This window comes from Pseudomonas sp. GV047 (assembly GCF_003058245.1).
GTDB classification, from domain to species: Bacteria; Pseudomonadota; Gammaproteobacteria; order Pseudomonadales; family Pseudomonadaceae; genus Aquipseudomonas; species Aquipseudomonas marginalis.
Genome location: NZ_QCWA01000001.1, coordinates 113,279 through 167,619 on the forward strand (window position 1 = coordinate 113,279; position 54,341 = coordinate 167,619).

A 54,341-nucleotide genomic window follows, 5' to 3' on the forward strand; every position below is an offset into this window, starting at 1 on the left:
CTCACAGCTTGGCCCGCCTTCAGCGTTTTGTACCCATCCATGTTAATCGCTGAGTAGTGCGCAAAAAGGTCCTCGGTTTTACCGTCTTCATTAACAAAGCCATATCCCTTGGCATTGTTGAACCACTTGACCTTGCCACTGATCTTGACGCCAGACATACCCATATCCCTCTGCACCAGACTCCATCACTGGAGTATCATCCAGTTTATCCGTCCTAACCCGAATAAATAAGGTTGACTGCGCGGACCTTTTTTACCCACTGTGGGTTCTATTGGTTGTAACACCGATTTGCCGATAGTCAAGGCGACCGGGTGGTCAGGAGTTGAAATTCTGACAGGTCGCCCCCACCACTGTATTTGAACCACTGACGAACCTTTCTTTCCATGCATGCAATCAGCCAGATTCGACTAACATTCAATCAGGATCGACCGGATCACGAACACGATGACGACGGTTCTGCAGGCATTGCTGTTCAGGAGGCCAAGCCTGCTTTACAGGCGCCGCCGATGTACAAGGTGGTTTTGTTCAACGATGACTACACACCGATGGATTTCGTGGTCGAAGTGCTCGAGGTGTTTTTTAACCTGAACCGCGAGTTGGCGACCAAGGTAATGCTGGCCGTTCACACAGAAGGACGGGCAGTATGTGGAGTGTTTACCCGTGACATCGCCGAGACAAAGGCCATGCAGGTCAACCAGTACGCCAGGGAAAGCCAGCATCCGCTACTCTGTGAAATCGAGAAGGACGGTTAACGCCGACCACTTGGGTATGAGGTGAAGCTATGTTAAACCGCGAGCTCGAAGTCACCCTCAATCTTGCCTTCAAGGAGGCTCGTTCGAAGCGTCATGAATTCATGACCGTCGAACACCTGCTGCTGGCACTTTTGGATAACGAAGCTGCCGCCACGGTTCTGCGTGCGTGCGGCGCCAATCTCGACAAGCTCAAGCATGACCTGCAGGAGTTTATCGACTCCACCACGCCACTGATCCCCGTGCATGACGAGGATCGTGAAACCCAGCCAACCCTGGGCTTCCAGCGGGTATTGCAACGTGCTGTTTTCCACGTACAGAGCTCCGGTAAGCGTGAAGTCACAGGCGCCAATGTGCTTGTGGCGATCTTCAGCGAACAGGAAAGCCAGGCAGTGTTCCTGCTCAAGCAGCAGAGCGTTGCCCGTATCGATGTCGTCAACTACATCGCCCACGGTATCTCCAAGGTGCCTGGGCACGGCGATCATTCCGAGGGTGAGCAGGATATGCAGGACGACGAGGGCGGTGAGTCTTCTTCTTCAAGCAACCCGCTGGATGCCTATGCCAGCAACCTCAACGAGCTGGCGCGCCAGGGGCGGATCGATCCGCTGGTGGGGCGTGAGCTTGAGGTTGAGCGCGTAGCGCAGATCCTGGCGCGCCGTCGCAAGAACAACCCGTTGCTGGTGGGTGAGGCGGGCGTGGGCAAGACCGCGATTGCCGAAGGCCTGGCCAAGCGCATCGTCGACAACCAGGTGCCGGACCTGCTGGCCAACAGTGTCGTCTACTCCCTTGACCTGGGCGCGTTGCTCGCCGGGACCAAGTACCGTGGCGATTTCGAGAAGCGCTTCAAGGCTCTGCTCGGCGAGCTGAAAAAACGCCCGCAGGCGATCCTGTTCATCGACGAGATCCACACCATCATTGGTGCGGGTGCGGCATCCGGTGGGGTGATGGACGCTTCCAACCTGCTCAAGCCGTTGTTGTCGTCGGGTGATATCCGCTGCATCGGTTCGACCACCTTCCAGGAATTCCGCGGCATCTTCGAGAAAGACCGTGCCCTGGCGCGTCGCTTCCAGAAAGTCGACGTGTCCGAGCCGTCGGTCGAAGACACCATCGGCATCCTGCGCGGGCTCAAGGGGCGGTTTGAAGCGCACCACGGCATCGAGTACACCGATGAGGCGTTGCGTGCGGCCGCTGAGCTGGCGTCGCGCTACATCAATGACCGGCATATGCCGGACAAGGCCATCGATGTGATCGACGAGGCCGGGGCCTACCAACGCCTGCAGCCGGTCGAGAAGCGTGTTAAGCGCATCGACGTGCCTCAGGTCGAGGACATTGTCGCGAAGATCGCGCGGATTCCACCAAAACACGTCAACAGTTCTGACAAGGAGCTGCTGCGTAACCTGGAGCGCGACCTCAAGCTCACCGTGTTCGGCCAGGACGCAGCGATCGACGCGCTGTCCACTGCGATCAAGCTGTCGCGTGCGGGCCTCAAGTCGCCGGACAAGCCTGTCGGTTCGTTCCTGTTCGCCGGTCCTACCGGTGTCGGCAAGACCGAGGCGGCGCGGCAATTGGCCAAGGCCATGGGGATCGAGCTGGTGCGCTTCGACATGTCCGAATACATGGAGCGTCACACCGTGTCGCGCCTGATCGGTGCGCCTCCGGGCTATGTCGGTTTCGACCAGGGCGGTCTGTTGACCGAAGCGATTACCAAGCAGCCCCATTGCGTACTGCTGCTCGATGAAATCGAGAAGGCTCACCCGGAAGTCTTCAACCTGCTGCTGCAGGTAATGGACCACGGGACCCTGACCGACAACAACGGGCGCAAGGCGGACTTCCGCAATGTCATCCTGATCATGACCACCAACGCCGGTGCCGAGACGGCCGCGCGGGCTTCGATCGGCTTTACCCACCAGGATCACTCGTCCGATGCGATGGAAGTGATCAAGAAGAGCTTCACGCCGGAGTTCCGCAACCGCCTGGACACCATTATCCAGTTTGGTCGCCTCAGCCATGAGGTCATCAAGAGTGTGGTGGACAAGTTCCTTACCGAGCTTCAGGCGCAGTTGGAAGACAAGCGCGTGCAACTGGATGTCACGGAAGCGGCGCGCAGCTGGATCGCCGAAGGTGGCTACGACGCGGCAATGGGCGCTCGCCCGATGGCGCGCCTGATCCAGGACAAGATCAAGCGGCCGCTGGCCGAAGAGATCCTGTTTGGCGAGCTTTCCGACCATGGTGGCGTGGTGCATATCGACCTGAAGGATGGCGAGCTGACCTTCGAGTTCGAAACCACGGCTGAAATGGCCTGATCGTTCTGTAACAACGCAAAAGGCGCCGAAAGGCGCCTTTTTGCTGTCTTGAAATGCAATTCTCAGAATGGGGCCTGCCCCCTCCCGCAGGATCCCTCGGTGTTTGAGAAATCCCATGCACACAAAAACGCCCGGCATAACCGGGCGTCTTGTATTGACTTGCTTAGCGAGCGCGGTAAGTGATACGCCCTTTGCTCAAGTCATAGGGCGTCAGCTCGACGCGCACTTTGTCACCGGTAAGAATACGAATGTAGTTCTTGCGCATCTTGCCGGAGATATGCGCGGTTACGACGTGCCCATTTTCCAACTCCACACGAAACATGGTGTTGGGCAGGGTGTCGACGACAGTGCCTTCCATTTCGAAGCTGTCTTCTTTCGACATGCAGTAAAGCCCTCGGTATCCAGTGAATGGCCCGGTGCAACTGCGCCAGGCAAAAGCGGCGTGCATTGTGCCCGAAAAAGGGTGTTTAAGCCAAGGGGTTCTAGTTAAGCGTGACCCATCTTTGATTAATCAGCAGTTCTATGGGGCGATATTGGGTCTTGTAATTCATCTTTTTGCAGTTCTTGATCCAGTATCCGAGGTACACCGCCTCGAGTTCCAGGCGCAGTGCTTCACCGATTTGCCAGAGAATCGCGAAACGCCCGAGGCTGCGTCGCTCTTCGGCCGGCTCGTAGAAGGTGTAGACCGCTGACAGGCCGTTAGGCAGCAAATCGGTCACGGCGACGGCCACCAGGCGGCCGTCCGCGCGAAATTCGTAAAAGCGCGAGAACGGCAGGTCGCGCACCAGGAAGGTGGAAAACTGGTCTCGGCTCGGTGGGAACATATCGCCGTCGGCGTGGCGCTGCTCGATATAGCGCTGGTACAGGTCGAAATACTCTTCGGTGAATCGCGGCTTGGCAGCTGCCACCGTCAGGTCGGCATTGCGCTTGAGGATGCGCTTCTGATTGCGGTCCGGCAGAAACTGCGCCACGGGGATGCGTGCCGGCACGCAGGCATTGCAGTTCTGGCAGTGGGGCCGGTACAGATGATCGCCGCTGCGTCGAAAACCCATTTCCGAGAGATCGGCATACACGTGCACATCCATTGGCTGGCTGGGGTCGAGGAACAGCGTGGTGGCCTGCTCGTCGGGCAGATAGCTGCAAGAGTGGGGTTGAGTGGCATAAAACTTCAAACGCGCCAACTCGGTCATGATCAACCCTCGGATAAGCTTTGAAATAAGTGTAAGCCAGGTGTGCGGATGTCGCCTAAGAAACCCATGGCCCTGCGTTGGGTTGGTCCAGATGGTTGCGCAGGAAACCTGCAAAGTCGCTGCGGGATATGGCGCGGGCACCCAGGCTGTGCAGGTGGTCGTTGGGCATCTGGCAGTCGATCAGTACAAAGCCCCAGGCCTGCAATTGCCGGGTCAATGTGGCAAAGCCGAATTTCGAGGCGTTGTCGGCACGGCTGAACATCGACTCGCCGAAGAACAGCTGGCCCATCGCCAGGCCATACAGGCCGCCTACCAGCTCGCCGTTGTCCCATACCTCCACCGAATGGGCGTAACCGCGCTGGTGCAGCGTCAGGTAGGCGCTCTGTATGCCTTCGGTGATCCAGGTGCCATCGGCATACGCACGCGGCGCGGCGCACGCCTGGATGACGGCGGCAAAGTCCTGGTCGAAGGTCACGGTATAGCGCTGCTGGCGCAATAGTTTGCCCAGGCTGCGGGAGACGTGCAGCTCGTCGGGGAATATCACGGTGCGCGGGTCCGGCGACCACCAGAGGATCGGCTGGCCCTCCGAGAACCAGGGAAAGCAACCGTGGCGGTAGGCTTGCACCAGTCGCTCGGCCGACAGGTCGCCGCCGGCGGCGAGCAGGCCATTGGGTTCGCGCATGGCCTTGGCCAGCGGGGGGAATGTCAGTGAGTCGCGTTGTAACCAGGTCAGCATGGCATCCAGGCTTGCGGAAGGGGAGGGGAGTGGCAGGCGGATCGCGTGCCCCAAGGGGTGTGATTATTGTCGACGCAGCGCTGTGGGGCCAGCCCGAATCGGCTGTTGGCGTGCATAAGCGTGAGCGGGTGTTTCTGCAACTCTCTGCGTGAGGCGTGGTCGTAATCGGGTCTGGCCCATGCAGGCCATTTGCCAAGCTTGCCTGGATTGGTAAAAACAGCTCATAAGCCTTTGTCAGCAAAGACAATGCATGCTCAAATTGAACATGTTGTGACACACAATTGGCTATGCTGCCTGAAGAAAGCCAAGTGGCGTGGCAACCGCAACACAAACCCGTACAATGCGGCCATTGTGGCGTTATCGCCATTTCATCCAGCAATCGCCCAGTGTTAAAAGTAGATTCCACGACGTTCGTTCATTTTTCAACTGCTCGGATTGGGCAGTATTTGCACTTATTCAACAGATGGACGCGCTAACAGGCGCAGGAAAAGACCCGTTTTGAAGAAATCCGCCGCAACACCTAAAGCAGCCGTCGTGCCGGCCTGGCGCCAGCACCTGCACTATCGACTCAAGGAAGGCGCGCTGATCGCTATCGGCGCGCTGTGCCTGTTCTTGATGATGGCCTTGCTCACCTATGGCAAGGACGATCCGGGCTGGAGCCACAACAGCAAGATCGAAGACGTGCAGAACTTCGGTGGGCCTGCCGGCTCCTACAGCGCCGACATCCTGTTCATGGTGCTGGGTTACTTCGCCTATATCTTCCCGTTGTTGCTGGCGATCAAGACCTGGCAGATCTTCCGCCAGCGTCATGAGCCGTGGCAGTGGAGCGGCTGGCTGTTTTCGTGGCGCCTGATCGGCCTGGTATTCCTGGTGCTGTCCGGTGCTGCGCTGGCGCATATTCATTTTCACGCACCCACCGGCCTGCCGGCGGGTGCGGGTGGGGCGCTGGGCGAGAGCCTCGGCGACCTGGCGCGCAAGACCCTGAATATCCAGGGCAGCACCCTGATGTTTATCGCGCTGTTCCTGTTTGGCCTCACCGTGTTCACCGACCTGTCGTGGTTCAAGGTGATGGACGTGACGGGCAAGATCACCCTCGACCTGCTGGAGCTGTTCCAGGGCGCTGCCAACCGCTGGTGGGCCGCCCGGGTCGAACGCAAGCGCATGGTGGCCCAGTTGCGCGAGGTGGATACCCGCGTCAACGAAGTGGTGGCCCCAAGCACACCGGACCGCCGTGAGCAGGCCAAGGTCAAGGAACGCCTGATCGAACGCGAGCAGGCCCTGAGCAAGCACATGTCGGACCGCGAGAAGCAGGTACCGCCGGTGATCGCCCCGGCGCCGCCCAAGCCGGCCGAGCCGAGCCACCGCGTGCAGAAAGAGAAACAGGCGCCGTTGTTTGTCGACAGCGCCGTGGAAGGCACCTTGCCGCCGATCTCGATCCTCGATCCGGCCGAAAAGAAACAGCTCAACTATTCCCCTGAGTCCCTGGCGGCCGTCGGCCATCTGCTGGAAATCAAGCTCAAGGAGTTCGGCGTCGAGGTGTCGGTGGACTCGATCCATCCCGGCCCGGTGATTACCCGTTACGAAATCCAGCCGGCTGCCGGCGTCAAGGTCAGCCGCATTTCCAACCTGGCCAAGGACCTGGCGCGCTCCCTGGCCGTGACCAGCGTGCGCGTGGTGGAAGTGATCCCGGGCAAGACCACCGTGGGTATCGAGATTCCCAACGAGGACCGCCAGATCGTGCGTTTCTCCGAAGTGCTGTCGACGCCCGAATACGACAACTTCAAATCGCCGGTCACCCTGGCCCTGGGCCACGACATCGGCGGCAAGCCGGTGATCACCGATCTCGCCAAAATGCCTCACCTGCTGGTGGCCGGTACCACCGGTTCGGGTAAATCGGTGGGCGTGAACGCGATGATCCTGTCGATCCTGTTCAAGTCCGGCCCGGAAGACGCCAAGCTGATCATGATCGACCCGAAGATGCTCGAACTGTCGATCTACGAAGGCATTCCGCACCTGCTCTGCCCGGTGGTCACCGACATGAAGGACGCCGCCAACGCCCTGCGCTGGAGCGTGGCCGAGATGGAGCGCCGCTACAAACTGATGGCGAAGATGGGCGTACGTAACCTGTCGGGCTTCAACGCCAAGGTCAAGGAAGCCCAGGACGCCGGCACGCCGCTGACCGACCCGCTGTACAAGCGCGAAAGTATCCACGACGAGGCTCCGCTGCTGGGCAAGCTGCCGACCATCGTGGTGGTGGTCGACGAGTTCGCCGACATGATGATGATCGTCGGCAAGAAGGTCGAAGAACTGATCGCCCGTATCGCCCAGAAGGCGCGGGCGGCGGGTATTCACTTGATCCTTGCCACCCAGCGTCCGTCGGTGGACGTGATCACCGGCCTGATCAAGGCCAACATCCCGACCCGCATGGCGTTCCAGGTGTCGAGCAAGATCGACTCACGGACCATCATCGACCAGGGCGGCGCCGAGCAACTGCTGGGCCACGGCGACATGCTCTATATGCCGCCCGGCACCAGCCTGCCGATCCGGGTCCACGGCGCCTTCGTCTCCGACGATGAAGTGCACCGCGTGGTGGAAGCCTGGAAGCTGCGTGGCGCACCCGAATACAACGACGACATCCTTGCCGGTGTCGAAGAGGCCGGCAGCGGCTTCGACGGCGGCAGCAGCGGTGGCGACGACGATGCCGAAACCGACGCGCTGTATGACGAAGCCGTGGCCTTCGTGCTGGAAAGCCGCCGCGCCTCGATTTCTGCGGTGCAGCGCAAGCTGAAGATCGGCTATAACCGCGCTGCGCGCATGATCGAAGCCATGGAAAACGCTGGCGTCGTCACTGCCATGAACACCAACGGCTCGCGCGAAGTCATCGCCCCCGGGCAGATGCGCGACTGATTCCGTGCCGCGTGGCAGCACGCGGCGCGCCCTTACGACTCAATGAGGACTCCCATGCGTCTTATCCGCATGCTGTTGTTGCCGGTACTGGCCCTGACCGCTGTTTCGGCCCACGCTGACCCGGCCTCCGTCGCCAGCCTGAAAAACCTGTTGGACAAATCCCAGACCCTGACTGCGCGCTTCTCCCAGCTCACCCTGGATGCCGGTGGCACCCAGTTGCAGGAAACCGCCGGCGAGATGGCCGTGCAGCGCCCAGGGCTGTTCTACTGGCACACCGAAGGCAAGGCCGAGCAGACCATTGTCTCGGACGGCCAGAAAGTCACCCTGTGGGACCCGGACCTGGAGCAGGCCACCATCAAGAAGCTCGACCCGCGCCTGAACCAGACGCCGGCGCTGCTGCTCTCGGGCGACGTGTCGAAAATCAACGACAGCTTCGACATCACCTCCAAGCAGACCAGCAACGTGATCGAGTTCACCCTCAAGCCGAAATCCAAGGACACGCTGTTTGACACGCTGTCCCTGTCGTTCGGCAACGGCGTGATCAACAACATGCGCCTGGTCGACAGCGTCGGCCAGCGCACCGATATTCTGTTCTCCGGGGTCAAGGCCAACCAGCCGGTACCGGCGTCCAAGTTCAAGTTCGACATCCCCAAGGGTGCCGACGTGATCCAGGAATAAACTGCCCAGAGGTTTCAAACGCTGCCCATGGATCTGTTTCGAAGTGACCCGATTGCCCAGCCTTTGGCCGCGCGCCTGCGCTCGACCAACCTGGATGAGTACGTCGGTCAGGAACACCTGCTCGCTCGCGGCAAGCCGTTGCGCGAAGCCCTGGAGCAGGGTGCGCTGCACTCGATGATTTTCTGGGGGCCGCCGGGCGTGGGTAAGACCACCCTGGCGCGGCTGCTGGCAAAAGTCTCGGATGCACACTTCGAAACGGTCTCGGCCGTGCTGGCCGGGGTCAAGGAGATCCGCCAGGCTGTCGAGGTGGCCAAGCAGCAGGCCGGGCAGTACGGCAAGCGCACCATCCTGTTTGTCGACGAAGTGCATCGCTTCAACAAGTCTCAGCAGGATGCGTTTTTGCCCTACGTCGAGGATGGCACGCTGATTTTTATCGGTGCCACCACCGAAAACCCTTCGTTTGAATTGAACAATGCGTTGCTCTCGCGGGCGCGGGTCTATGTGCTCAAGAGCCTCGACGAAGCCGCGATGCAGAAGCTGTTGCACCGTGCCTTGAGCGAAGACAAGGGCCTGGGCAAGCGTCAGCTGAGCCTCAGCGACGAAGGCTTCAAGATCCTGCTCAGCGCTGCCGACGGCGACGGTCGCCGCTTTCTCAACCTGCTGGAGAACGCCTCCGACCTCGCCGAAGACGGCAGCGAGATTGGCGTCGACCTGTTGCAAAGCCTGCTCGGCGATACGCGTCGACGTTTCGACAAGGGCGGCGAAGCTTTCTACGACCAGATTTCGGCGCTGCACAAATCCGTGCGCGGCTCCAACCCGGACGGCGCGCTGTATTGGTTTGCGCGCATGATCGACGGCGGCTGCGACCCACTGTACCTGGCGCGCCGCGTGGTGCGCATGGCCAGTGAAGACATCGGCAACGCCGACCCGCGTGCCTTGAGCCTATGCCTGGCGGCCTGGGAAGTGCAGGAGCGCCTCGGCAGCCCGGAAGGCGAGCTGGCGGTGGCCCAGGCCATCACGTACCTGGCCTGCGCACCGAAAAGCAACGCGGTGTACATGGGCTTCAAGTCCGCCCTGCGTGCGGCCGCCGAACACGGCTCCCTCGAAGTGCCGCTGCACCTGCGCAATGCGCCGACCAAGTTGATGAAACAACTGGGCTACGGTGATGAATACCGCTATGCCCATGATGAGCCGGACGCCTATGCCGCCGGCGAAGACTATTTCCCCGATGAGCTTGAGCCGCAGCCGTTCTACCAGCCGGTGCCCCGCGGCCTGGAGCTGAAGATCGGTGAAAAGCTCAATCACCTCGCCCAACTCGACCGCCTCAGCCCCAAACAGCGGAGAAAGTAGTGTTCAAGACGATTCTTGCCGTGTCCGCAGCCGGCATCGCTGGTACATTATTGCGTTTCGCCACCGGTACTTGGGTGAGCGCCAATTGGCCGAAGCATTTTTATGCGGCGACCCTGGCGGTCAACCTGGTGGGTTGCCTGATCATCGGGTTGTTGTACGGCTGGTTCCTGTTGCGCCCGGAAGTACCGATTGAAATTCGCGCCGGCTTGATTGTCGGCTTTGTAGGCGGTCTGACGACCTTTTCATCCTTTTCACTGGATACGCTGCGCCTGCTGGAAAGCGGGCAGGCCCTGGTCGCCTTCGGGTACCTGGGCATCAGCGTGTTCGGCGGGCTGCTCGCCACCTGGGCCGGCCTGTCCTTGACCAAACTTTTATAAACGAGAGACCGACATGCTCGATTCCAAACTGTTACGTAGCAACCTTCAGGACGTAGCGGACCGCCTGGCATCCCGTGGCTTTGCCTTGGATGTTGCGCGCATCGAAGCGCTGGAAGAACAGCGCAAGACCGTCCAGACCCGCACCGAAGCACTGCAGGCTGAGCGGAATGCGCGTTCCAAATCCATCGGTCAGGCCAAGCAACGTGGCGAAGACATCGCGCCGTTGATGGCGGACGTCGAGCGCATGGGCACCGAGCTGTCCGACGGCAAGGTCGAGCTGGAAGGTATTCAGTCCGAGCTGGATTCGATCCTGCTGGGCATCCCCAACCTGCCGCACGAGTCCGTGCCGATTGGCGACGACGAAGACGGCAACGTCGAAGTGCGCCGCTGGGGCACGCCAACGGCCTTTGATTTCGAGATCAAGGACCACGTCGCCCTGGGCGAATTGACCGGTGGCCTGGATTTCGAAACCGCCGCCAAAATGTCCGGTGCGCGCTTTGCCTTGCTGCGCGGCCCGATCGCACGCATGCACCGTGCCCTGGCGCAGTTCATGATCAACCTGCACACCGGCGAGCACGGTTACGAAGAGGCTTACACTCCGTACCTGGTGCAGGCGCCGGCGCTGATGGGCACCAGCCAGCTGCCGAAGTTCGAGGAAGACCTGTTCAAGATCAGCCGCGATGGCGAAGCCGATCTGTACCTGATCCCGACCGCCGAAGTGTCGCTGACCAATATCGTTGCCGGCGAGATCCTCGATGCCAAGCAACTGCCGCTCAAGTTCGTCGCCCACAGCCCGTGCTTCCGCAGTGAAGCCGGTGCGTCGGGGCGTGACACCCGCGGCATGATCCGCCAGCACCAGTTCGACAAGGTCGAGATGGTGCAAGTGGTCGAGCCGTCGACCTCCATGGACGCCCTGGAAGGCCTGACCGCCAACGCCGAACGTGTCCTGCAGCTGCTGGAGCTGCCGTACCGCGTCCTGGCGCTGTGCACCGGCGACATGGGCTTCAGCGCCGTGAAGACCTACGACCTCGAGGTGTGGGTACCCAGCCAGGACAAATACCGCGAGATTTCGTCGTGCTCCAACTGCGGTGATTTCCAGGCCCGGCGCATGCAGGCGCGTTTCCGTAACCCGGAAACCGGCAAGCCGGAGCTGGTGCACACCCTCAACGGTTCGGGCCTGGCTGTAGGTCGCACCCTGGTGGCGGTGCTGGAAAACTACCAGCAGGCTGACGGTTCGATCCGCGTACCTGAAGTGCTCAAGCCTTACATGGCGGGCGTCGAGGTCATCCGCTAAATGGAATTCCTGCCGCTGTTTCATAACCTGCGCGGCAGTCGTGTGCTGGTCGTCGGTGGGGGGGAGATTGCCTTGCGCAAATCCCGCCTGCTGGCTGACGCCGGCGCCGTGCTGCGGGTGGTTGCTCCCCAGATCGAAGACCAGTTGCGCGAGTTGGTGCAGGGCAGTGGCGGGGAAATGATTCTGCGCGGTTATCAGGAGGCCGACCTGGAAGGCTGCACCCTGATCATCGCGGCGACCGACGACGAGCCATTGAACGCGCAAGTGTCCAGTGACGCCAAGCGTCGTTGCGTACCGGTCAATGTGGTGGACGCGCCGGCCTTGTGCAGCGTGATCTTCCCGGCGATTGTCGACCGTTCGCCCTTGGTGATCGCGGTGTCCAGCGGCGGCGATGCGCCGGTGCTGGCGCGCTTGATCCGGGCCAAGCTGGAAACCTGGATTCCGTCCACCTACGGCCAGTTGGCCGGGCTGGCGGCGCGCTTTCGTGCCCAGGTCAAAGGCTTGTACCCGGATGTGCAGCAGCGTCGGGCGTTCTGGGAAGAAGTGTTCCAAGGGCCGATTGCCGACCGTCAGTTGGCCGGGCAGGGCGATGAGGCTGAGCGTCTGTTGATCGAAAAGGTCAACGGCGCACCGCCTTATGCGCCGGGCGAGGTGTACCTGGTCGGTGCCGGCCCGGGCGACCCGGATCTGCTGACCTTCCGTGCCCTGCGCCTGATGCAGCAAGCCGACGTGGTGCTGTACGACCGTTTGGTGGCGCCGGCGATTCTGGAGCTATGCCGTCGTGATGCCGAGCGCATCTACGTCGGCAAGCGCCGCGCCGACCACGCCGTGCCGCAAGACCAGATCAACCAGCAACTGGTGGACCTGGCCAAGCAAGGCAAGCGCGTGCTGCGCCTCAAGGGGGGCGATCCGTTCATCTTTGGTCGTGGCGGTGAAGAAATCGAGGAACTGGCGGCCCATGGCATCCCGTTCCAGGTGGTGCCGGGGATCACCGCAGCCAGTGGTTGCGCGGCGTACGCCGGGATTCCGCTGACCCATCGCGACTACGCACAGTCGGTACGCTTTATCACCGGGCACTTGAAGAACGGGACGTCGGACCTGCCTTGGAGTGATCTGGTAGGGCCGTCGCAGACCCTGGTGTTCTACATGGGCTTGATTGGCTTGCCGATCATCTGTGAGCAACTGATCAAGCATGGGCGTGCCGCGGATACCCCGGCGGCGTTGATCCAGCAGGGCACCACGTCCAACCAGCGCGTGTTTACCGGCACCCTGGCAGACTTGCCGCGCATGGTGGCGGAGCATGAAGTGCATGCGCCGACGCTGGTGATCGTCGGTGAGGTGGTGGTGCTGCGCGAGAAGCTGAAGTGGTTTGAAGGCGCCCAGTCTCAGGTTTGACAACACTCTTGCGACAAGCCCGCTCACCAAGACGGGCTTGCCAGCCGTACTCAGCTCAAGACACCCTGACCTGTCAGCCGCACTCGATCATGCCCGGCATCAAACGCCTGCAACGGCCCCTTCGGCACAATCGCCGTCGGGTTGATCGTGCGGTGGCTCCCATAGTAATGCCCCTTGATGTGTGCGAAATCCACCGTCTCGGCCACGCCCGGCCACTGATACATCTCCCTCAGCCAATTCGACAGGTTCGAATAATCGGCAATCCGCCGCAGATTGCATTTGAAGTGGCTGTAATACACCGCATCAAAACGAATCAGCGTGGTGAACAAGCGCACATCCGCCTCGGTCAGGTACTCGCCGGCCAAGTAGCGATGGTCGCCCAAGTGCTGCTCCAGATGGTCCAGTTCGGCAAACACATCATCAAACGCGCTTTCATAGGCTTTTTGTGAGGTGGCAAAGCCTGCGCGGTACACGCCATTGTTCACGGCCGGGTAGATCCGCTCGTTCAGCCCATCGATGGTCGGGCGCAGGGCCTCGGGGTAGAAGTCCAGGGTGTTGCCGGTCAGGCCGTTGAACGCGCTGTTGAACATGCGGATGATCTCTGCCGATTCATTGCTGACGATGCGGTTGAGCTGCTTGTCCCACAGCACCGGCACGGTGACGCGGCCGGTGTAGTCGGCGGTGTCGGCGGTATAGCGCTGGTGCATGAATTCGAAACCATCGAGCTTATCGCCGGTGGAGCCGTGGGCCTTGTCGAAGGTCCAGCCGTTTTCCAGCATCAGCCAGCTGACCACGGACACGTCGATCATGCTTTCCAGGCCCTTGAGCTTGCGCAGGATCAGGGTGCGATGGGCCCAGGGGCAGGCCAGGGACACATAGAGGTGATAACGACCGGCCTCGGCCTTGAAGCCGCCTTCGCCGCTGGGCCCCGGCTGGCCATCGGCGGTCACCCAGTGGCGGCGCTGGGCCTGTTCGCGCTGGAAAGCGCCATCTGCGCTACTTTCGTACCACTGGTCTTTCCAGTGTCCTTCGATCAGCAAACCCATGACTGGCTCCTTGGCTAATAAGCGTTGGAGCCCAGTCTAAAGGGATGAGTTCGAACTAAAAGCGCAAAGACCGGGCGGGAATGATCGATTAAATCGATTTGTCCCGTGCATCCCAGTATTGTCGGGCCAATGCGAACGCTTGTTCCCGTGGGTGGCCGAGGCCGCGCAAGGCCAGGGCCATGGTGGCGATCAGCGCCAGTTGCGGGTAGCTGTCTTCTACGTCGCCGCGCCACACGGCCTTCAGGTGATCAGGCTCCAGGGTTGCCGGCTTGACGTGGCGCTGGTCGGAGAGGGCGGGCCATTCTTCATCCCAGCTTTCGCCACCGGTGGTGCCATAGAGGTGACTGATCGTGTCGGGGTTGATCTCGACTTCGCCGCCGTCGCCCTTGACCACGATCACATGGTCGCCAAGCAGGCCGCTGGCATCGCGGTGCACGCCCTGGTAACCGGGGTGGAAAATGCTTTGCAGGCCGCAGCGCGCATTCAGCGGGTTGAGCAGGCGCGCCAGGGAGTGGATCGGCGAGCGCAGGCCCAGGGTGTTGCGCAGGTCGATCATGCGTTGCAGTTGCGGCGCCCAGTCGCCCAGCGGGATAAACGCCAGGTTGCCTTGTTCAAACGCCGTCCCGACCTGCTGCCAATTGCGGCACAGCGGGATATGCAGGGTTTCGAGCAATTGTTCGGTGTACAGCCGGCCCGCCGTGTGTGCGCCGCCGCCGTGCATGAGAATGCGCACGCCATGTTGCGCCAGGCACTTGGCGGCCAGCAGGAACCACGGCAGGTGGCGCTTCTTGCCGGCGTAGGTCGGCCAGTCGACGTCCACATTCAGTGCGGGGGCGTCCAGGCGTTCACGCACGGCTTGGGTAAAACCGGCGAGTTCTTCCGGGCTTTCTTCCTTGTGGCGCAGCAGCATCAGGAACGCGCCGAGCTGGGTGTCTTCGACTTGTTCGTCGAGCAGCATGCCCATGGCGTCGCGGGCCTCTTCGCGGGTGAGGTTGCGCGCGCCGCGCTTGCCTTTGCCCAGGATGCGCACGAACTGCGCAAACGGATGCTCGGCAGGGGTTTCAAGGGGCAGTGGGGCAAAGTCGGTCATAAGCAATTCGTCGGCCGGGGCAGGCCCGCCAGCTTGGCGGCGAGTTTGGCGGGAGTGCCGTTGAACAGTGTGTTGAGGTGCAGGCTGTTGCCCTTTTGCGGGCCGAGCTTCAAGGCGGTGTACTTGATCAGCGGGCGCGTGGCGGGGGACAGCTGGAACTCGGCATAGAACTGGCGCAGCAGCTCGAGGATCTGCCAATGGTCCGGGGTCAGCTCCAGGGCTTCGGCGGCGGCCAGGGCCTCGGCCACCTCAGGGGACCATTCGTTCAGGTCGACGAGGTAACCGTCCTTGTCCAGTTCGAGGGTACGCGGGCCTACGGTCAGGGTGTTCATAGCCAGGTGTTGACCTTGCTGTAGTCGAGCGACAGCTGCACGAAACCCGGGTAGTCCACGCTGTCGGCCCAGTCCGGCAGCGGCATGTTGCGCGCCTGCATGTCTTCCGCCAGCACGAACACCTTCACGCCCTTGGTGCGCAGGGCCGGGTCGTGCAGCCCGTAGGCGCCATCGCCGCAGAGCAGGATCGCATCCTCGGCGCCACAGATACGCAGGCAACTGGCGAGGCGGCTATCGGTAAAAGGAGAGTGAGATACCACATGTAAAGTCGACATCAGAGGGTTATCACCTGGTCGTAACGGTCAATCAGCCTGGAGATCGCTTCGCTGTCCAGCGACTGGGCATTGGCCGGCTGCGTCAGCCCGCGCTCACCCAGGCTGTGGCGGCAGGCGAACACCTCATCGATGCCGAACAGGCCCAAGGCCTGCAGATTGGCGCTGAGGTCTTTTTGCTGCACGGCCTTGGCGTCCTGGTGCGGCGCCAGTTGGAACACGCCGTCATCCATGAACAGCACGCCGATCGGCAGATCAAACGCGCCCCCGGCCAGCACGATATCCAGCGCTTCGCGCGCGCTCGGCCCGGACCAGGGCGCCTGGCGGCTGATCACTAACAAGGATTTGGACATGTCACGGCCCTCCAAAACAGATCAGGCGGTCGGCGGCCTGGGTGGCGTCGTGCAATTGCCCCAGGCCCGACAATGCCCAGGGCGCATCCAGGTTGGCCGCGCTGCGTTGATAGCGCGTGGCTTCCTCGGCATTCAGCACGCCACGACGCAAGGCGGCAGCGATGCACACCACGCCGTCGAGTTGATGCGCATTGACCAACTCGCGCCATTGGCGGGCAATGTCCTGCTCATCCTGGGGTGCAACGATGTTATTGGAGGCGCCGTAGACGCCGTCCTGATAGAAAAACAGCCGCACAATCTCATGCCCGCCGGCCAACGCTGCCTGTGCAAACAGCAGGGCGCGGCGCGAGGAGGGCGCGTGGGGGGCGGAAAACACTGCAATCGCAAACTTCATGGAACACTCTGCAAGCAAACGTGGGGCAATGATAAAGCCGCTGCCACGAAAAAGCCCGCCATGATCAAAACGGTCACCCTCGATGATCGTTCTGACGATTGCCGGTAGGCGCCAGGCTGCCTAGTCTGTGGGAATTCGAAACCCAAATGGAGTCTCCATGTCAGGTCCCTTGGCGTCCCTCAAAGTACTGGATTTTTCCACCTTGCTGCCCGGCCCGTTTGCTTCCTTGATGCTGGCGGACATGGGCGCCGAGGTACTGCGCATCGAATCTCCCACGCGCACGGACCTGCTGCGGGTGCTGCCGCCCCATGACCGGGGGACTTCGGCCAGCCATGCCTACCTCAATCGCAACAAACGCAGCCTGGCGCTGGATTTGAAACAGCCCGAAGGGCTGGAGATCGTGCGCGAACTGGTCAAGGACTACGACATTGTCCTCGAACAATTCCGCCCCGGCGTGATGGAGCGCCTGGGCCTGGGCTATGAGGCGCTGAAGGCGATCAACCCGCGGCTGATTTATGTGTCGATCACCGGTTACGGCCAGACCGGGCCCTATAAGGACCGCGCCGGGCATGACATCAACTACCTGGCGCTGGCCGGGGTCGCCAGCTACACCGGGCGCCGGGACAGCGGGCCACTGCCCTTGGGCGTGCAGTTGGCGGACGTGGGCGGCGGTTCGCTGCATGCGGTAGTGGGGCTGCTGGCGGCCGTTATCGCCCGGCAGCAGAGCGGGGTCGGCCAATACCTGGATGTGAGCATGACCGATTGCTCGTTCAGCCTGAATGCCATGGCCGGCGCGGGTTACCTGGCGTGTGGTGTAGAGCCTGAGCGGGAGAGCCATGTGCTCAATGGCGGAAGTTTCTACGATTACTACCGCTCGCGAGATGGGCGCTGGATGTCGGTCGGCAGCCTGGAACCGGCTTTCATGCAGCAGTTGTGTGAAGCGTTGGGCCGCCCGGAGTTGGCCGCGCAGGGCTTGAAGCCTGAGCAGCAGCCGGCGCTTAGGCAGGCCTTGCAGGTGGAGTTCGAGAAGCGCAGTTTCGAGCAGTTGTGCGAGCTGTTTGCCGGGGCGGATGCCTGCGTGGAGCCGGTGCTGACGCTCAGCGAAGCCGTGGCCCATCCGCAGTTGAAGGCGCGGGCGCTGGTCAGCCAGGTGCCCAGGGGCGATGGCTCGAGCCAGGCGCAGATAGCCTGCCCGTTGAAGTTTTCGGAAGGGTTGCCAGCGCCCCGGCACATTGGCGTCGCCGTGGGCGCGCACAGTGATGAAGTGTTGGCGGAGCTGGGCTTGAGCCCGCAGCGCATCAGCGAGCTGCGCAGCTCCAAGGTGATTATGTAGTGGCTGGGTGGAGGCTTGCTCTCGATGAGGCCTTTATTCCACCCTGGTTTCGCCGGTAAACACCAAGGTCTGCCGACACCGCCGGCACAGATACCGCCGCCCCTGAGCCACCATGCCATGGCGTTGCGATGAAAACGGGAAGTCGCTGTCGGCACACGGGCACCGGTAGATATAACGGGTCACCTGGCGACGCTTCACGGCATAGGTGTGGCAGCGGTCCGGCGGCAGTTCGTAGACCCCACGCATGATCAGTTGCCATTCCTCACCATGGGGCTGGATGCGCTCGCCAAACAATTGGTGGGCAATCAGGTGCGCCACCTCATGGGCCACGGTCTGTTTCAGGAAGTGTTGGCTGTTTTCTCGGTACAACTGTGGGTTGAAGCGCAGCAGGTTCTCGTGCAAATGCGCGACACCGGCCTTCTGACCCCGCAGCTTGAGGCTGACCTGGGGGCGTTTGAAGCTTCGTTTGAAAAAGGATTCGGCTTGCAGGAAACAATCTTCGACGCGGGTATTGAGTTGCTCGGGCATGCTGTACATATCTCCAGAGACGTCCAGTATGCCGCAAAACCGAGTGTTTCCGAATCTGTCAGGCGCCGAATGGTCATCCATCACGCACAAAGCCACCTTGCGGTGGCCTTGCCTTTGCCATTGAACGGGTCAGTTCGTGTAGATCGGCCCCACGCCCAGGCCCCAGACGATCACGGTAAACGCCATGATCGCCACCAGCACCACCAGCCCTACGGCCAGTATCGAACTGGAAAACAGGAAGCCTTCATCCGGGTCGATGCTCATGAAGGTCGGTACGCCGACATACAGCAGGTACACCGTGTAGCAGATCGCCGCAGTGCCCACCACCATGCCCAGCCACATATGCGGGTAGAGCGCCGCCAGCCCGCCGATGAACAGAGGTGTCGCGGTATAGGTGGCAAACGCCACGCACCGCGCCATGCTGGGGTTGGCGTCGTAGGTGCGGGCCATCCAGTGAATGAACGCGCCCATCACTGCCACGCCGCCGAGCATGGCCGCGTAGGACATGAGGGTCATCCACAGCGCACTTTCCTGGGTCAACATGACCGGGGAGCGGTTGCCGATGACCCAGCCGACCTGGGTGGTACCGATAAAAGCCGATACGGCGGGGATCGCCGCGAGAATCAGGGTGTGAGTGAGGTACATGTGGCCGATGCTTTCTTCTTTATCGCCACGAATTTCCCGCCATTCCTGGTCGGGATGGGTAAACAGCCCCACGACGTGATGGATCATGCCAGTCACTCCTGTCGTTATTACCATCGCCCCCCATCGGAGCGCCCACGGGCCAGATGGCCACAAAGGTCTGGATATATGTGTGCGACCTCAAGTCGCAGTATAGGAAGGGATGACCGGAATAACCGTAGGGCCTTTAGAGCAAATTGCGCTGTAAACAGGGGGCCTAATCGCGGCGGGGTCTTTTACTGTTAGCCCTTTAGCTGTTTTTTTTGCGTAAAATACCCGGCTTTTCGTCACACACCTCCAGCGGATCCAAGCGCCATGGGCACTCTTACGGTCAACCAGAACAAACTGCAAAAACGCCTGCGCCGCCTGGCCGGTGAGGCAGTCGCCGATTTCAACATGATCGAGGACGGCGACAAGGTCATGGTCTGCCTCTCCGGCGGCAAAGACAGCTACACCATGCTCGACGTGCTGCTGCACCTGCAAAAGGTCGCACCGATCAAGTTCGACATCGTTGCGGTCAATATGGACCAGAAACAACCGGGCTTCCCCGAGCACGTGCTGCCGGCCTACCTCAAGGCGCTGGGCGTCGAGTACCACATCGTCGAAAAAGACACCTATTCGGTGGTCAAGGAACTGATCCCTGAAGGCAAGACCACCTGCTCGCTGTGCTCGCGCCTGCGCCGTGGCACGCTCTACACCTTTGCCGATGAGATCGGTGCGACCAAGATGGCCCTGGGTCACCACCGCGACGATATTGTCGAGACCTTCTTCCTCAATATGTTCTTCAACGGTTCGCTCAAGGCCATGCCGCCCAAGCTGCGTGCCGATGACGGGCGCAACGTGGTGATCCGCCCGCTGGCGTATTGCAACGAGAAGGACATCCAGGCCTACTCCGACTTCAAGCAATTCCCGATCATCCCGTGCAACCTGTGCGGCTCCCAGGAAAACCTGCAGCGCCAGGTGGTCAAGGACATGCTGGTGGATTGGGAGCGCAAGACCCCCGGGCGTACCGAAAGTATCTTCCGCAGCCTGCAGAACGTGCAGCCTTCGCAATTGGCCGACCGCAACCTGTTCGACTTCACCAGCCTGAAAATCGATGAGAGCGCCGCGCCGCGTTTCGTCAATGTTGTGAACCTCTGAGCTCATTCAACGCTCTGACACACGGCGCTCGCGGGCGCCGTTTTCAATTCCATTGCCAGCATTCAACAGCAGGAGAGGGCATGCGCGATTACAAGTGGCTGCACGAATATTGTCTGAACCGCTTCGGTTCAGCGGCCGAGCTGGACGCCCACCTGCCGGTGCCCAAGACCCCGGCGCAGTTACGCAAGATCAGTGATGATCGCTACCTGTCGACCTTGGCGCTGCGCGTGTTTCGCGCCGGCTTGAAGCACAGCGTGGTGGATGCCAAGTGGCCGGCGTTCGAGCAGGTGTTCTTCGGCTTCGACCCGGAAAAAGTCGTGCTGATGGGTGCCGAGCACCTAGAGCGGCTGATGCAGGACACGCGCATCATCCGTCACCTGGGCAAGCTCAAGAGCGTGCCGCGCAATGCGCAGATGATCCTGGACATCGAGCAGGAAAAAGGCAGCTTCGGCGCATTTATCGCCGACTGGCCGGTGACCGATATCGTCGGGTTATGGAAATACCTGAGCAAGCACGGTCATCAACTGGGCGGGCTGTCGGCCCCGCGCTTTTTGCGGATGGTGGGCAAGGATACCTTTGTGCCGAGCGATGACGTGGTCGCGGCATTGAATGCGCAGAAGATTGTCGACAAGGCACCCACCAGCCTGCGCGACCTGGCCACGGTGCAGGCTGCGTTCAACCAGTGGCATGCCGAGAGCGGGCGGCCGATGTGCCAGCTGTCGATGATGCTGGCCTATACGGTGAATCACTGACCGGCTTCTAGGGTGTGGCCAACCGGCGGTTCAACTGGTGCCGCCAGCGCACATACAGCAGCGCCGTGCAAAACACCGCCAGGCTGGCCAGCATCTCCAGCACCCCGAACCACTGCCGGTTCGGGTCATACGCCGCCAGCGCGCCCTTGATGAAATACAGGTTCACCGCAAAGCACATCCACGAATGCCCGCGCGCGCTGCCGATGATCATCCCCGGCGCCAGCACCAGCAGCGGCACCAGTTCGATCAGCAGAATCACCCACGGGCGTGCGCCGTGCAGGTCGGCGACGAACAGGTAGTACCCGCACAACAAACCCACCAGGGCGAAAAACGCCAGCAGGCTTAACGCGCGTACCGCCTTGACCCGTGGCTCCAGCCACGCCTGCGGCGGCAGAACCTTAGGCTTCCTGGCCACGGCCGTTCTCCAGCAACGTGGCGGTCTTGGCCAGGCGCAGGCCCAGGGCCCGGCACAGGGTGATTTCATGCGGGTCGAGCAGGCGCTTGCCATCCGGCCCGGCATGGTGGCTGGCGCCATACGGCGTGCCGCCGCCCTGGGTGTCGAGCAGCGCCTGTTCGCTGTAGGGCAGGCCAGTGATCAGCATGCCGTGGTGCAGCAGCGGCAACAGCATCGACATCAGCGTGGTTTCCTGGCCGCCATGCAGGCTGGCGGTGGAGGTGAACACCCCGGCCGGCTTGCCGACCAGCGCACCGGTGAGCCACAGGTTGCTGGTGCCATCGAGGAAGTACTTGAGCGGCGCGGCCATGTTGCCGAAGCGCGTCGGGCTGCCCAGGGCCAGGCCCGAGCAGTTTTTCAAGTCATCGAGGCTGGCGTACAGCGCGCCTTCGTCCGGGATGCTCGGCGCCACGGCTTCGCATTCGGTGGAGATCGCCGGTACGGTGCGCAGTCGCGCTTCCATGCCGCCTTGCTCGATGCCCCGGGCAATCTGCCGAGCCATTTCGCTCACCGAGCCATTGCGGCTGTAATACAACACCAGCACATACGGCGACGTCACGGCAGGATCTCCAGCACGTTCTCTGGCGGACGGCCAATGATGGCTTTATCGGCGGTTTCCAGGATCGGGCGTTCCATCAGCTTGGGATGTTCGGCGATCGCGGCGATCAACTGCGCTTCGCTGAGGCTGGCGTCGGCCAGGTTGAGGGCCTTGTATTCGTCTTCGCCGGTGCGCAGCAGTTGGCGGGCGCTGATGCCCAGCTTGGCCAGCAGTGTCTTCAATTGTGCGCTATTCAGCGGGGTTTCCAGGTAACGCACCACGGTGGGGGCGAGGCCTCGGGCTTCCAGCAGTTCGAGCGCACCGCGGGATTTCGAGCAGCGCGGGTTGTGATAAAGCGTCAGATCGGTCATGTGCGGGTCGCATCTTGCGTAAGGTGGCGGGTATTCTACCTGCGCGGCGTCCTGTCCTTAAACCGTAAGAGGCGATGGGTCGCAGCCAACGTTCATTTTTGCGAAGGAATACCCCATGACAAGGCGACTGATCGGTGCATTGGCGATCATCACAACCCTGCTGCTCAGCGGCTGCGGCAATGACTACGGCGTTGACCAGTACGGCCAGAAGGTCGCGGCCGAGCGCCTGGACAAACAGTGGCTGGTGGTCAACTACTGGGCGGAATGGTGTGGCCCATGCCGTACGGAAATCCCCGAACTCAACGCCCTGGCGGAACAGTTGAAGGGGCAGGGCGTGGGGGTGTTCGGGGTCAACTTCGACAATGTGCAGGGTGCAGAGCTGAAGGAAGCCAGCGACAAACTGGGGATCAAGTTCACCGTGCTGGCGCAGAACCCGGATGGGATCTTCGAGATTCCGCGCAGCGAAGCGTTGCCGGTGACCTATATCATCGATGACAAGGGCAAGGTGCGCGAGCAGTTGATGGGTGAGCAGACGGCGGAAGGGGTGTTGGCCAAGCTCAAGGCTTTGCGCGGCTAGAGTATTGTCCTCGATCAAATGTGGGAGGGGGCTTGCCCCCGATAGCAGTGTGTCAGTCAATACATCAGTGACTGTTACACCGTCATCGGGGGCAAGCCCCCTCCCACATTTAAATCTCACCAACCTGTAGATCGGTGGAGTCAGCCCTCTTCGAGCCACAGGCGAATCGGCTTGCCTTCGGCCGGCCAGAAGCGGGTCTGCTCGATCGGCGAGATGTCCCAGCGCTGTACGCCTTGCAGGGCCTGGAAGAAGCGCTGTTCCTGTTCCATCAGGGCCTCGGCGCAGAGCTTGCGGGTGCTGCCGAGCTTGCCGAAGCTGAGTCTGTCGCCCTCAAGGGTGTACGGCGCGAACCAGTGGTTGCAACCGCCGTTGCCGTAGGCACGCCCATCGGCGCCGAGGGTGACGGTCAGGTGTGCGTAATCCATCAACGGCCGCTCACCAATCCACTCCACCACGTAGCTGTGATCCTGCTTGAGCTTGGCCGCGTCACCGGCGCAGCCACTCAGGGCCGCACCGACGGCGGCGAGCAGAAGCAGGCCTTTCATTGCCCGGCCTTCTGGCATGTCGGGCAACGGTGCTTGTCGCCTTCGCTGGTCCAGCCCAACTCGGCAATGCGCGCGTTGGCGGCCGGTTGCAGCGGCTCCTTGGTCAGCTTGGTTTCCACCGCGAATTCAAACTCCAGCACGGTGTCGCAGCTGTCGCAGTTGACCTTCCAGGTGTGAATCTCCAGCTCGCCGAACTTCGGCCCGCGGGCCATGGCGACCCACTGGCCGGCAGGGCGGATGGAGTAGCGCGCGTCACCTTCGACGGTAAGGCGCATGGACAAGGTTTTACTGCCGCGCAGGGTGACGATCAGCACGTCATCATGCTTGATCGAGCCACCGTTGCCGGTGACCTGGTAACGGCCCGGCACCAGGGCGCGGCATTCGATCAGGGTGTGTTGCGGGCTCAGCAAGCTGAAGCGGAAATCGTGTTCGGCCATGGATCCTCCAAATAGGCGCGGCATCCTATCACGGGTGCCTGCTGATCATGAGCCTGGTATGTGACCGCTGATCATCCTTCGACGAGGTTCTGCGCCCGGCCATCGGCCCATGCCGCAATATTGGCCAATGTGGTGCCGGCAATCGCCGCCAGGGCTTCGCGGGTGAGGAACGCCTGGTGTGCGGTGACGATCACGTTGGGGAAGGTCAGCAGGCGCGCGAGCACGTCGTCCTGCAAGGGCAGGTCGGAGCGGTCCTCGAAAAACAGCTGGGCTTCCTCCTCGTACACATCCAGCCCCAGGTAGCCGAGCTGGCCGTCCTTGAGTGCTTCGATCAGCGCCGGCGTGTCGACCAGGCCACCGCGACCGGTGTTGATCAGCATGGCGCCGGGTTGCATCCGCGCCAGGGAGTGCGCATTGATCAGGTGCTTGCTGTCGGCGGTCAGCGGGCAGTGCAGGCTGATGATCTGGGCCTGGGCCAAGAGCTCCGGCAGGCTCACATAGTCAGCGCCGAGGGCCTGGACCTGGGGGTTGGGGAACGGGTCGTAGGCGAGCAGCCGGCAACCGAAGCCCGCCATGATCCTGGCGAACGTGGCGCCGATCTGGCCGGTGCCGACCACGCCGACGGTCTTGCCCACCAGGTCGAAGCCGGTGAGGCCATGCAGGCTGAAATCGCCGTCGCGGGTGCGGTTGTAGGCGCGATGCAGGCGGCGGTTGAGGGCGAGGATCAGGGCCACCGCGTGTTCGGCGATCGCATGGGGCGAATAGGCCGGGACGCGCACGATGGTCAGGCCCAGGCGTTTGGCGGCAGGCAGGTCCACATGGTTGTAGCCGGCCGAACGCAACGCGATCAACCGCGTGCCGCCCTTGGCCAGCTGTTCCAGCACCGGGGCACTGAGGTCGTCGTTGATAAAGGCGCAGACCACCTCGTGGTGTTCGGCCAGGGCGACGGTGTCGAGGTTGAGCCGGGCGGGTTGGAATTGCAGTTCCAGGCCGTGCGGCAAGGGCTCGCCGAGGAAACTGTCGCGGTCGTAGGTCTGGCTGCTGAAAAGAATCACGCGCATCAAAGGCTTCCTTTTTGATGAATTCAGGCGCTGACCCGCGCTTCACTGGCCAGCCGTGCAATGGCCATGTCCAGCTCGTCCAGCGCGGTCACGGCCTTGGCGTCGTCCTGCTTGAGCAGGGTTTCGGCGCGCTGGCAGGCGGCGCGCAGTTGCGGCACGCCACAGTAGCGGGTGGCGCCGTGCAGACGGTGGACGCGTTCGATCAGGGCCAGGTTGTCCTTGGCCTCACGGGCGACGTGAATGGCCTGGCGGTCGGCTTCCAGGGAGGCCAGCAGCATGGCCAGCATGTCGGCCGCCAGGTCCATCTTGCCGGCGGCCAGGCGCAGGCCTTCCTCGTGGTCCAGCACCGGCAATTGCACCCCGGGGCCCAGGCCTTCGACGGCGCGCTCCGGCACCTGGTTGCGCAGGGCCAGGCCGGTCCATTTCAGCACTACCTGGGCCAGTTGCCGTTCGCTGATGGGTTTGGTCAGGTAATCGTCCATACCGCTTTGCAGCAAGGCGCGCTTCTCGTTGGCCATGGCATGGGCGGTGAGGGCGACCACCGGCAAGGGCGTGCCATGGCGCTCGCTTTCCCACTGGCGGATCGCCTCGGTGCTCTGACGTCCGTCCATGCCCGGCATCTGCACGTCCATCAGCACCAGGTCGAAGGTGTCCTGTTTCACCGCGTCGACCGCCGCGTAGCCGCTTTCCACTGCACGGACCTGCGCGCCCATGTCTTCCAGCAGGGTCTGCACCAACAGCAGGTTTGCCGGGTTGTCGTCGACACACAGCACACGCGGCGCACGGCTGGACAACGGCTCGCCCGGTTCACTGCGGGACGGCCGCGGGCTGATCAGGTCGGACAGCGCACGGCGCAGCTTGCGGGTACACGCCGGCTTGGCCTGCAACTGGCTGTTGGGGTTGGGTACCGACTCGTTGAACAGCATCTGTTCGGTGGTGGGGCACAGCACCAGCACCTTGCAACCCAGGTGTTCGAGGTCCCACAGGTGCTGGTTGAGGCGCTCGGGCGGAATATCGTTGGCGGTCACGCCGAGTACCGCGAGGTCGATAGCCTGCTCGGTCTGGTGAGCGCTGGTGATGCCGTTGGTCAGGCTTTCCAGGGTATTGAACGGCGTTACTTCCAGGCCGCAGTCTTCCAATTGGTGCTGCAGGGCCTGGCGCGCCAGGTCGTGGTTTTCCAGTACCGCCACGCGATGGCCCAGCAACGGCGCGCAGGGCAGGTCTTCGACGTCGTCGCGGGTCTTGGGCAGGTTCAGGCTGATCCAGAATTCAGAACCTTCGCCCGGCGTGCTGTCGACGCCGATTTCACCGCCCATTTGTTCGATCAGGCGCTTGGAAATCACCAGGCCCAGCCCCGTGCCGCCGGGCTGGCGCGACAGTGAATTGTCGGCCTGGCTGAACGCCTGGAACAACGCCCGCACGTCCTGGCTGGACAGGCCGATGCCGGTGTCCTGCACGCTGATGCGCAGTTGCACGCTGTCTTCCTGCTCGTCCTCGATCATCGCCCGGGCCACGATGGTGCCTTCGCGGGTGAACTTGATCGCATTGCTGATCAGGTTGGTGAGGATCTGCTTGAGCCGCAGCGGGTCGCCCACCAGCGCCAGCGGCGTGTCGCGGTACACCAGGCTGACCAGTTCCAGTTGCTTGGCATGGGCGGCGGGAGCGAGGATGGTGAGGGTGTCTTGCAGCAGATCCCGCAGGTTGAACGGGATACTGTCGAGCACCAGCTTGCCGGCCTCGATCTTCGAGAAATCGAGGATTTCGTTGATGATGCCCAGCAGGTTGTCGGCGGATTTTTCGATGGTGCCCAGGTAGTCCAACTGGCGCGGGGTCAGCTCGCTTTTTTGCAGCAGGTGGGTAAAGCCGAGTATGCCGTTGAGCGGCGTGCGGATTTCATGGCTCATGTTCGCCAGGAACTCGGACTTGATGCGGCTGGCCTCCAGGGCCTCCTTGCGCGCCAGGTCCAGCTCGATGTTCTGGATCTCGATGGTTTCCAGGTTCTGGCGCACGTCTTCGGTGGCCTGGTCGATGCTGTGCTGCAATTCTTCCCGGGCATTTTGCAGGGTTTCGGCCATGCGGTTGATGCCCGATGCGAGTTGATCCAGCTCCTGGCTGCCCAAGGGTGGCAGGCGGGTTTCCAGGTTGCCGTCCTTGAGTTGGGCCACCGCTTGCTTGATCAGGCCAATCGGCGCGTTGATCGTACGGCTGATGCGCAAGGCCAGGGCCGCAGTGCAGATCAGGCCGATGGCAATCAGCAGCAGGCTGGCGAACAGGCTGCGATAGCCGCGCAGCAACATGCCGTTGTGGGACAACTCCACCTCGACCCAGCCGAGCAGGCGATCGGCTTCATCGGGGATCAAATCGCCCGCCAGGTTGCGATGGCGACCAAACACCGGCAGCAGGTAGCGCGTGGCGTCGTTGCCGGTGCGTTGCAGCAGGTGGGAGCTGTTGCCGACCGGCGGCTGGTTGAGCATGGTCGGGCCGGCGTGGGCCAGGGGCGTGCGGTCCGGCGCCAGGAATGCCACGGTGCGCACGTCCGTCTGTTCCAGGGATTGGGTGGCGATACGCTCCAGCAGGTCGGTATTCCTGCTGCCCATGGCGGGGGCCACCAGGGGCGCCAGCTGCTCGGCGATCATTTCGCCGCGTTGCAGCAGTTGGGCCTGCAACTCCGAGAGCTGCATCCAGGTGAAGTACCCTCCCAACAACAGGGCCATCAGGCTGGTCGGTAATAAGGTCAGCAACAGTACGCGGCCTTTTATCCCCATTCGTTTAAGCACGCCACTCTCCTGCTACCACACTGATATCAATCTTCCGCGCCGGCATCCGGCCCGCGCCACCTGCGCAGTGTAGCCATTTGCGCGGCCTGGAATCTTGCAAATTAATGACAGAGGGCAATCTTCGGGCCGTTGGACGCCGTGTGGCGATTGCCTGCGGCGGGGTTATCTTGAATAATCAGTGATTGAGAATGACTTGCAGACGCTAATGAATCCCGCGGCAGTTGGCCTACCCCGTATCCTCACAATTGAAGATGACCCCGTGCTGGGTGCCTATGTGCACGAGCATTTGGGGCGCTGTGGCTTCCAGGTCACCTGGTGCCAGAACGGTCAGCAGGGCCTGGAGATGGCGCGCGACCAGGCATTCGACGTGGTGTTGATGGATATTCTGCTGCCGGGCCTGGATGGCTTGTCGATCCTCACCCATTTGCGCCGGAGCCATTCGATTCCGGTGATCCTGATGTCGGCCCTGGGCGCTGAAACCGATCGCGTCAGCGGTTTTCGCCTGGGGGCCGATGATTACCTGCCCAAGCCCTTCAGCATGGTTGAGCTGCGCGTGCGTATCGAAGCCATCCTGCGGCGGGTGGCCCTGGATCGGCGCCCGTTGCCGACGCTTGCGCCCGTGCGCGAGGACACCCGCACGCTGCGTTTCGATGATGAGCTGTGCGATGTTTTTCATCAGGAGCGCTGGGCGGGCCTGACCCGTAGCGAATACCGCCTGCTGGAAACCCTGCATCGCAACGCTGAAGAAGTCCTCAGCAAAGCCTTCCTCTACCAGCACGTGTTGCAACGGGGTTATGCGCCCCATGATCGCAGCCTCGACATGCATATCAGCCAGATCCGCCGCAAGCTCAAGGCCATCGGCTACACCGAGCGTGAGGTGCGCACGGTGTGGGGCAAGGGCTATGTGCTGAGCGGTCACGACGATGGGCTTTGAGGCATCGCTGAAACGGCTGCCGGGCAGGCACTCGTTATTCTGGAAGCTCGCCTGCCTGCTGATCGCCTTCTGTTTGCTGATGATCTGGCTCAGTTGGTCCTGGGGTCGGTACATGGAGCAAAAGAACGCCTACCTGTCCGATGAGGCCAGGAGCACCTTGAGTGGTTATGCGGCAGGCGCCGAGCAGGCCTGGAACCAGGGCGGCAATGCCGGCGTCGATGCGTGGCTGCAGGCAATGGGCAAGCGCGAAAGCACGTGGGTCGGGGTGATCGGCAATGACTTGCAGTCGTTGAGCAGCTACCCGCTGACCGATACGGAAAGCCAGCGCCTGACCTTCCTGCGGGGCCTGGACTGGCCGGTCAGCCGCCACGTCAAGGGGTTGCCGTGGTTGAAGATCCCGTTTGCGGTGGATCCGGGCGCCGGTTCGCTGGTGATTGAACTGCCGCAGCGCTTTATGCCGGGGCGCTACCAACTGTTCTGGCGGGTGCTGACCAACGGCGTGATTCCCGGCCTCTTTACCTTGTTGCTGTGCATCGGCCTCTATCGGTTGCTGATCATGCCCCTCAATCAACTGCGCGAGCAGGCCAACGCATGGCGTGCCGATCAGTTGAATACGCGGATGTCCCACGACGCCACCAGCCGCCAGGACGAATTGGGCGAGCTGGGGCGCGCGTTTGATCATATGTCCGAGCGCTTGCAGGGTACGGTGATGCTGCAACAGCAGCTGTTAAGGGACATGTCTCATGAACTGCGCACGCCCTTGAGCCGTTTGCGGGTGGCCTGTGACAGTGAGCAGGATCTTGCGCGCCTGCGTGAGCGGCTGGGGCGGGAGATCGACGCCATGCAGCGCCTGGTGGAAGACAGTCTGCAACTGGCCTGGCTGGATACCGAGCGGGCGCCGCTGCCCAAAGAAGATATTCAGGTGCAGGCGCTGTGGGACATGCTGCGCGAGAACGCGTGCTTTGAAAGCGGTTGGCCGGCATCGCGGCTGCCCTGCCTTCTGGGCGCCGACAGTTGGGTGCGGGGCAACCTGAATGCCCTGGCCCAGGCCCTGGAGAATATCCTGCGCAACGCCATACGCCATTCCCCGGCGCAGGGGATCGTGTGCCTGGATGGATGCCGCGAGGGGGAGTATTGGCACCTTTGGTTGGAAGACCAGGGCGGGGGAATCGATGAGCAGGATCTGGAGCGAATCTTTGCGCCGTTTACGCGGCTGGACGGTTCGAGGCCCGGCGATGGTGGCTTCGGGCTGGGCCTGAGCATCGCGCGCAATGCCGTGCAACGCCAGGACGGCAGCCTGTGGGCGGAAAATACCGGCCAGGGCCTGCGTGTGCACCTGCGGTTGCCGGCGCGATAGGTCTCAGCCTCGGCGCTGCTTGCGCTTTTTCCATTGGTGCGCGACCCACCAGCGCCAGTACCCCATGGTCAGGCAGTAGGCCAGTGCGCCCAGCACCAGCCCCAACACCACCGAACCCAGCAGGAAGGGCTGCCACAGCGTGCTCAACTGGCCGCTGATCCATTCCCAGGTCAGGTCGTCGGGCAGGCTGCGCGGTGGCACATTCATCAGCCAGGCGCCGGTCATGTAGGTGCAGATGAACACCACCGGCATGGTGATCGGGTTGGTCAGCCATACCAGGCTGATGGCGATGGGCATATTGCCGCGCACGGTGATCGCCAGCACTGCCGCCAGCAGCATCTGCAACGGGATCGGGATAAACGCCGCGAACAAACCCACGGCCATGGCGCGTGCCACGGAGTGCCGGTTCAGGTGCCAGAGGTTCGGGTCGTGCAGCAACGTGCCAAGAAACTGTAATGACTTGTGTTCCCTGATACTGGTGGGGTCGGGCATGTACCGTTTGAATAAGCGCCGAGGCATAGGGGGTCCAGGTCAGTTCGAGGGGCAAGTATGCCCGCATTCTATAAACAGAAAATTCAGACTTTGTGACAAAACATCATAGGACACGCTGGGCCCTCGTCTAAGACTGAGTGGATCACTTGAAAAGGAGGGTTCATGAAGACAGGGATGTTCGCGCTCGCGCTGGGGTTGCTTGCCTTGCGTTTTTTACCGGCGTTGCCGTCGACGGGGTGGCTGATAGCCATGTTGGTGCTGGCATTGATGCTATTGCCCTTTCGTACGTCGCCACTGGCATTTTTCCTGCTGGGCTTGAGCTGGGCCTGCATCAGTGCGCAGTGGGCGCTGGATGATCGACTACGGCCGGTGCTGGATGGCCAGACGCGATGGCTGGAAGGCCGTGTAACCGGGTTACCGCAGCAGACAGGGACGGGCGTGCGTTTTGAGCTGGCCGACAGCCAGGCGCGCAACGCCCGGTTGCCCAAGCGCATCCGGGTGTTTTGGCACGGCGGGCCGCCGGTACGCAGTGGCGAGCGCTGGCGTCTGGCCGTGACGCTGAAACGGCCTGCCGGGCTGCTCAATTTTCACGGTTTCGATCAGGAGGCCTGGCTGCTGGCCCAGCGCATTGGCGCCACCGGCTCGGTGAAGGATGGTGAGCGCCTGGCGCCGGCGCGTCATGCCTGGCGTGACACGGTCCGCCAACGCCTGATGGCGGTGGACGCCCAAGGCCGCGAGGCGGGCCTGGCGGCTTTGGTGCTGGGGGATGGCTCCGGGCTGGCGGCCGAAGACTGGCAGGTGTTGCAGGACACTGGCACGGTGCACCTGCTGGTGATTTCCGGCCAGCACATTGGCTTGCTGGCGGGGTTGATCTACGGCTTTGTCGCGCTACTTGCACGCTACGGCTGCTGGCCCCGTACCTGGCCGTGGCTGCCTTGGGCGTGCGGCCTGGCGTTTGCCGCCGCGCTGGGGTACGGCCTGCTGGCAGGGTTTGGCGTGCCGGTGCAACGGGCCTGCGTCATGGTGGGGCTGGTGTTGTTGTGGCGCCTGCGCTTTCGTCATCTGGGCTTCTGGTGGCCGTTGTTGCTGGCACTCAATGGCGTGCTGATCCTGGAGCCACTGGCCAGCCTGCAACCCGGATTCTGGCTGTCCTTCATGGCTGTCGCGGTGCTGGTCCTGGGATTTGGTGGGCGGTTGGGGCCGTGGAGTGTCTGGCAGGCATGGACACGTCCCCAGTGCTTGATTGCCGTTGGTCTGTTTCCTGTGTTGCTGGTGCTCGGCTTGCCCGTCAGCGTCAGTGCGCCGCTGGCCAACCTGGTTGCCGTGCCGTGGATCAGCCTGGTGGTGTTGCCCCTGGCCTTGCTGGGGAGCGCATTGTTGCCGCTGCCGTATGCGGGTGAGGGCTTGTTGTGGCTGGCGGGTGGGGCGCTTGACGGGTTGTTCCGGGGCTTGGCATGGCTCGCTGGGCTAATGCCTGCCTGGATACCGGCCGAGGTGCCCCTGGGTTACTGGCTGATCAGCCTGGTCGGCGCGGTGCTGTTACTGCTGCCCAGCGGCGTGCCGTTTCGGCCCCTGGGCTTGCCGCTGCTGTTGTTGGCCGTGTTTCCACCCCGCGAGCTCGTGCCCCATGGGCGGGTGGAGGTGGTGCAACTGGATGTCGGGCAAGGTCAGGCCTTGATCCTGCGTACCCGCCATCACACGTTGCTCTACGATGCCGGCCCGCGTTCGGGGACGGTTGACCTTGGTGCCCGTGTGGTAGTGCCTGCGTTGAAAAAACTCGGCGTCGGGACGCTGGATATGATGCTGCTGAGCCACGCCGACGCCGATCATGCCGGTGGGGCGTCGGCTGTGGCCCGAGGGTTGCCGATCCGGCGTGTCGTGGGCGGTGAAACCGAGGGGTTGCCCGGGTTTCTCGCCACCCAGCCCTGTGTCAGCGGCGAACGGTGGGAGTGGGACGGTGTGGCATTCGAGCTGTGGCAGTGGCCTGATGCGATTGATGGCAATCCCAAGTCCTGTGTTCTGCAGGTCCAGGCCAATGGTGAGCGGCTGCTGCTCACGGGGGATATTGATCGGGCTGCCGAGCGAGCATTTCTCGCGTCTTCGCTGGCCGTGCGCACCGATTGGCTGCAATCGCCTCACCATGGCAGCCGCAGTTCGTCGTCCTGGCCTTTTCTACAGCGGCTGGCGCCCACGTCGGTGCTGATTTCCCGTGGGCGTGGCAATGCGTTCGGCCATCCTCATCCGCAGGTAGTAGAGCGCTACCAGCGACTGGGCAGCCAGATATACGACAGTGCCGAGCAGGGCGCGGTGCGTGTGCAATTAGGGGCTTTCCAGCCACCGACTGTTGCGCGTAGTCAACGCCGTTTTTGGCGCGAAACGTTACCCTGAGCCGGCCATGCCAAAGGCCGGCGCCTGGGACAGACGGGTCCATGGCCGACGAACCCCGCCGCCGAACCTATATGGTAAAGTGGCGCACTTTTTCGAGGGGACATTCACTGTGTGGGAATTGGTCAAATCTGGCGGCTGGATGATGTTGCCCATCATCCTGAGCTCCATCGCCGCACTCGGCATCGTTGCCGAACGTTTGTGGACCCTGCGCGCCAGTCGCGTCACCCCCGAGCATCTGCTGGGGCAGGTCTGGAGCTGGATCAAGAACAAGCAACTGGACAAGGACAAACTCAAGGAACTGCGCGCCAACTCGCCCCTGGGTGAGATCCTCGCCGCCGGCCTGGCCAATTCCAAGCATGGTCGCGAGATCATGAAGGAGTGCATCGAAGAGGCCGCCGCCCGGGTTATCCATGAACTTGAGCGCTATATCAACGCCCTCGGCACCATCGCAGCCATGGCGCCGTTGCTCGGCTTGCTGGGGACGGTACTGGGCATGATCGATATTTTCAGCTCGTTCATGGGCTCGGGCATGACCACCAACGCGGCCGTGCTGGCCGGCGGTATCTCCAAGGCCCTGATTACCACGGCGGCGGGCCTGATGGTCGGTATTCCTTCGGTGTTCTTCCACCGTTTCCTGCAGCGGCGCATCGATGAACTGGTGGTCGGTATGGAGCAGGAAGCCATCAAGCTGGTGGAAGTGGTGCAGGGCGACCGTGATGTGGACCTGGTTGGGGGCAAAGCGTGAAATTTCGCCGCAAGCAACGGGAAAATGTCGACATCAACCTCGCGTCGTTGATCGACGTGGTGTTTATCCTGCTGCTGTTTTTTGTCGTCACCACCACCTTCACCCGGCAGACCGAACTGCGCGTCGACCTGCCGGAAGCCGTGAGTGGTTCGCCGGCCGAAGACCAGGAAGTCAAGCAACTGGACATCGCCATCAGCGCCGACGGGGCGTTTTCGGTGAATAACCAGGTGCTGGAGAAAAACGACCTCGCCAGCCTCATGGCGGCCCTGGAGAAAGAGTCCGGCGGCGATACCAAGATGCCGTTGTCCATCAGTGCCGATGGCAAGACCCAGCACCAGGCCGTGATCACGGCGATGGACGCCGCCGGCAAGCTCGGTTTCAGCCATCTGCGCATGAGCACTGTCGAGGCGGCGAGCCAACCCTGATGGCCATGTCCGATCGTTTGCTCAAGGCCTGGTACGAGGGCCATCCGGCGCTGGCGTTGTTGCGGCCACTGGAGTCTTTGTATCGCCGGGTGGTGCAGCGCAAGCGCGCGCGGTTCCTGGCGGGAGAGGGCGAGATCTATCAATCTCCGGTGCCGGTGGTGGTGGTCGGCAATATCACCGTGGGCGGCACCGGCAAGACGCCGTTGATCCTGTGGTTGATCGAACACTGCCGACGCAGTGGCCTGCGGGTGGGTGTGGTCAGTCGCGGGTATGGCGCCAAGCCGCCGCAGTTGCCATGGCGCGTCGAGGCGAGCCACAGCGCCACTGTGGCGGGCGACGAGCCTTTGCTGATCGTGCAGCGCTGCGGCGTGCCGCTGATGATCGATCCCGATCGCAGTCGTGCGGTGCAGGCCCTGCTTGCCAGCGAGACCCTCGACCTGATCCTCTCCGACGACGGGCTGCAACACTACCGCCTGGCCCGTGACCTGGAACTGGTGCTGATCGACGCCGCCCGGGGCCTGGGCAATCGCCGTTGCCTGCCGGCGGGGCCATTGCGCGAACCGGTTGAGCGTTTGCACAGTGTGGATGCATTGCTCTACAACGGTGCCGGCTCGGATCGCGACGATGGCTTTGGGTTTCGCCTGCAACCCACCGCACTGGTCAACCTGCACAGCGGCGAGCGCCAGTCGCTGGCTTACTTTCCTGAGGGGCAGCAGGTACATGCGGTTGCCGGTATCGGCAACCCGCAACGTTTCTTCAACACCCTCGAAACGCTACACTGGCAGCCGATTCCCCATGCTTTCGCCGACCATGCGCCCTACAGTGCCGAGGTCTTGAGTTTTACCCCGTCATTGCCACTGGTCATGACCGAGAAGGACGCGGTGAAGTGCCGCGCCTTTGCCCAGCCCGACTGGTGGTACCTTGCGGTGGATGCGGTGCCGTCGCCGGCGTTCGTCGCCTGGTTCGACACGCAGCTGATGCGTCTGCTGCCCGCCCGTCTTTTGCCTTAAACGCTGCTATCCAGGAAACACTCATGGACACCAAACTGCTCGACATCCTCGCTTGCCCGATCTGCAAAGGCCCGCTCAAGCTCAGCGCCGATAAAACCGAGCTGATCAGCAAGGGCGCCGGCCTGGCGTACCCGATCCGTGATGGCATCCCGGTGATGCTGGAAAGCGAAGCCCGCACCCTGACCACCGACGAGCGCCTGGATAAATGACCACAGCCTTTACCGTTGTCATTCCTTCCCGCTACGCCTCGACACGCCTGCCGGGCAAGCCACTGCAACTGATCGGCAGCAAGCCGATGATCCAGCTGGTGTGGGAGCAGGCCTGCAAAAGCAGCGCTGAGCGTGTCGTGGTGGCCACTGATGACCCGCGCATCATCGAAGCCTGCAAAGGGTTCGGCGCCGAAGCGGTGCTGACCCGTGAAGATCACAACTCCGGCACCGATCGCCTGGCCGAAGTGGCCACGCAGTTGGGCCTGGCGCCCGACGCCATCGTCGTCAATGTGCAAGGTGACGAGCCGTTGATCCCGCCGGGCGTGATCGACCAGGTGGCCGCCAACCTGGCCGCCCATGGTGAAGCGCGTATGGCGACCCTGGCCGAGCCGATTGAAGACATCGACACCCTGTTCAACCCGAACGTGGTCAAGGTGGTCAGTGATGTCAACGGCCTGGCGCTGACTTTCAGCCGTTCGACCTTGCCCTGGGCGCGTGATGCCTTCGCCAGGAACCCTGACCTGTTGCCGGAAGGGGTGCCGTACCGTCGCCATATCGGCATCTACGCCTACCGTGCCGGTTTCCTGCATGACTTCGTCAGCTGGGGGCCGTGCTGGTTGGAAAACACCGAATCCCTGGAGCAGCTCCGAGCCCTCTGGCACGGTGTACGTATCCACGTGGGGGACGCCTTGGAAGCACCGCCTGCGGGTGTCGATACCCCGGAAGACCTTGAGCGCGTCCGTCGCCTGCTGGGGGCCTGATGGAGGTTCTGTTTGTCTGCCTGGGCAATATCTGCCGCTCGCCCACCGCCGAGGGCGTACTGCGCCATAAATTGCGCGAAGCCGGGCTGGCGGGGCAGGTCGATGTTGCGTCCGCCGGCACCGGCGAATGGCATGTCGGCAACCCGCCGGACCCGCGCAGCCAACGTGCGGCGCTGGTGCGCGGCTACGATTTGTCGGCCCAGCGGGCCCGGCAGGTCTCCCGCGCCGACTTTGCGCGCTACGACCTGATCCTGGCCATGGACCACAGCAACCTGCGCAACCTCAAGGCCATGCAGCCCGGCCAGGGCAAGGCGGAGCTGGACCTGTTCCTGCGCCGCTATGAGGCTGAAGTGGACGAGGTGCCGGATCCCTACTACGAAGGTGAACAAGGCTTCGAACGGGTCCTGGACCTGATCGAGCGGGCGTGCGATTTACTGGTGATCGAATTGAAGGGACGGTTATGACCTTGCAAGTGCGGACGCAGGTGTCGCTCAAGCCATTCAATAGCTTTGGCATTGATGTGCGTGCCCAACTCTTCGCCGAGGCCCGCAGTGACGTCGATGTGCGCGAGGCACTGGCCTATGCGTCGACCCGGGCGTTGCCCTTGCTGGTGATTGGCGGTGGCAGCAACTTGCTGCTGACCCAGGACATTCCTGCCCTGGTGTTGCGTATGGCCACCCAGGGCATTCGGGTGCTTCAGGATGATGGCATGCAGGTGGTGGTCGAAGCCGAAGCCGGCGAAGCCTGGCACCCGTTTGTACTGTGGACCCTGGAGCAGGGCTTCTGCGGCCTGGAAAACCTCAGCCTGATCCCCGGCACCGTCGGTGCTGCCCCCATGCAGAACATCGGTGCCTACGGCGTGGAGATCAAGGACGTCTTTGCCGGCTTGACCGCCCTCGATCGCCAGACGGGCGAGTTGCGTGACTTCAGCCTGGAAGAATGCAACTTTGCCTACCGCGACAGCCTGTTCAAGCACGAAACCGGGCGCTGGCTGATCCTGCGGGTACGCTTCGCCCTGAGTCGCGCCAGCCGCCTCAAGCTCGACTACGGCCCAGTGCAGCAGCGCCTGGCAGGGCAGGGGATCACCGAGGCGACACCGAGCGATGTCAGTCGCGCGATTTGCAGTATCCGTAGCGAAAAATTGCCCGACCCGGCAGTGCTTGGCAATGCCGGCAGCTTCTTCAAGAACCCGCTGGTGTCCAAGGCCCTGGCTGAAGAGTTACAGGCGCAGTATCCGGACCTGGTAGCTTACCCGCAGGCGGATGGGCAGATGAAGCTGGCCGCTGGCTGGCTGATCGACAAGGCCGGCTGGAAGGGCTTTCGTGACGGCGATGCCGGCGTGCATGTCCTGCAGGCGCTGGTGCTGGTCAACTATGGCGGCGCCACAGGGCACGATATTGCCAACCTGGCCCAGCGTATCCAGCGCGACATCGCCCAGCGTTTCAAGGTCGAGCTGGAAATGGAACCCAACCAGTACTAATGCAGTGAAAACAAAAATGCCCCGCATCTTTCGATACGGGGCATTTTTTATGCAACAAGTAAATCAGTCGTCGCGGCTCATGATGCCGAAGATCTGCAACAGGCTGATAAACAGGTTGTAGATCGACACATACAGGCTGACGGTCGCCATGATGTAGTTGCGCTCACCGCCGTGGATGATGGCGCTGGTCTGGAACAGGATGCACACGGAGGAGAACAGCACAAAACCCGCGCTGATCGCCAGTTGCAGGCCGCTGATCTGGAAGAACATGCCCGCCACCACCGCCGCCAGCAACACGAAGAAGCCCGCGGTGATGAAACCACCCAGGAAGCTCATGTCCTTGCGGGTGACCAGCACGTAGGCCGACAGACCACCAAACACCAGGGCGGTCATGGCAAACGCCGAGCTGACCACTTCCGCACCGCCGGCCATGCCGAGGTAACGGTTGAGGATCGGGCCGAGGATAAAGCCCATGAAACCGGTCAAGGCAAACGCCGACACCAGGCCCCAGGCCGAGTCACGCAGCTTGTTGGTCAGGAAGAACAGGCCATAGAAACCGATCAGTACGACAAAGATATTCGGGTAGCCGACGTGCATCTGCTGGGCCACGAACGCCATTAAGCCGCTGAATGCGAGGGTAAGGGCGAGCAGTCCATAGGTGTTGCGCAACACGCGGCTGACTTCAAGCTGCTCAGCCTGCGCGTTACCATTCACTGCGTAATTCTGTTCGCGCATGGCGACACTCCTTCGGTTTTGAAACGTTCAGTCGCAAAGATCATAACAGACGCTCTGTAACAAGCGATGGCGAGAGTTTGACAGTGTGTTTCATTCGGGTATTATGGCGCCCGCTGAGACAGGATGGGCTATCCTAATCCTGTGATGCACAAGGGAAATTGGCAGAGTGGTTGAATGCACCGGTCTTGAAAACCGGCGAACGTTAATAGCGTTCCCAGGGTTCGAATCCCTGGTTTCCCGCCAAGATTCAAACGAAAGCCTCGCGAAAGCGGGGCTTTTGTGTTTCTGGGGTTTGGCGATCTTCTGCTTACTGTGCCCTGTAGCAGACTCGCGCAGCCAATACTGATGATTGCCGATGCAGCCCGGGACCTGAATCAAGCAATTGAAGCCACTTCCACTGGCTCATTTAATTCGTGGTTTTTCCAGCCAGCTTTTGCTCGTCATCTTTTTATTTTTTTACTACTATCGTTCATCTGCGCACTCAAGGAAGAGAGGCTGAGCGCCTTGAGGCTGGTAGAAAAATTACACTCGATCATTGAATGAGTTATTACTTTTACCCAGAACCTAACGACTCAGCCATCCGTAATTACCTCTTGGTGGAACCGATGGATAAAATGTGTGGCATCGTTGTAGTGGTAGGGCTTGCCCTCTCTGGATGCGCTACGAAAACTCCCGAAAAACCTGATGTGACTCCACCTCCTGCCGTCGTCCAGGAAGCACCGCCTGAGGTCGCACCTTCGACCCCAGAAAAGTGGACTGTGCGATACGAGGCTGCGCCTGCGAACGCCAGTGCTGACGCCCCGAAAGCAGCTTCTCCGGAGGCGGCTCAATCAGAATCAGAAACAAACTTGAACCAAAATCGCGCTGAGCAATGCCGTAAAGAACTGGATGTTTTAAAGGTCTACAACAAAGCGTCTTACGATAAATACGAGGCGCAATACCAGGCCATTGCTGCCAAGACTGCCAAATACATGGAAATTAAAGACTCATTGGGTCCCGATTTAAACTACATGGTTATGCCGGCTTATCAATTTCAAATTCGTGAGTTCTGCTTCCGAGTTAAGACCCGTCTGTCGGAGCTTGTGCTTCGCCAAGCCCGATAATGATTCCGCGTCCGGGGACGTCTTGTGCCAGCTAGGGAAACGCTGAAAAAGACTTCCATCTCGGGTGAAACAAGCGCTGCATTGTCCGAAAGATGACGAGGGTCCCAGGCGTGGTTTCCCGCCAGGACTTAAACGAAAGCCCCGCCTTAGCGGGGCTTTCGTGTTTCCGGCCCCAATGTCGCGAACGTTGTGAACCCGTTGGCATTAACCCATATGCGCAGGGAACGATGTTAATGGGCCATGTTCCAACCTGCCGTGCCAAGCCCGCCCAATGACGGCAGGGTTCAATCGTCCCCGCATAAACAGCGGTGCGCGCAACCCCATTACAAGGACGCAAGCGTTATGCAGTCATCCCCCTCCCAAGCGCCTTCCGCCACCGGCGAACTGATCGCCAGTTTCCGTCACGGCAAGGGTTTTCTGATTTTCAGTTTGATATTTGGCGTTGTGTTGTTAGGTCTCGCCGGGTTTGTGTTGTATCTGGGCACGATCCTGCCACCGGGCAATGAAGGGCCGGTCAGCCTCCAGACGTCCCGTGGCATGGCCTTCAGCTTCAGCAGCCCCCATACCTTGATTTACGCCACCAGCGCTTTGCTGGCGGTTCTCGGGCTGGGTGTATTTGCCGCTTACGCCTGGCACAGGAAACTGCGTGCGCCGCTTTACGACGTGTATGAGCATGGCATCGAGCGCATCATCAACGATCAGCGCGAATACACCGCCTTTGCCGAGATTGATGACCTGTATCTGTTCGGCTCCGGGCAAACCGTGCTGACCGGCATGATCACCAACGTGGCTTACCGTCGTAATGCCTCCGAGCCGTTTCATCGAGTGATCGAGAGCCTCAAGGGTTTTCACGATTTCCAGCAGTTGGTCCGTGAGCTGCACGTACGTGCACGTCTGCCGGGGGTGCTGGCGACGCTGGAGTCGGGTGGGGCAGTCAGGTTTAATTGCATCAGCTCCGGGCAGGTCTGGGGCAAGCGTGTCAGCGGCAACTTCCTCAAAATCACCACGACGCCGATTGTGGTGAGCCAGGATTTTCTCGAATACCAGGGGCGCAAGGTGCCGATGTCGTCGCTGCGTACCGTCGACCTTAACGCCTGGACCGAAAAGGTGGTGATCAAGGACGAGAGCGGCAAACCCGTGTTGTCGACCATCGCCACCGGCATTCTGAGCCACGACCTGTTCCTCAACACACTCGATGCCGTGTTTGCGGCTGAAGAGCAAGCACGCGAGCCGGCTTGAGCCAATCGTGTCATTCATGAGGATTAAACGATGATCTATCGCGGCGCAGGCTGGCTGACACTGTTCACGCCGGTGGCCATGGTGTTGTTGCTGATGGGGGTGTGGCCCGACCCCAGCGTCAAACCCGGCAATACCTCACTGATGCAACTGTTGATGGGGGTGGGGATTGGCTCGGCCATCAACACCGTGCTGGGCTTTGTCCTGAATCGGCAGGTGCATGAAGATGGCGTGCGCCATCACTTCTTTTTCATGCCCATGCAGTGGCCGGCGCTGGCGATCATGTTTGTCTGCGCGGTGATTGCCCTGCTCAAGTAAGGCCGCCCTTAGGCGGGCGTCCAACTAACGGTTTGAGGGGAACGCGAAGGTTCCTGGCTTTTCGCCCATTATTGAACGCTGCAACCCCTGGAGCCCGTTGGATGAACCGTCAAGACCCACCTCACCTTGTCGCCACGCTTCCCGGAGCGCCAAGCGCTGCAAGCCCTGTCGCGCACCCACCCACCTGGTATTACGGCCCGGATCTACCGAGCGTTGGCGGCAGTGGTCGGGGGATCCTGGGGTTCTACATTGCGCTACTGATGCTGTTGCCGGGCTACGGGGTGGTGATGTTGCTCCTGGCCGGGCTCGGAGCGCTGCAGGGCACGCCGGCCAGCGCTGAATCGAGTTTTACGACGTCGGCGCTCATCCTGTTCATGCTCGGTACCGCAGTGCTCATCGGTGCGATGTTTGCCTGGATGGCCTCTACGCCTCATGTGGAGGCCTTTACGTTCGATGAAAACCAGCAACTGCTCAGCCTCACGGTTATCCGTCGTGGCCGCGGGCCCTACGAAGTGCGGGTGCCATTCAGCAACATCATTTACGTCTGCCCCTACGTCCTCGCCCGGTTTGATCGCCATGGGCATTTCCACCTCGTGGGTCAGGGACCCAAGGACAAGGTTTTCGAATATCGGTTGGGTGAGGGGATCTCTCTGGACGAAATGGCGTTTCATGCTGAGTGGTTGCGGGGAATGATAGGGGCGCGGATGCACGAACTGGTGAATCTGGATAAATGAAACATTCGCGTTAATACCAGACGCGTAGTGTCGGGCCGTCCGCGCTTGAAACCCGCGCGAACGCTACTGCGGCAGCAATGGCATTTAAGTTGATGGGCCCAAATACAGGGCGAAACCTGCCCCAGCCACACGCGCAGCTGATCTTAAAGGCAGTGAACCATGGCTCAGCAGAAAAGCTGAGCCACCGATAGCAGGCAAATCACCTGGACAAAAATCTGAGCTCGAATGGGATGTTTCATCTGTGCGACCCTCCTGTACAGCTGCGGGGGGAAGTGCCGTGCGCGATGTAGATCCTCCCTGGATCGCCAACAACACTCGCAACTGTTCCATTGAGTATAGGCCCTGAAACGAATCTTTCACGATTGGGCCGATTCAATCCGCTGCGGGCTCTGCTTACAACTATCTGCCCAGCCCATTGCACTTTTTTTCATTTATCCAATCTATCCTTGTCCCAGCCCTGCCGATTTCCCGCGTGGGCAAAAGAACCAGATCGGGTGCCGATGGATCGCACGTTACTTTTATTCAAGACTCGACGAGTGCCTCGGCCCCTGTGGCTGGCCGTGGTGTTGATACTCTGCGCCAGTGGCTGCACCCAGCAGCAGGGGCGGGACATCGCCAAGCAGTTCAGCGATGGCAAACCCGATGAATTCTTCCAGACCAGTGTCGATCGCATGGCGACCCTGGGCATGCGCGACAACTTGCAAAGCCTGTATTTGCTCATGAACAAGCTCTATTTGCGCAACCCCAACCAGTGGCGCCAGTCGGGTTATCCCGATGCGGTAAGCGCTGCGCGGGAGATCCGCCTGGCCATTGAGCAGCGCCGCTCATTGCCCGCCCTCGGGGAGCGTCGCGACCTGGCAGCGCTGAGCTACTCCTTGAGCCCTGAGTTTCAGGGCGACCGGGTCGGGGCGTTTATCTATGCCATCGGCAGTATGATCGTGACCGCCCACGGTGGGCGTACCGAGTTCTACATTACCGACTCGATCAACCCGCAGTTCGTCAGCAATGCCGCGCGCAATATCGAGAAGGCCACCTGGCTGCTCAGCAAGCGCCAGGATGCAAACGGTGTCCTGCTCCTGTTTTCCAACGAGATCTCGGAGGAGGGCAGCAACCTGAGTTTCGCCGTCGAGTTCGGCAAGATTGTTGCGCGTCTGGACCTGTTGACCCAGATGCTCGACGAACGCTACCGCCGTATTGGGCTTAACTATGCACAAAGCCTGTTGTTGATGAATTTCCTGCCGGTGCAGTAATTGGGTTGTTCGGTATGCTGTTTCTCCTTTGGATGTAGGAAGCGGCCTATCTTGCATTCCGATGCTTGAAACACCTCCCTGTGCGCAATAGCCTCGGATTTTTCTGAAAAAACGAGGCCCTACCTTGGGTAAGCGAAAAACGGCTTGGCCGACGGACCGCGAAATACGCCTGCGCTTTATCCTTTTCGCTGTGATCGACGCCGCGAGCGTTCACGGCGTCCCCTCTGAGCTGTTGCTGCCCGCGCATAAATTGCTGCGAGACTCGCCGACAGAGGCGCAGTTGCTCGCCGCCCTGGATGAAATTCTGGCCGCTGATGAAATGCATGGGTTCAGGTTGCCACCGGGGTCGGAGGCCGATGAATTGATGCAGTCGCTGGAAAAGCCCGACGGCTAGGCTCATCCGTTAGACCGTTTATTTCCTTAAGATTGGACGAGATTCCTCAATCGAATATCCATGACGTCCATATCCGCCAGGTAACGGATATAAGTAACGCAATAGCGTCCTAATAACTGTTATTACGCCAAATACCGCTGTCTTGTTCGACTAAGCGTGCCTGGGAACACCCGTTCCTGCTGCTCTGCCGGCGTCTTGCGCAGCCTTCAGGTCTCTCTAGAATCGGCGCCAGAACCTAGCCATTTCCTGTCGATTACGGAGTTTCGAACATGATGAATGCAATGCAGATGCCGATGAACACCTCCATGCCAATGATGCCGATGATGGGCATGCCGATGATGATGGCCACCATGAAATGCGAAATGGCCGCTGACGCCATGATGTGCACCATGAAGCCGGCAGCCGGCATGGACATGGCCCAGTTCAAGACCAATGCCGAAATGATGGCGATGATGATGAACTGCGGCATGCCGATGATGATGCAGTGCGCCAACCTGTCGATGATGTGCATGTCGGCGGACGCCATGGCCATGATGACCGGCATGAACATGATGCCGATGATGGGCATGCCCATGCCCATGATGAAGTGCGTCATGGAATGCACCATGATGGCCGACGGCATGATGTGCAAAATGATGCCGATGCCGGGCATGAGCATGGACATGATGAACAACTGCTGCATGCTCATGAACAAAATGATGAACGACTGCGCCATGCCCATGATGATGAGCTGCAACGGCATGCCGATGATGTGCTGCACCTGCTGACAGGTCCCGCGCGATGAATAAACGCCCCGATAAGTCGGGGCGTTTTTTTTGCCGTGATTAATCCAGCCGCTCGGGGTAGGTGATCACCAGGAACGCCACGGCTTCGCTGTCCGCCGGGTTGCGGTAGCGGTGGGGCTGGTCGGCGTAGAACAGGATTGAATCGCCCGTGGACAGCAGGTAGCGCTCGTCATTGACGCTGACTTCCAGTACGCCTTGGGCCACCACCAGGTTTTCCTGGATGCCCGGCCCGTGGCCTTGGGAGACTTCCTCGCCGAGTGCCCGCAGGCGAATCTCGTAGAACTCGGACTGGCGTGCCGTATCGTAGGGAAACAATGCGCGGCTGATAAACGCGCCATCGGCACTCACCAGGCGCTTGCTCTGCTGCGCCGGCAACACTTCCACTCCTTCGAACGCGCGATCTTCCAGGAACGCCGCCACCGACACCTTCAAGCCCTTGGCAATTTTGCACAACACCTTGATCGACGGCACGCTGCGCCCGGATTCGATCTGCGCCAGCATTGCCCGGCTCACGCCGCAGGCGCGTGCCAGGGCGTCCAGTGACAAGTACCGTTTGCTGCGCAGGCGTTGCAGGTTATGCGCCACGCACAGGCTGATCACATCGTCATCGGTGTTGGGCTTGGGCAGCGGTTCGGGCGGTTCGGGAATCACATGCAGGAAATTCATTGGCCTACGCCCGGCGTGTATCGCTGGGCGTTGCGGCGTGGGTGGTAAACACCGCCAACCCTGCGCGCGCTGCGTACATCGCCCACATCAACTCGGCCGCAGCACGTGCCTGGCGGCGTTTGCGGTGGAGGGTAAAGTCGATGACGGTGGCGGATGCAGGCATGGGAGGCGATCTCGTAGGTGACTCGATGGCTCCACAGTAATGGGTACTGGTTATTTCTTTAAATACTGAGTTTGCATGTATTAATTCGATTTTGGACTTAAAAAATAAATCCGATCCGACGCTGTTGTGGGAAGCGTCTGGTCCGTTATCAAGGCGTGACTTGGCGGGCATCGTTGTCTTCCCATCACTGTTCGCGTGACGGCCCAGCCTTTCACGCCCCCGAATTCCAAGGATCCGCCCATGCTGCTGCGCCCACCTCCGTTCCTGTTTGCCGCCCTGACCTTTAGCTCCCTGGTGCACGCCGAAGACCTGCAATTGGCACCGGTCGAAGTCACCACGCCCGAGGCCGGCGCCGGCGAAGTGGCCCAGGCGCAGCTCAAGAGCGTGCCCGGCGCCACCAATTACATCGACATGAGCAGCGTGCAGCAGGGGCGGGTGAGTACCAACGAAGACGTGTTCAAGTACCAGCCGGGTGTGTATGCCAAGGCGGCGAATAACGAAGGGGTGAAGCTGTCCATTCGCGGTTCGGGCTTGAACCGCAGCCCAGGAGCCCACGCCTCCGGGCTCTATGAGATGTTCGATGGCTTGCCGCTGACCGGCCCCGGCGGCACCCCTTATGAACTCAAGGACCCGCTGTGGCAAAGCCGCGTCGAGGTGCTGCGCGGCGCCAACGGTTTTGATCAAGGCGCGTTGGCCCTGGGCGGCGCGGTCAACTACGTGACCCATACCGGCTACGATGCGCCCAAGCTGCAAGTGCGCTACGAAGCCGGCAGCCGTGGCTATGCCCAGCGCGAGATCAGTTCTGGCCAGGTGCTGGGGGATGCCGACTACTACTTCAGCCTCACCGACTCGGAATCCGACGGCTACCAGCGCCAGAGCGCCGCCACCGGCAAGGGCATGGCCGCCAACTTCGGCTACCGCTTCAACCCGGACCTGGAAACCCGCTTTTATTTCCGCTACCGCGAAACCACCAACGACACCCCCGGCAAACTCACCCGCGCCCAGATCAGCCACGACCCGCGTGCCGCCAACAGTCTCAACGTTGCCCGCGATTCCAAGCGCCTGCAACCGGGTTCCACCTGGATCGCCAACAAGACCACCTTGCAGTTGGACGACAATTCGCGCCTGGAAGTCGGGCTGGCCTATCACGATTACCCGATGGACCTGCGCGAAGGCACCAACCGTCTCAAGGTGGCCTACACCGATATCAGCAGCACCCTGAATTACATCCGCCAGGACACGCTGTTCGGCCACGACAGCAAAACCACCCTCGGCCTGCGCACCACCCAGGCGATGCCCAACAACGGCACGTCGGAATACGTGCGCACGCCGGCCGGCAACACCGCAACCTATACCCCCGGCACCAAGACCCGCGACTACAGCTACCTGGGGTCCGACACCGTGCTGCATATCGGCAACGACCTGGAGCTGGTCCAGGACCTGTGGCTGACCACCGGCCTGGCCGCGATCTACACCCGCCGTGAGACCCAGGTCACCTATCCCGAAGGCCAGGCACCGCTCAGCCAGCATGACTGGGACTACGCGCCGCGCATCGGCCTACGCTATGACTTCACCCCGCAGCTGCAGGTGTACGGCAACCTGAGCCGCTCGGTCGAGCCGCCGCATGCGTGGTCGATGATCTGGGGTTCCAACAAGTACTTTCCAGCGGGCAGCGGCCCGGCCACTGGATTACAGCGCGAAGGCGTCAGCCTGAAAAACCAGACCGCCACCACCCTGGAAATCGGTGGCCGTGGCGAAGCATGGCTCGGCCAGTGGGACCTGGCGCTGTACCGCTCCGAAGTACGCCATGAACTGCTCACCGTGGAAACCCGGGCCCAGACCTCGACCAGCAATGCCATCCTCGCCGAGTCCAACGCCAGCCCCACGGTGCACCAGGGCGTGGAACTGGGCCTGCTCAGCCCGCTGTGGGACGGTGGCCGCAGCGGCAAGCTCGACCTGCGCCAAGCCTATACCTTCAGCGACTTCCACTACCGCGACGACGACCGTTTCGGAGGCAACCGCTTGCCGGGCATCCCCCAGCACTACTATCAGGCGCAACTGCGCTATAGCCACCCGACGGGTTTCTACACCGGCCTCAATACCGAGTATTCCTCACGGGTGGCGGTGGACTACGCCAATTCCTATTACGCCGCGTCCTACACCCTTCTGGGCGCGACCTTCGGCTACGACGCACCCAAGCAGGACTGGCAAGCCTGGGTCGACCTGCGCAACCTCACCAACCGTCGCTACGCCAACACCGTCACGCCGGGCTACGACGACAAGGGCCTGGATGTCGCACGCTCAACCCCGGCCGATGGCCGCGGGATCTACACCGGTGTCTCATGGAGCTGGCGCTAAGAGGACACACAGTTACCTGCTGCATGGAGATCAAACTGTGGGAGGGGGCTTGTGCGCCCCTTGCCCCACTATCGTTTTACTGGCATTGTTTGCGCAATTGGTAACTCTTCCCATTTGAGACTCTTTTGCGCATGCATGACATTCCGGCCGAGCTGGGCGATTCAGTGCGTCAGCAGACCCTTACGGCGATGTACCGCGAGCACCACGGCTGGTTGCAAGGCTGGCTGCGCAGAAAACTGGGGTGTTCCCAGCACGCCGCCGACCTGGCCCACGATGCCTTCATCCGTGTGCTGATGCTGGCCGAGCCGCAAAATATCCAGGAACCCCGGGCCTTCCTGGCCACCACGGCGGGGCGCCTGCTGATCGATGGCGCCCGGCGTCGACGCATTGAAAAAGCCTACATGGAAGCCCTGGTGATCCAGGGCGAGGATGCCGGCATGCCCGACCCGGCCGCGATCCATGTGGCCCTGCAAGCCCTGGAACGCATCGCCGAAATGCTTGCCGGCTTGCCCGCCAAGGCTCGCGAAGCCTTCCTGTTGAGTCGCCTCGACGGGCTGACCTACAGCGAAATCGCCACGCGCCTGGAGGTGTCCGCCAGCACTGTCAAAAACTACATCTCCAGCGCCCTGGTGCACTGCTACCACAGCCTGCACGCGGCAGACCCGCTGGCATGAGTTCCGAACAGATCATCCAGCAAGCGGCGAATTGGCTGACCCGCCTGCACGACGAAGAGGTCAGCGACGCCGAGCGTCAGGCCTTCAACGCCTGGTGCCAGGCCGACCCTCGCCACGCGGTTGCCATCGACCGCATGCGCGCGCTGTGGGGCAGCCTCGATACCTTGCCTGCACAACCCGCACACGTGGCCCTGAACCGCGCATTTGCCCCGCGTCACGCGCGCGGTGCCCAGGCGATGGGCGTGCTCGGCGTATTACTCTGCGGCTGGCTGGGCCTTACGCACCTGCCGGTGTGGATGGCCGACCAGCGCACCGACGTGGGCGAGCGGCGCCAGATCGCTCTTGAAGACGGCAGCCAGTTGCAACTCAACAGCAACTCGGCGGTGGACGTGAAATTCGACGGCCACCAACGGGTGATCGAACTGCTGCAAGGCGAACTCTGGGTCGACGTGGCCAAGGATGCGCAACGGCCCTTCGTGGTGCGTACCGACCAAGGCACGGCGACGGCACTGGGCACGCGTTATTTGGTCAGGCGCGCGCCAGACGGCACGACGGTGGTGACGGTGATCGAGTCCACCGTGGGGGTCAAAGGGGACAGCAGCGAAGGGGTCAAGGTCACTGCCGGCCAGCGTTCGATCCTCGACCATGGTCGCGCCCAACCGCCCCAGGCCACCGACGACACCGACCCGGACGCCTGGACCCGTGGCCTGCTCAAGGTCAACGACCAACCCCTGAGCGAAGTGCTGCAAACCCTGGCCAGCTACCGCCACGGCCTGCTGCGCTTCGACCCCCAGGCCTTGCAGAACCTGCGGGTGACGGGGGTGTTCAAGCTGGATGACACGGCGGCGGCGCTGTCGACCCTGGCGGATAACCTGCCGATCCAGGTGGAGTACTTCACCGACCTGCTGGTGGTGGTCAAGCCGCGCTAGCGTTCGTTCTGGCGCAGGCGCTTGTACAGGGTGTTGCGGCTCACGCCCAGCTCCCGCGCCAGGTGGGAAATATTCCCGCCGGCGGCCTTCAAGCGCTGGGTCAGGTCGATGCTGGCATCCAGGTGTTCACTGGCGGGCAGTGGCGCCGTCAGGTTCAAATCGACAAAAAAATCGTCCGGCAGATGCTCCGGACGGATCGGCTGTTCCTCGGCCATCGCCAGCGCCACCTGCAGCACGCTGCTCACCTGGCGCAGGTTGCCGGGCCACGGGTGCTGTTCGAACAGCGCCAGCACCTCGGCGCTGAGCCCGGCCCATTGGCTTGGCTCCCGGTGTTGCTGCCACAGCTGCTGGAACAGCGCCCGCTTGTCGCTGCGCTCGCGTAACGGCGGCAATTCAAGGGTCAGGCCGCCGATGCGGTAGTACAAGTCCTCGCGAAAGCGCCCGGCCTGGACCTGCTCGCGCAAGGCTCGGTTAGTGGCCGAGATGATGCGCAAATCCACCGGGAACAACTCGCTGCTGCCCACCGGCTGCACACAACGCTCCTGCAATACCCGCAGCAGGCGCGCTTGCGTCGGCAGCGGCATATCGCCGATTTCATCGAGGAACAGCGTGCCCTTGTCGGCCTTGCGGATCAGGCCGATGCTGCCTTTCTGGTTGGCGCCGGTGAACGCGCCTTTTTCGTAGCCGAACAGTTCCGATTCCACCAGCTCGGCGGGAATCGCCGCACAGTTCACCGCGATAAACGCCTGCTGGCTGCGGGAACTGGCCTGATGCAGGGCCTTGACGAAGACTTCCTTGCCCACCCCGGTTTCCCCGTGGATCAGCAGCGGGATGTCCTTCTCCAGCAGGCGCTCGGCCTGGCGCACGGCTTTTTCCACGCGCACATCACCAAAGTGCAAGGTCTTCAGGCCAATCGCGGCGGGCTTTGGCGCAACGGGCTCGCTGAACACGCGGGCCTGCACCGGCATCTGCTTCGGCCGCTTCAGCAGGCACTGGAAGCGATTGCGTCCGGCCGCCTGCAGCGAAAAGGGCAGGCCCTCCGGCTGATTGAGCAACTCCAGCAGCGACACCTTGAACAGACTGTCGATCATCACCCGCGACAGACTGATGCCCAGCAGGTTGTCGGCCCGGCGGTTGGCCGAGAGCACCTGGCCGCTCTCGTCAAAGATCAGCAGGCCCGCCCATTGGCTGTCGAGGTTGCTCAGGCCGGTGTTGAAGGTCAGCTGGAAGTGTTCGCCGCGAAACAGGTTGAGGATCAGCCGGTTTTCCACGGTCTGGCTCATCATCTTGACCATGCCCAGGGTGTGGGAGGGCGGCAGGTAGCTGTCGCTGGACACATCCAGCACCGCGATGATTTCGCGCTGGGCATCGAAGATCGGCGCTGCCGAGCCGGTCATGAAGCGGTTGGCCTTGAGGAAGTGTTCGTCATGTTCGATATGCACCGCCTGGGCGCAGGCCAGCGCGGTGCCGATGGCATTGGTGCCGCTGGAACGCTCCATCCAGCTTGCGCCGGCGCTGAACCCCCGGGCCAGCTTGGGCTCGATAAAGCGCTGGGTGCCCCAGCTGGTCAGCACCTGGCCCTGGTTGTCGGCCAGCATGATCAGGCAGTTGGAATTGCTCAGGATGTTTTCGTAGTAGGGCAGGACTTCCTGGTGCGTGGTCTGCACCAGGGAATGCTGGCTTTCCAGCAATTGGCTGATGCCCTCGGCGGGCAGTTGATCGAAGCTGGGCGTGCTCTGGTGGTCCAGGCCGAAGGCGCGGCAACGGCGCCAGGATTCCTGGATAAGGGTGTCGTGAGCCAGGGGTTCGGCCATGGGGCGACCTTCTTTTTATTGTTTTGGGGTCTTGCACAATCAACGGATGCAACGAAGTCAATCGGGTTCAAAGAGTGTTGTTCATAACTGTTCATTGTCAACCCCCGGATTGTTCAGTTGTTCAGCCAGACCTGTTCATTTCTGTTCGCTCCTGAACATCACGTTCAACCCATTTCCTTGCGGATCAAGCACCTGCCGTTTTTGGCATGAAACTCGCTCTGACGACTGGCCAGATTCATTCCAATAATAAAAAGGTCGTGTCATGTCATTGACCCTGGAACATGTCTCCCGCGTCGTCGAAGGCCAAACCTGGATCGACGACGCCAACCTGCGCTTCGAAGCCGGCTCCTTCAACGTCCTGCTTGGCCGCACCCTGTCCGGCAAGACCAGCCTGATGCGCCTGATGGCGGGCCTGGACAAGCCCGACAGCGGGCGCATCCTGATGAACGGCGTGGATGTCACGCAAAAGCCGGTGCGCCTGCGCAACGTGTCGATGGTGTATCAGCAGTTCATCAACTACCCGACCATGACCGTGTTCGAAAACATCGCCTCGCCGTTGCGCCAGGCCGGTGTGTCCAACGAGCTGATCCAGAGCAAGGTGCTGGAAACCGCGCGGATGCTGCGCATCGAGAAATTCCTGCAACGTCACCCGCTGGAGTTGTCCGGGGGCCAGCAGCAACGCACGGCCATGGCCCGCGCGTTGGTGAAAGATGCCGAACTGATCCTGTTCGACGAGCCGCTGGTGAACCTGGACTACAAACTGCGCGAAGAGCTGCGTCAGGAAATGCGCGAGCTGTTCAAGGCGCGGCACACCATCGCCATCTACGCCACCACCGAACCGAACGAGGCCCTGGCCCTGGGCGGCACCACCACCATTCTTCACGAAGGCCGGGTGATCCAGAGCGGCAAGGCTGCCGAGGTGTATCACCAACCACAAACGGTGTTGGCCGCCGAGCTGTTTTCCGAGCCGCCGATCAACCTGATGCCGGGACGTATCAGCGGTAACGAGGTGAGCTTCGCCAATTTCGTGCACTTCCCGCTGAACGTCGACCTGCGCCCCATCGGCGAAGGCGAATTCCGCTTTGGTGTGCGCCCCAGCCATATCAGCCTGGTGCCGAGCAACGACGACGACCTCGAGCTGGCGGTGACCGTGGAAGTCGCCGAGATCAGCGGTTCGGAAACCTTCCTGCATGTGCGCAGCGAGCACTTCCTGCTGGTGCTGCACCTGCCGGGGGTGCATGAGTACGACGTCGACGCGCCGATCCGCGTGTACATCCCCACCCATAAACTGTTTGTGTTCGATGGCCAGGGCCGTTTGGTCCAGGCCCCCGGGCGCCGCGTCGCGAGGGTTGCCTGATGGCCGAGATCCATTTGCAGAACCTGGCGCACAGCTACAGTCCCACGCCGAGCGGCCCTGAGGACTACGCTATCCGGGCAATGAATCACGTGTGGGAGCAGGGCGGTGCCTACGCCTTGCTCGGGCCGTCGGGCTGCGGCAAGTCGACGTTGCTCAACATCATCTCCGGCCTGCTCAGCCCGTCCGAAGGGCAGGTGCTGTTCGATACCCGAGTGGTCAACGACCTCACCCCGGAAAAACGCAACATCGCCCAGGTGTTCCAGTTCCCGGTGGTGTACGACACCATGACCGTGTTCGATAACCTGGCCTTTCCCCTGCGAAACCAGGGCATGGCCGAGGCGAAAATTCACAGCAAGGTGCAGGAAATCGCCGAAGTCCTCGACCTGCAAAACCTGCTGAGCAAAAAAGCCCGCAACCTCACCGCCGACGAAAAACAGAAAGTCTCCATGGGCCGTGGCCTGGTGCGGGATGATGTGTCGGCCATCCTCTTTGACGAACCGCTGACGGTGATCGACCCGCACCTGAAGTGGAAGCTGCGGCGCAAGCTCAAGCAGATCCATGAGCAGTTCAATATCACCATGGTCTACGTCACCCATGACCAGCTTGAGGCCTCGACCTTCGCCGACAAGATCGCGGTGATGTACGGCGGGCAGATCGTGCAGTTCGGCACGCCCCGTGAGTTGTTCGAGCGGCCCAGCCACACCTTTGTCGGCTATTTCATCGGTAGCCCTGGGATGAATCTGATCGAGGTGCAGGCCGAGGCCGGTGGTGTGCGCTTTGCCAGCACGCTTCTGCCGTTGTCCGAGGCCTTGCAGCAACGCATTGCCGGCAGCGACTACAAGACGCTGCAGGTGGGGATCCGCCCGGAATTCATTCACGTATGGGACGAGTACAACCCTGACGCCCTGCAAGCCGATGTCACTCACCTCGAAGACCTCGGCACCTACAAGATCATGACCCTCAACCTCGACGGCGCCACCCTCAAAGTGCGCCTGGCCGAAGACAAACCGGTGCCCGAGGGCAGGGCGTCCATCAGCTTTCCCGCGCAGTGGCTGATGGTGTATGCCGACGATTACCTGCTGGAGGTGCAGCCATGAACAAGGTGCAGAACAACAAGGCCTGGTGGCTGGTGTTGCCGGTGTTCCTGCTGGTGGCGTTCAGTGCGGTGATCCCGATGATGACGGTGGTCAACTATTCGGTGCAGGACATCTTCGACCAGTCCAGCCGCTACTTTGTCGGCGCCGACTGGTACAAACAGGTGCTGCTCGACCCGCGCCTGCACGACTCGCTGCTGCGCCAGTTCATCTACTCGGCCTGCGTGCTGCTGATCGAAATCCCCCTGGGCATCGCCATCGCCCTGACCATGCCGACCAAGGGCCGCTGGTCGTCGCTGGTGCTGATCATCCTCGCCATTCCGCTGCTGATTCCGTGGAACGTGGTGGGCACCATCTGGCAGATCTTCGGCCGCGCCGATATCGGCCTGTTGGGCTACAGCCTCAACGCCCTGGGCATCAGCTACAACTACGCGGCCAACACCATGGACGCCTGGGTCACCGTGCTGGTGATGGATGTGTGGCACTGGACCTCACTGGTGGCGCTGCTGTGTTATTCCGGGCTGCGAGCGATCCCGGATGTGTACTACCAGGCCGCACGTATCGATCGGGCTTCGGCGTGGGCGGTGTTCCGGCATATCCAGTTGCCGAAGATGAAAAGCGTGCTGCTGATCGCGGTGATGCTGCGCTTCATGGACAGCTTCATGATCTACACCGAGCCCTTCGTCCTCACGGGGGGCGGGCCGGGTAATGCCACGACGTTCCTCAGTCAGACGCTGACCCAGATGGCCGTAGGCCAATTCGACCTGGGCCCGGCGGCGGCGTTTTCCCTGGTGTACTTCCTGATCATCCTGTTGGTGTCCTGGCTGTTCTACACCGCCATGACCCACTCCGACGCCAACCGCTGAGGCCGCCAACATGAGCAAGCGCAAGGTTATTCCGCTGCTGATCTACATCCTGTTCCTGCTGGTGCCGATCTACTGGCTGCTGAACATGTCCTTCAAGAGCAACACCGAAATCCTCGGCGGCCTGACCCTGTTTCCGCAGGATTTCACCCTGGCCAACTACAAGGTGATCTTCACCGACCCGAGCTGGTACACCGGTTACCTCAACTCGCTGTACTACGTGAGCCTGAACACGGTGATTTCCCTGAGCGTGGCGTTGCCGGCAGCCTATGCCTTCTCGCGCTACCGCTTCCTGGGTGACAAGCACCTGTTCTTCTGGCTGTTGACCAACCGCATGGCGCCACCGGCGGTGTTCCTGCTGCCGTTTTTCCAGCTGTATTCGTCCATCGGCCTGTTCGACACGCACA

Annotated in this window: 61 protein-coding genes and 1 tRNA gene (2 of these 62 running past the window's edge); 37 read left to right on the forward strand and 25 right to left on the reverse strand. The window is 61.6% G+C overall.

Translation table 11 applies throughout. The features are described 5' to 3' along the window. A protein-coding gene (cspD, locus tag C8K58_RS00515; protein WP_043293603.1) for a cold shock domain-containing protein CspD crosses the window boundary here: on the reverse strand, positions 1–158 show its 5' portion. It extends 121 nt beyond the left edge of the window; 158 of the gene's 279 nt are visible here — the first part of the coding sequence; it begins with the start codon at positions 156–158; its stop codon lies beyond the left edge, outside the window. Positions 159–383: 225 nt separating this feature from the next. Between cspD and clpS the strand changes: the two genes are divergently transcribed. Next, the gene (gene clpS, locus C8K58_RS00520; protein WP_010567912.1) at positions 384–752 is read left to right on the forward strand and encodes an ATP-dependent Clp protease adapter ClpS; all 369 of its coding nucleotides are present in this window, start codon (positions 384–386) and stop codon (positions 750–752) included. Positions 753–781: 29 nt separating this feature from the next. Next, a complete protein-coding gene (clpA, locus tag C8K58_RS00525) occupies positions 782–3,052 on the forward strand; it encodes an ATP-dependent Clp protease ATP-binding subunit ClpA (RefSeq protein ID WP_027606339.1) in 2,271 nt (756 codons plus the stop codon). 163 nt (positions 3,053–3,215) lie between these two features. On the opposite strand, the gene infA is transcribed toward clpA, so the two are convergent. From infA to aat, 3 genes are all read right to left on the reverse strand, one after another. Further along, complete coding sequence (infA, locus tag C8K58_RS00530; RefSeq protein ID WP_002553999.1) at positions 3,216–3,434, reverse strand: translation initiation factor IF-1; 219 nt, start codon at positions 3,432–3,434, stop codon at positions 3,216–3,218. Positions 3,435–3,534: 100 nt separating this feature from the next. Further along, positions 3,535–4,242, reverse strand: coding sequence for an arginyltransferase (locus C8K58_RS00535; RefSeq protein ID WP_027606340.1), 708 nt, complete (start codon positions 4,240–4,242; stop codon positions 3,535–3,537). Positions 4,243–4,297: 55 nt separating this feature from the next. Then, a complete protein-coding gene (gene aat, locus C8K58_RS00540) occupies positions 4,298–4,978 on the reverse strand; it encodes a leucyl/phenylalanyl-tRNA--protein transferase (protein ID WP_027606341.1) in 681 nt (226 codons plus the stop codon). A 498-nt stretch (positions 4,979–5,476) separates the two neighbouring features. Here aat and C8K58_RS00545 point away from each other — a divergent pair, with 498 nt between their 5' ends. Genes C8K58_RS00545 through cysG form a run of 6 tightly spaced genes read left to right on the forward strand, consistent with a single transcriptional unit; the run spans position 5,477 to position 12,979 of the window. After that, the gene (locus C8K58_RS00545; protein WP_027606342.1) at positions 5,477–7,885 is read left to right on the forward strand and encodes a DNA translocase FtsK; all 2,409 of its coding nucleotides are present in this window, start codon (positions 5,477–5,479) and stop codon (positions 7,883–7,885) included. Positions 7,886–7,939: 54 nt separating this feature from the next. Beyond that, positions 7,940–8,563: an outer membrane lipoprotein chaperone LolA gene (gene lolA, locus C8K58_RS00550; protein ID WP_027606343.1), complete on the forward strand. Its 624-nt coding sequence runs from the start codon at positions 7,940–7,942 to the stop codon at positions 8,561–8,563. A gap of 27 nt (positions 8,564–8,590) precedes the next feature. Further along, on the forward strand, positions 8,591–9,913 hold the full coding sequence (locus C8K58_RS00555) for a replication-associated recombination protein A (protein ID WP_027606344.1): 1,323 nt from the start codon (positions 8,591–8,593) through the stop codon (positions 9,911–9,913). Continuing rightward, positions 9,913–10,290: a fluoride efflux transporter CrcB gene (gene crcB / locus C8K58_RS00560; protein ID WP_108572684.1), complete on the forward strand. Its 378-nt coding sequence runs from the start codon at positions 9,913–9,915 to the stop codon at positions 10,288–10,290. Before C8K58_RS00555 ends, crcB begins: the two co-directional genes overlap by 1 nt. Positions 10,291–10,303: 13 nt before the next feature. Then, entirely contained in the window at positions 10,304–11,584 is a 1,281-nt protein-coding gene (gene serS, locus C8K58_RS00565; protein WP_027606346.1) for a serine--tRNA ligase, read from the forward strand. Continuing rightward, positions 11,585–12,979 (forward strand): siroheme synthase CysG, encoded by a 1,395-nt coding sequence (cysG, locus tag C8K58_RS00570; RefSeq protein WP_027606347.1) that lies wholly within the window; start codon positions 11,585–11,587, stop codon positions 12,977–12,979. A gap of 50 nt (positions 12,980–13,029) precedes the next feature. Here the strand turns inward: cysG and C8K58_RS00575 are convergent, their stop codons facing one another. The 6 genes from C8K58_RS00575 to tusD form a co-directional block, all read right to left on the reverse strand. Then, a complete protein-coding gene (locus C8K58_RS00575; RefSeq protein ID WP_027606348.1) occupies positions 13,030–14,025 on the reverse strand; it encodes a glutathione S-transferase family protein in 996 nt (331 codons plus the stop codon). A gap of 88 nt (positions 14,026–14,113) precedes the next feature. Beyond that, positions 14,114–15,115: a glycosyl transferase family protein gene (locus tag C8K58_RS00580; protein ID WP_108572686.1), complete on the reverse strand. Its 1,002-nt coding sequence runs from the start codon at positions 15,113–15,115 to the stop codon at positions 14,114–14,116. After that, positions 15,112–15,447, reverse strand: a complete 336-nt coding sequence (locus tag C8K58_RS00585) for a TusE/DsrC/DsvC family sulfur relay protein (protein WP_027606350.1) — start codon at positions 15,445–15,447, stop codon at positions 15,112–15,114. Before C8K58_RS00585 ends, C8K58_RS00580 begins: the two co-directional genes overlap by 4 nt. Continuing rightward, positions 15,444–15,722, reverse strand: coding sequence for a sulfurtransferase complex subunit TusB (tusB, locus tag C8K58_RS00590; RefSeq protein ID WP_108572688.1), 279 nt, complete (start codon positions 15,720–15,722; stop codon positions 15,444–15,446). Before tusB ends, C8K58_RS00585 begins: the two co-directional genes overlap by 4 nt. Further along, positions 15,722–16,072: a sulfurtransferase complex subunit TusC gene (tusC, locus tag C8K58_RS00595; RefSeq protein WP_027606352.1), complete on the reverse strand. Its 351-nt coding sequence runs from the start codon at positions 16,070–16,072 to the stop codon at positions 15,722–15,724. Before tusC ends, tusB begins: the two co-directional genes overlap by 1 nt. Position 16,073: 1 nt before the next feature. Beyond that, a complete protein-coding gene (tusD, locus tag C8K58_RS00600) occupies positions 16,074–16,466 on the reverse strand; it encodes a sulfurtransferase complex subunit TusD (RefSeq protein WP_108572690.1) in 393 nt (130 codons plus the stop codon). 157 nt (positions 16,467–16,623) lie between these two features. On the opposite strand from tusD, the gene C8K58_RS00605 reads away from it, so the two are divergent. Beyond that, a complete protein-coding gene (locus C8K58_RS00605; RefSeq protein ID WP_027606354.1) occupies positions 16,624–17,799 on the forward strand; it encodes a CaiB/BaiF CoA-transferase family protein in 1,176 nt (391 codons plus the stop codon). Positions 17,800–17,832: 33 nt separating this feature from the next. On the opposite strand, the gene C8K58_RS00610 is transcribed toward C8K58_RS00605, so the two are convergent. Continuing rightward, positions 17,833–18,327, reverse strand: coding sequence for a SprT family zinc-dependent metalloprotease (locus C8K58_RS00610; protein WP_027606355.1), 495 nt, complete (start codon positions 18,325–18,327; stop codon positions 17,833–17,835). A 129-nt stretch (positions 18,328–18,456) separates the two neighbouring features. Next, a complete protein-coding gene (locus C8K58_RS00615) occupies positions 18,457–19,059 on the reverse strand; it encodes a Yip1 family protein (protein WP_027606356.1) in 603 nt (200 codons plus the stop codon). A 264-nt stretch (positions 19,060–19,323) separates the two neighbouring features. Here C8K58_RS00615 and ttcA point away from each other — a divergent pair, with 264 nt between their 5' ends. Then, positions 19,324–20,148: a tRNA 2-thiocytidine(32) synthetase TtcA gene (gene ttcA / locus C8K58_RS00620; protein WP_065948342.1), complete on the forward strand. Its 825-nt coding sequence runs from the start codon at positions 19,324–19,326 to the stop codon at positions 20,146–20,148. 80 nt (positions 20,149–20,228) lie between these two features. Continuing rightward, complete coding sequence (locus tag C8K58_RS00625) at positions 20,229–20,900, forward strand: DNA-3-methyladenine glycosylase I (protein ID WP_027606358.1); 672 nt, start codon at positions 20,229–20,231, stop codon at positions 20,898–20,900. A 7-nt stretch (positions 20,901–20,907) separates the two neighbouring features. Here the strand turns inward: C8K58_RS00625 and C8K58_RS00630 are convergent, their stop codons facing one another. The 3 genes from C8K58_RS00630 to arsC are packed head-to-tail and all read right to left on the reverse strand — an operon-like array spanning position 20,908 to position 22,263. Further along, entirely contained in the window at positions 20,908–21,315 is a 408-nt protein-coding gene (locus tag C8K58_RS00630; protein WP_092357606.1) for a DUF2069 domain-containing protein, read from the reverse strand. Beyond that, a complete protein-coding gene (gene wrbA, locus C8K58_RS00635; RefSeq protein WP_092357604.1) occupies positions 21,299–21,913 on the reverse strand; it encodes an NAD(P)H:quinone oxidoreductase in 615 nt (204 codons plus the stop codon). Before wrbA ends, C8K58_RS00630 begins: the two co-directional genes overlap by 17 nt. Next, positions 21,910–22,263: an arsenate reductase (glutaredoxin) gene (arsC, locus tag C8K58_RS00640; RefSeq protein WP_092357602.1), complete on the reverse strand. Its 354-nt coding sequence runs from the start codon at positions 22,261–22,263 to the stop codon at positions 21,910–21,912. Before arsC ends, wrbA begins: the two co-directional genes overlap by 4 nt. Positions 22,264–22,378: 115 nt before the next feature. Between arsC and C8K58_RS00645 the strand changes: the two genes are divergently transcribed. Further along, positions 22,379–22,840, forward strand: a complete 462-nt coding sequence (locus C8K58_RS00645) for a TlpA disulfide reductase family protein (RefSeq protein WP_032889653.1) — start codon at positions 22,379–22,381, stop codon at positions 22,838–22,840. Positions 22,841–22,980: 140 nt separating this feature from the next. Here the strand turns inward: C8K58_RS00645 and C8K58_RS00650 are convergent, their stop codons facing one another. The 4 genes from C8K58_RS00650 to C8K58_RS00665 form a co-directional block, all read right to left on the reverse strand. Then, positions 22,981–23,385 (reverse strand): META domain-containing protein, encoded by a 405-nt coding sequence (locus C8K58_RS00650; RefSeq protein WP_108572692.1) that lies wholly within the window; start codon positions 23,383–23,385, stop codon positions 22,981–22,983. Continuing rightward, positions 23,382–23,822 (reverse strand): hypothetical protein, encoded by a 441-nt coding sequence (locus C8K58_RS00655; protein ID WP_098479180.1) that lies wholly within the window; start codon positions 23,820–23,822, stop codon positions 23,382–23,384. The genes C8K58_RS00650 and C8K58_RS00655 overlap by 4 nt, the downstream gene beginning before the upstream one ends. A 71-nt stretch (positions 23,823–23,893) precedes the next feature. Then, the gene (locus tag C8K58_RS00660; RefSeq protein WP_092357596.1) at positions 23,894–24,883 is read right to left on the reverse strand and encodes a 2-hydroxyacid dehydrogenase; all 990 of its coding nucleotides are present in this window, start codon (positions 24,881–24,883) and stop codon (positions 23,894–23,896) included. 23 nt (positions 24,884–24,906) lie between these two features. After that, positions 24,907–27,660 carry a response regulator gene (locus tag C8K58_RS00665; RefSeq protein WP_092357594.1) on the reverse strand — a complete coding sequence of 918 codons (2,754 nt, stop codon included), beginning with the start codon at positions 27,658–27,660 and terminating at the stop codon, positions 24,907–24,909. 205 nt (positions 27,661–27,865) lie between these two features. Here C8K58_RS00665 and C8K58_RS00670 point away from each other — a divergent pair, with 205 nt between their 5' ends. After that, positions 27,866–28,594: a response regulator transcription factor gene (locus tag C8K58_RS00670; RefSeq protein WP_027607324.1), complete on the forward strand. Its 729-nt coding sequence runs from the start codon at positions 27,866–27,868 to the stop codon at positions 28,592–28,594. After that, a complete protein-coding gene (locus C8K58_RS00675; RefSeq protein ID WP_043293730.1) occupies positions 28,584–29,951 on the forward strand; it encodes a sensor histidine kinase in 1,368 nt (455 codons plus the stop codon). The genes C8K58_RS00670 and C8K58_RS00675 overlap by 11 nt, the downstream gene beginning before the upstream one ends. Positions 29,952–29,954: 3 nt before the next feature. Here C8K58_RS00675 and C8K58_RS00680 read toward each other — a convergent pair whose 3' ends face one another. Further along, positions 29,955–30,470: a DUF2062 domain-containing protein gene (locus tag C8K58_RS00680; protein ID WP_027607322.1), complete on the reverse strand. Its 516-nt coding sequence runs from the start codon at positions 30,468–30,470 to the stop codon at positions 29,955–29,957. Positions 30,471–30,605: 135 nt separating this feature from the next. Here C8K58_RS00680 and C8K58_RS00685 point away from each other — a divergent pair, with 135 nt between their 5' ends. The 8 genes from C8K58_RS00685 (at position 30,606) to murB (ending at position 37,461) form a co-directional block, all read left to right on the forward strand. After that, positions 30,606–32,831, forward strand: coding sequence for a ComEC/Rec2 family competence protein (locus C8K58_RS00685; protein WP_256592508.1), 2,226 nt, complete (start codon positions 30,606–30,608; stop codon positions 32,829–32,831). Positions 32,832–32,940: 109 nt separating this feature from the next. After that, positions 32,941–33,576: a MotA/TolQ/ExbB proton channel family protein gene (locus C8K58_RS00690; protein ID WP_027607320.1), complete on the forward strand. Its 636-nt coding sequence runs from the start codon at positions 32,941–32,943 to the stop codon at positions 33,574–33,576. Next, on the forward strand, positions 33,573–34,001 hold the full coding sequence (locus tag C8K58_RS00695) for a biopolymer transporter ExbD (protein WP_027607319.1): 429 nt from the start codon (positions 33,573–33,575) through the stop codon (positions 33,999–34,001). The genes C8K58_RS00690 and C8K58_RS00695 overlap by 4 nt, the downstream gene beginning before the upstream one ends. Next, positions 34,001–35,011 (forward strand): tetraacyldisaccharide 4'-kinase, encoded by a 1,011-nt coding sequence (lpxK, locus tag C8K58_RS00700; RefSeq protein WP_074847165.1) that lies wholly within the window; start codon positions 34,001–34,003, stop codon positions 35,009–35,011. Before C8K58_RS00695 ends, lpxK begins: the two co-directional genes overlap by 1 nt. Positions 35,012–35,034: 23 nt before the next feature. After that, on the forward strand, positions 35,035–35,220 hold the full coding sequence (locus tag C8K58_RS00705) for a Trm112 family protein (protein ID WP_003174668.1): 186 nt from the start codon (positions 35,035–35,037) through the stop codon (positions 35,218–35,220). After that, positions 35,217–35,981 (forward strand): 3-deoxy-manno-octulosonate cytidylyltransferase, encoded by a 765-nt coding sequence (gene kdsB / locus C8K58_RS00710; protein WP_065927093.1) that lies wholly within the window; start codon positions 35,217–35,219, stop codon positions 35,979–35,981. The genes C8K58_RS00705 and kdsB overlap by 4 nt, the downstream gene beginning before the upstream one ends. Next, entirely contained in the window at positions 35,981–36,445 is a 465-nt protein-coding gene (locus C8K58_RS00715) for a low molecular weight protein-tyrosine-phosphatase (RefSeq protein WP_027607316.1), read from the forward strand. The genes kdsB and C8K58_RS00715 overlap by 1 nt, the downstream gene beginning before the upstream one ends. Then, positions 36,442–37,461, forward strand: a complete 1,020-nt coding sequence (murB, locus tag C8K58_RS00720) for a UDP-N-acetylmuramate dehydrogenase (protein WP_108572697.1) — start codon at positions 36,442–36,444, stop codon at positions 37,459–37,461. The genes C8K58_RS00715 and murB overlap by 4 nt, the downstream gene beginning before the upstream one ends. A 63-nt stretch (positions 37,462–37,524) precedes the next feature. On the opposite strand, the gene C8K58_RS00725 is transcribed toward murB, so the two are convergent. Continuing rightward, positions 37,525–38,196: a Bax inhibitor-1/YccA family protein gene (locus C8K58_RS00725; protein ID WP_027607314.1), complete on the reverse strand. Its 672-nt coding sequence runs from the start codon at positions 38,194–38,196 to the stop codon at positions 37,525–37,527. 152 nt (positions 38,197–38,348) lie between these two features. On the opposite strand from C8K58_RS00725, the gene C8K58_RS00730 reads away from it, so the two are divergent. From C8K58_RS00730 to C8K58_RS00765, 8 genes are all read left to right on the forward strand, one after another. Continuing rightward, a tRNA-Ser gene (locus C8K58_RS00730) sits at positions 38,349–38,439 on the forward strand. A gap of 102 nt (positions 38,440–38,541) precedes the next feature. Then, positions 38,542–38,739, forward strand: coding sequence for a hypothetical protein (locus C8K58_RS32575; protein ID WP_139202111.1), 198 nt, complete (start codon positions 38,542–38,544; stop codon positions 38,737–38,739). Further along, entirely contained in the window at positions 38,736–39,299 is a 564-nt protein-coding gene (locus C8K58_RS32595; protein WP_227451610.1) for a hypothetical protein, read from the forward strand. The genes C8K58_RS32575 and C8K58_RS32595 overlap by 4 nt, the downstream gene beginning before the upstream one ends. A 342-nt stretch (positions 39,300–39,641) precedes the next feature. Then, positions 39,642–40,538, forward strand: a complete 897-nt coding sequence (locus tag C8K58_RS00745; RefSeq protein WP_027607311.1) for a hypothetical protein — start codon at positions 39,642–39,644, stop codon at positions 40,536–40,538. Positions 40,539–40,568: 30 nt separating this feature from the next. Continuing rightward, positions 40,569–40,853 carry a hypothetical protein gene (locus tag C8K58_RS00750; protein WP_108572699.1) on the forward strand — a complete coding sequence of 95 codons (285 nt, stop codon included), beginning with the start codon at positions 40,569–40,571 and terminating at the stop codon, positions 40,851–40,853. Positions 40,854–40,954: 101 nt separating this feature from the next. Next, entirely contained in the window at positions 40,955–41,587 is a 633-nt protein-coding gene (locus C8K58_RS00755; RefSeq protein ID WP_108572701.1) for a hypothetical protein, read from the forward strand. Positions 41,588–42,087: 500 nt separating this feature from the next. Beyond that, on the forward strand, positions 42,088–42,837 hold the full coding sequence (locus C8K58_RS00760; protein WP_027607308.1) for a hypothetical protein: 750 nt from the start codon (positions 42,088–42,090) through the stop codon (positions 42,835–42,837). 124 nt (positions 42,838–42,961) lie between these two features. Next, entirely contained in the window at positions 42,962–43,231 is a 270-nt protein-coding gene (locus C8K58_RS00765; RefSeq protein ID WP_027607307.1) for a hypothetical protein, read from the forward strand. 253 nt (positions 43,232–43,484) lie between these two features. On the opposite strand, the gene C8K58_RS32480 is transcribed toward C8K58_RS00765, so the two are convergent. The 3 genes from C8K58_RS32480 to C8K58_RS32485 form a co-directional block, all read right to left on the reverse strand. Next, positions 43,485–43,991 carry a hypothetical protein gene (locus C8K58_RS32480; protein WP_027607306.1) on the reverse strand — a complete coding sequence of 169 codons (507 nt, stop codon included), beginning with the start codon at positions 43,989–43,991 and terminating at the stop codon, positions 43,485–43,487. Between the two features lie 64 nt (positions 43,992–44,055). Continuing rightward, complete coding sequence (locus C8K58_RS00775; RefSeq protein ID WP_027607305.1) at positions 44,056–44,682, reverse strand: helix-turn-helix domain-containing protein; 627 nt, start codon at positions 44,680–44,682, stop codon at positions 44,056–44,058. Between the two features lie 4 nt (positions 44,683–44,686). Further along, positions 44,687–44,845 carry a hypothetical protein gene (locus tag C8K58_RS32485; RefSeq protein WP_162844266.1) on the reverse strand — a complete coding sequence of 53 codons (159 nt, stop codon included), beginning with the start codon at positions 44,843–44,845 and terminating at the stop codon, positions 44,687–44,689. Between the two features lie 240 nt (positions 44,846–45,085). Between C8K58_RS32485 and C8K58_RS00780 the strand changes: the two genes are divergently transcribed. From C8K58_RS00780 to C8K58_RS00790, 3 genes are all read left to right on the forward strand, one after another. Then, complete coding sequence (locus C8K58_RS00780) at positions 45,086–47,203, forward strand: TonB-dependent receptor domain-containing protein (protein WP_108572703.1); 2,118 nt, start codon at positions 45,086–45,088, stop codon at positions 47,201–47,203. 131 nt (positions 47,204–47,334) lie between these two features. After that, positions 47,335–47,877: a sigma-70 family RNA polymerase sigma factor gene (locus tag C8K58_RS00785; protein ID WP_108572705.1), complete on the forward strand. Its 543-nt coding sequence runs from the start codon at positions 47,335–47,337 to the stop codon at positions 47,875–47,877. Continuing rightward, entirely contained in the window at positions 47,874–48,806 is a 933-nt protein-coding gene (locus C8K58_RS00790) for a FecR family protein (RefSeq protein WP_108572707.1), read from the forward strand. The genes C8K58_RS00785 and C8K58_RS00790 overlap by 4 nt, the downstream gene beginning before the upstream one ends. Here C8K58_RS00790 and C8K58_RS00795 read toward each other — a convergent pair. Next, positions 48,803–50,620 (reverse strand): sigma-54-dependent Fis family transcriptional regulator, encoded by a 1,818-nt coding sequence (locus C8K58_RS00795; RefSeq protein WP_108572709.1) that lies wholly within the window; start codon positions 50,618–50,620, stop codon positions 48,803–48,805. The genes C8K58_RS00790 and C8K58_RS00795 overlap by 4 nt on opposite strands. Before the next feature lie 262 nt (positions 50,621–50,882). Here C8K58_RS00795 and C8K58_RS00800 point away from each other — a divergent pair, with 262 nt between their 5' ends. The 4 genes in view from C8K58_RS00800 to C8K58_RS00815 are tightly spaced (at most 10 nt apart) and all read left to right on the forward strand, a layout consistent with a single transcriptional unit that may run on beyond the window. Beyond that, positions 50,883–51,977 (forward strand): ABC transporter ATP-binding protein, encoded by a 1,095-nt coding sequence (locus C8K58_RS00800; RefSeq protein ID WP_108572711.1) that lies wholly within the window; start codon positions 50,883–50,885, stop codon positions 51,975–51,977. Continuing rightward, positions 51,977–53,074 (forward strand): ABC transporter ATP-binding protein, encoded by a 1,098-nt coding sequence (locus C8K58_RS00805; protein ID WP_108572713.1) that lies wholly within the window; start codon positions 51,977–51,979, stop codon positions 53,072–53,074. Before C8K58_RS00800 ends, C8K58_RS00805 begins: the two co-directional genes overlap by 1 nt. Then, the gene (locus C8K58_RS00810) at positions 53,071–53,937 is read left to right on the forward strand and encodes a carbohydrate ABC transporter permease (protein ID WP_025858174.1); all 867 of its coding nucleotides are present in this window, start codon (positions 53,071–53,073) and stop codon (positions 53,935–53,937) included. The genes C8K58_RS00805 and C8K58_RS00810 overlap by 4 nt, the downstream gene beginning before the upstream one ends. Positions 53,938–53,947: 10 nt before the next feature. Then, positions 53,948–54,341 carry the beginning of a carbohydrate ABC transporter permease gene (locus C8K58_RS00815; RefSeq protein WP_003174634.1) on the forward strand. Its footprint extends 407 nt past the window's final position, so only the first 394 of its 801 coding nucleotides appear in the window; the start codon lies at positions 53,948–53,950; the stop codon falls past the right edge of the window.

Coding starts and splice junctions, on each gene's coding strand:
- clpS (WP_010567912.1), top strand. CDS start 384: ATGCATGCAATCAGCCAGATTCGACTAACATTCAATCAGGATCGACCG.
- clpA (WP_027606339.1), top strand. CDS start 782: ATGTTAAACCGCGAGCTCGAAGTCACCCTCAATCTTGCCTTCAAGGAG.
- infA (WP_002553999.1), bottom strand. CDS start 3,434: ATGTCGAAAGAAGACAGCTTCGAAATGGAAGGCACTGTCGTCGACACC.
- C8K58_RS00535 (WP_027606340.1), bottom strand. CDS start 4,242: ATGACCGAGTTGGCGCGTTTGAAGTTTTATGCCACTCAACCCCACTCT.
- aat (WP_027606341.1), bottom strand. CDS start 4,978: ATGCTGACCTGGTTACAACGCGACTCACTGACATTCCCCCCGCTGGCC.
- lolA (WP_027606343.1), top strand. CDS start 7,940: ATGCGTCTTATCCGCATGCTGTTGTTGCCGGTACTGGCCCTGACCGCT.
- C8K58_RS00555 (WP_027606344.1), top strand. CDS start 8,591: ATGGATCTGTTTCGAAGTGACCCGATTGCCCAGCCTTTGGCCGCGCGC.
- serS (WP_027606346.1), top strand. CDS start 10,304: ATGCTCGATTCCAAACTGTTACGTAGCAACCTTCAGGACGTAGCGGAC.
- cysG (WP_027606347.1), top strand. CDS start 11,585: ATGGAATTCCTGCCGCTGTTTCATAACCTGCGCGGCAGTCGTGTGCTG.
- C8K58_RS00575 (WP_027606348.1), bottom strand. CDS start 14,025: ATGGGTTTGCTGATCGAAGGACACTGGAAAGACCAGTGGTACGAAAGT.
- C8K58_RS00580 (WP_108572686.1), bottom strand. CDS start 15,115: ATGACCGACTTTGCCCCACTGCCCCTTGAAACCCCTGCCGAGCATCCG.
- C8K58_RS00585 (WP_027606350.1), bottom strand. CDS start 15,447: ATGAACACCCTGACCGTAGGCCCGCGTACCCTCGAACTGGACAAGGAC.
- tusB (WP_108572688.1), bottom strand. CDS start 15,722: ATGTCGACTTTACATGTGGTATCTCACTCTCCTTTTACCGATAGCCGC.
- tusC (WP_027606352.1), bottom strand. CDS start 16,072: ATGTCCAAATCCTTGTTAGTGATCAGCCGCCAGGCGCCCTGGTCCGGG.
- tusD (WP_108572690.1), bottom strand. CDS start 16,466: ATGAAGTTTGCGATTGCAGTGTTTTCCGCCCCCCACGCGCCCTCCTCG.
- C8K58_RS00605 (WP_027606354.1), top strand. CDS start 16,624: ATGTCAGGTCCCTTGGCGTCCCTCAAAGTACTGGATTTTTCCACCTTG.
- C8K58_RS00610 (WP_027606355.1), bottom strand. CDS start 18,327: ATGCCCGAGCAACTCAATACCCGCGTCGAAGATTGTTTCCTGCAAGCC.
- C8K58_RS00615 (WP_027606356.1), bottom strand. CDS start 19,059: ATGATCCATCACGTCGTGGGGCTGTTTACCCATCCCGACCAGGAATGG.
- ttcA (WP_065948342.1), top strand. CDS start 19,324: ATGGGCACTCTTACGGTCAACCAGAACAAACTGCAAAAACGCCTGCGC.
- C8K58_RS00625 (WP_027606358.1), top strand. CDS start 20,229: ATGCGCGATTACAAGTGGCTGCACGAATATTGTCTGAACCGCTTCGGT.
- arsC (WP_092357602.1), bottom strand. CDS start 22,263: ATGACCGATCTGACGCTTTATCACAACCCGCGCTGCTCGAAATCCCGC.
- C8K58_RS00645 (WP_032889653.1), top strand. CDS start 22,379: ATGACAAGGCGACTGATCGGTGCATTGGCGATCATCACAACCCTGCTG.
- C8K58_RS00650 (WP_108572692.1), bottom strand. CDS start 23,385: ATGAAAGGCCTGCTTCTGCTCGCCGCCGTCGGTGCGGCCCTGAGTGGC.
- C8K58_RS00655 (WP_098479180.1), bottom strand. CDS start 23,822: ATGGCCGAACACGATTTCCGCTTCAGCTTGCTGAGCCCGCAACACACC.
- C8K58_RS00660 (WP_092357596.1), bottom strand. CDS start 24,883: ATGCGCGTGATTCTTTTCAGCAGCCAGACCTACGACCGCGACAGTTTC.
- C8K58_RS00670 (WP_027607324.1), top strand. CDS start 27,866: ATGAATCCCGCGGCAGTTGGCCTACCCCGTATCCTCACAATTGAAGAT.
- C8K58_RS00675 (WP_043293730.1), top strand. CDS start 28,584: ATGGGCTTTGAGGCATCGCTGAAACGGCTGCCGGGCAGGCACTCGTTA.
- C8K58_RS00680 (WP_027607322.1), bottom strand. CDS start 30,470: ATGCCTCGGCGCTTATTCAAACGGTACATGCCCGACCCCACCAGTATC.
- C8K58_RS00685 (WP_256592508.1), top strand. CDS start 30,606: ATGAAGACAGGGATGTTCGCGCTCGCGCTGGGGTTGCTTGCCTTGCGT.
- lpxK (WP_074847165.1), top strand. CDS start 34,001: ATGGCCATGTCCGATCGTTTGCTCAAGGCCTGGTACGAGGGCCATCCG.
- C8K58_RS00705 (WP_003174668.1), top strand. CDS start 35,035: ATGGACACCAAACTGCTCGACATCCTCGCTTGCCCGATCTGCAAAGGC.
- kdsB (WP_065927093.1), top strand. CDS start 35,217: ATGACCACAGCCTTTACCGTTGTCATTCCTTCCCGCTACGCCTCGACA.
- C8K58_RS00715 (WP_027607316.1), top strand. CDS start 35,981: ATGGAGGTTCTGTTTGTCTGCCTGGGCAATATCTGCCGCTCGCCCACC.
- murB (WP_108572697.1), top strand. CDS start 36,442: ATGACCTTGCAAGTGCGGACGCAGGTGTCGCTCAAGCCATTCAATAGC.
- C8K58_RS00725 (WP_027607314.1), bottom strand. CDS start 38,196: ATGCGCGAACAGAATTACGCAGTGAATGGTAACGCGCAGGCTGAGCAG.
- C8K58_RS32575 (WP_139202111.1), top strand. CDS start 38,542: ATGATTGCCGATGCAGCCCGGGACCTGAATCAAGCAATTGAAGCCACT.
- C8K58_RS32595 (WP_227451610.1), top strand. CDS start 38,736: ATGAGTTATTACTTTTACCCAGAACCTAACGACTCAGCCATCCGTAAT.
- C8K58_RS00745 (WP_027607311.1), top strand. CDS start 39,642: ATGCAGTCATCCCCCTCCCAAGCGCCTTCCGCCACCGGCGAACTGATC.
- C8K58_RS00750 (WP_108572699.1), top strand. CDS start 40,569: ATGATCTATCGCGGCGCAGGCTGGCTGACACTGTTCACGCCGGTGGCC.
- C8K58_RS00755 (WP_108572701.1), top strand. CDS start 40,955: ATGAACCGTCAAGACCCACCTCACCTTGTCGCCACGCTTCCCGGAGCG.
- C8K58_RS00760 (WP_027607308.1), top strand. CDS start 42,088: ATGGATCGCACGTTACTTTTATTCAAGACTCGACGAGTGCCTCGGCCC.
- C8K58_RS00775 (WP_027607305.1), bottom strand. CDS start 44,682: ATGAATTTCCTGCATGTGATTCCCGAACCGCCCGAACCGCTGCCCAAG.
- C8K58_RS32485 (WP_162844266.1), bottom strand. CDS start 44,845: ATGCCTGCATCCGCCACCGTCATCGACTTTACCCTCCACCGCAAACGC.
- C8K58_RS00780 (WP_108572703.1), top strand. CDS start 45,086: ATGCTGCTGCGCCCACCTCCGTTCCTGTTTGCCGCCCTGACCTTTAGC.
- C8K58_RS00785 (WP_108572705.1), top strand. CDS start 47,335: ATGCATGACATTCCGGCCGAGCTGGGCGATTCAGTGCGTCAGCAGACC.
- C8K58_RS00790 (WP_108572707.1), top strand. CDS start 47,874: ATGAGTTCCGAACAGATCATCCAGCAAGCGGCGAATTGGCTGACCCGC.
- C8K58_RS00795 (WP_108572709.1), bottom strand. CDS start 50,620: ATGGCCGAACCCCTGGCTCACGACACCCTTATCCAGGAATCCTGGCGC.
- C8K58_RS00800 (WP_108572711.1), top strand. CDS start 50,883: ATGTCATTGACCCTGGAACATGTCTCCCGCGTCGTCGAAGGCCAAACC.
- C8K58_RS00805 (WP_108572713.1), top strand. CDS start 51,977: ATGGCCGAGATCCATTTGCAGAACCTGGCGCACAGCTACAGTCCCACG.
- C8K58_RS00810 (WP_025858174.1), top strand. CDS start 53,071: ATGAACAAGGTGCAGAACAACAAGGCCTGGTGGCTGGTGTTGCCGGTG.